49 protein-coding genes and 1 pseudogene (2 of these 50 running past the window's edge) are annotated in these 57,671 nt (G+C 64.8%); 20 read left to right on the forward strand and 30 right to left on the reverse strand.

The features are described 5' to 3' along the window. The 3 genes in view from OIE68_RS10245 to OIE68_RS10255 are tightly spaced (at most 9 nt apart) and all read right to left on the reverse strand, a layout consistent with a single transcriptional unit that may run on beyond the window. Positions 1-2,362, reverse strand: partial view of a helix-turn-helix domain-containing protein gene (locus OIE68_RS10245; RefSeq protein ID WP_327099140.1) — the 5' portion only. The gene continues 20,474 nt to the left of window position 1, outside the view; only the first 2,362 of its 22,836 coding nucleotides appear in the window; the start codon lies at positions 2,360-2,362; its stop codon lies off the left edge, out of view. Between the two features lie 9 nt (positions 2,363-2,371). Next, positions 2,372-3,934, reverse strand: a complete 1,563-nt coding sequence (locus OIE68_RS10250) for a hypothetical protein (RefSeq protein ID WP_327099141.1) — start codon at positions 3,932-3,934, stop codon at positions 2,372-2,374. Then, the gene (locus OIE68_RS10255) at positions 3,924-5,348 is read right to left on the reverse strand and encodes a hypothetical protein (RefSeq protein WP_327099142.1); all 1,425 of its coding nucleotides are present in this window, start codon (positions 5,346-5,348) and stop codon (positions 3,924-3,926) included. The genes OIE68_RS10250 and OIE68_RS10255 overlap by 11 nt, the downstream gene beginning before the upstream one ends. A 474-nt stretch (positions 5,349-5,822) precedes the next feature. Here OIE68_RS10255 and OIE68_RS10260 point away from each other — a divergent pair, with 474 nt between their 5' ends. Then, positions 5,823-6,251 (forward strand): XRE family transcriptional regulator, encoded by a 429-nt coding sequence (locus OIE68_RS10260; protein ID WP_327099143.1) that lies wholly within the window; start codon positions 5,823-5,825, stop codon positions 6,249-6,251. A 143-nt stretch (positions 6,252-6,394) separates the two neighbouring features. Here the strand turns inward: OIE68_RS10260 and OIE68_RS10265 are convergent, their stop codons facing one another. The 3 genes from OIE68_RS10265 to OIE68_RS10275 form a co-directional block, all read right to left on the reverse strand. Next, a complete protein-coding gene (locus OIE68_RS10265) occupies positions 6,395-7,651 on the reverse strand; it encodes a tryptophan 2,3-dioxygenase (protein WP_327099144.1) in 1,257 nt (418 codons plus the stop codon). Continuing rightward, complete coding sequence (locus OIE68_RS10270) at positions 7,638-8,678, reverse strand: aminotransferase class V-fold PLP-dependent enzyme (RefSeq protein ID WP_327099145.1); 1,041 nt, start codon at positions 8,676-8,678, stop codon at positions 7,638-7,640. The genes OIE68_RS10265 and OIE68_RS10270 overlap by 14 nt, the downstream gene beginning before the upstream one ends. A 118-nt stretch (positions 8,679-8,796) precedes the next feature. After that, positions 8,797-9,531, reverse strand: coding sequence for a tryptophan 2,3-dioxygenase family protein (locus OIE68_RS10275; RefSeq protein WP_327099146.1), 735 nt, complete (start codon positions 9,529-9,531; stop codon positions 8,797-8,799). 539 nt (positions 9,532-10,070) lie between these two features. Between OIE68_RS10275 and OIE68_RS10280 the strand changes: the two genes are divergently transcribed. The 3 genes from OIE68_RS10280 to OIE68_RS10290 are packed head-to-tail and all read left to right on the forward strand — an operon-like array spanning position 10,071 to position 11,968. Continuing rightward, positions 10,071-10,289, forward strand: coding sequence for a hypothetical protein (locus OIE68_RS10280; RefSeq protein ID WP_327099147.1), 219 nt, complete (start codon positions 10,071-10,073; stop codon positions 10,287-10,289). A gap of 15 nt (positions 10,290-10,304) precedes the next feature. Then, entirely contained in the window at positions 10,305-10,808 is a 504-nt protein-coding gene (locus OIE68_RS10285; protein ID WP_327099148.1) for a hypothetical protein, read from the forward strand. Beyond that, positions 10,805-11,968, forward strand: coding sequence for an MAB_1171c family putative transporter (locus OIE68_RS10290; RefSeq protein WP_327099149.1), 1,164 nt, complete (start codon positions 10,805-10,807; stop codon positions 11,966-11,968). The genes OIE68_RS10285 and OIE68_RS10290 overlap by 4 nt, the downstream gene beginning before the upstream one ends. A gap of 311 nt (positions 11,969-12,279) precedes the next feature. Here OIE68_RS10290 and OIE68_RS10295 read toward each other — a convergent pair whose 3' ends face one another. After that, positions 12,280-12,591 carry a hypothetical protein gene (locus OIE68_RS10295; RefSeq protein WP_327099150.1) on the reverse strand — a complete coding sequence of 104 codons (312 nt, stop codon included), beginning with the start codon at positions 12,589-12,591 and terminating at the stop codon, positions 12,280-12,282. Positions 12,592-13,060: 469 nt separating this feature from the next. Here OIE68_RS10295 and OIE68_RS10300 point away from each other — a divergent pair, with 469 nt between their 5' ends. Continuing rightward, positions 13,061-13,423 carry an MmcQ/YjbR family DNA-binding protein gene (locus tag OIE68_RS10300; protein ID WP_327099151.1) on the forward strand — a complete coding sequence of 121 codons (363 nt, stop codon included), beginning with the start codon at positions 13,061-13,063 and terminating at the stop codon, positions 13,421-13,423. 157 nt (positions 13,424-13,580) lie between these two features. Next, positions 13,581-13,799 carry a VOC family protein gene (locus OIE68_RS10305; protein ID WP_327099152.1) on the forward strand — a complete coding sequence of 73 codons (219 nt, stop codon included), beginning with the start codon at positions 13,581-13,583 and terminating at the stop codon, positions 13,797-13,799. 206 nt (positions 13,800-14,005) lie between these two features. On the opposite strand, the gene OIE68_RS10310 is transcribed toward OIE68_RS10305, so the two are convergent. From OIE68_RS10310 to OIE68_RS10350, 9 genes are all read right to left on the reverse strand, one after another. Next, positions 14,006-15,145 (reverse strand): MSMEG_0565 family glycosyltransferase, encoded by a 1,140-nt coding sequence (locus tag OIE68_RS10310; RefSeq protein ID WP_327099153.1) that lies wholly within the window; start codon positions 15,143-15,145, stop codon positions 14,006-14,008. Continuing rightward, positions 15,145-15,996, reverse strand: a complete 852-nt coding sequence (locus OIE68_RS10315; protein WP_040700669.1) for a carbon-nitrogen hydrolase family protein — start codon at positions 15,994-15,996, stop codon at positions 15,145-15,147. The genes OIE68_RS10310 and OIE68_RS10315 overlap by 1 nt, the downstream gene beginning before the upstream one ends. Before the next feature lie 11 nt (positions 15,997-16,007). Continuing rightward, the gene (locus OIE68_RS10320) at positions 16,008-17,252 is read right to left on the reverse strand and encodes an MSMEG_0569 family flavin-dependent oxidoreductase (RefSeq protein WP_327099154.1); all 1,245 of its coding nucleotides are present in this window, start codon (positions 17,250-17,252) and stop codon (positions 16,008-16,010) included. Next, the gene (locus OIE68_RS10325; RefSeq protein ID WP_327099155.1) at positions 17,249-17,566 is read right to left on the reverse strand and encodes an MSMEG_0570 family nitrogen starvation response protein; all 318 of its coding nucleotides are present in this window, start codon (positions 17,564-17,566) and stop codon (positions 17,249-17,251) included. The genes OIE68_RS10320 and OIE68_RS10325 overlap by 4 nt, the downstream gene beginning before the upstream one ends. Beyond that, the gene (locus OIE68_RS10330) at positions 17,559-18,482 is read right to left on the reverse strand and encodes a carbon-nitrogen hydrolase family protein (RefSeq protein WP_419150694.1); all 924 of its coding nucleotides are present in this window, start codon (positions 18,480-18,482) and stop codon (positions 17,559-17,561) included. The genes OIE68_RS10325 and OIE68_RS10330 overlap by 8 nt, the downstream gene beginning before the upstream one ends. After that, the gene (locus OIE68_RS10335) at positions 18,479-19,999 is read right to left on the reverse strand and encodes an MSMEG_0567/sll0787 family protein (protein ID WP_327099156.1); all 1,521 of its coding nucleotides are present in this window, start codon (positions 19,997-19,999) and stop codon (positions 18,479-18,481) included. Before OIE68_RS10335 ends, OIE68_RS10330 begins: the two co-directional genes overlap by 4 nt. A gap of 2 nt (positions 20,000-20,001) precedes the next feature. After that, positions 20,002-21,060, reverse strand: a complete 1,059-nt coding sequence (locus tag OIE68_RS10340) for an MSMEG_0568 family radical SAM protein (RefSeq protein ID WP_327099157.1) — start codon at positions 21,058-21,060, stop codon at positions 20,002-20,004. Between the two features lie 9 nt (positions 21,061-21,069). Then, positions 21,070-21,594, reverse strand: coding sequence for an MSMEG_0572/Sll0783 family nitrogen starvation response protein (locus OIE68_RS10345; protein ID WP_040700719.1), 525 nt, complete (start codon positions 21,592-21,594; stop codon positions 21,070-21,072). Positions 21,595-22,155: 561 nt separating this feature from the next. After that, the gene (locus tag OIE68_RS10350) at positions 22,156-22,347 is read right to left on the reverse strand and encodes a hypothetical protein (protein WP_327099158.1); all 192 of its coding nucleotides are present in this window, start codon (positions 22,345-22,347) and stop codon (positions 22,156-22,158) included. 571 nt (positions 22,348-22,918) lie between these two features. Here OIE68_RS10350 and OIE68_RS10355 point away from each other — a divergent pair. The 4 genes from OIE68_RS10355 to OIE68_RS10370 all read left to right on the forward strand — a co-directional run bounded on the left by OIE68_RS10355 (position 22,919) and on the right by OIE68_RS10370 (position 31,223). Continuing rightward, positions 22,919-24,865 carry a RiPP maturation radical SAM C-methyltransferase gene (locus OIE68_RS10355; protein ID WP_327099159.1) on the forward strand — a complete coding sequence of 649 codons (1,947 nt, stop codon included), beginning with the start codon at positions 22,919-22,921 and terminating at the stop codon, positions 24,863-24,865. Continuing rightward, positions 24,865-25,539 (forward strand): GNAT family N-acetyltransferase, encoded by a 675-nt coding sequence (locus tag OIE68_RS10360; RefSeq protein ID WP_327099160.1) that lies wholly within the window; start codon positions 24,865-24,867, stop codon positions 25,537-25,539. The genes OIE68_RS10355 and OIE68_RS10360 overlap by 1 nt, the downstream gene beginning before the upstream one ends. 105 nt (positions 25,540-25,644) lie before the next feature. Continuing rightward, positions 25,645-27,090 (forward strand): esterase/lipase family protein, encoded by a 1,446-nt coding sequence (locus OIE68_RS10365; protein WP_327099161.1) that lies wholly within the window; start codon positions 25,645-25,647, stop codon positions 27,088-27,090. After that, a complete protein-coding gene (locus OIE68_RS10370) occupies positions 27,087-31,223 on the forward strand; it encodes a hypothetical protein (protein ID WP_327099162.1) in 4,137 nt (1,378 codons plus the stop codon). The genes OIE68_RS10365 and OIE68_RS10370 overlap by 4 nt, the downstream gene beginning before the upstream one ends. Here OIE68_RS10370 and OIE68_RS10375 read toward each other — a convergent pair. Both OIE68_RS10375 and OIE68_RS10380 read right to left on the reverse strand, forming a co-directional pair. After that, positions 31,210-34,623 carry a hypothetical protein gene (locus OIE68_RS10375; RefSeq protein ID WP_327099163.1) on the reverse strand — a complete coding sequence of 1,138 codons (3,414 nt, stop codon included), beginning with the start codon at positions 34,621-34,623 and terminating at the stop codon, positions 31,210-31,212. The genes OIE68_RS10370 and OIE68_RS10375 overlap by 14 nt on opposite strands. Before the next feature lie 548 nt (positions 34,624-35,171). Continuing rightward, positions 35,172-35,534 (reverse strand): MerR family transcriptional regulator, encoded by a 363-nt coding sequence (locus tag OIE68_RS10380; protein WP_327099164.1) that lies wholly within the window; start codon positions 35,532-35,534, stop codon positions 35,172-35,174. Between the two features lie 67 nt (positions 35,535-35,601). Between OIE68_RS10380 and OIE68_RS10385 the strand changes: the two genes are divergently transcribed. The 4 genes from OIE68_RS10385 (at position 35,602) to OIE68_RS10400 (ending at position 40,283) form a co-directional block, all read left to right on the forward strand. Next, positions 35,602-36,402: an alpha/beta fold hydrolase gene (locus tag OIE68_RS10385; protein ID WP_327099165.1), complete on the forward strand. Its 801-nt coding sequence runs from the start codon at positions 35,602-35,604 to the stop codon at positions 36,400-36,402. 5 nt (positions 36,403-36,407) lie between these two features. After that, positions 36,408-37,634 (forward strand): MFS transporter, encoded by a 1,227-nt coding sequence (locus tag OIE68_RS10390; RefSeq protein WP_327099166.1) that lies wholly within the window; start codon positions 36,408-36,410, stop codon positions 37,632-37,634. A gap of 701 nt (positions 37,635-38,335) precedes the next feature. Next, on the forward strand, positions 38,336-39,523 hold the full coding sequence (locus OIE68_RS10395; protein ID WP_327099167.1) for a L,D-transpeptidase: 1,188 nt from the start codon (positions 38,336-38,338) through the stop codon (positions 39,521-39,523). 181 nt (positions 39,524-39,704) lie between these two features. After that, positions 39,705-40,283, forward strand: coding sequence for a nitroreductase/quinone reductase family protein (locus tag OIE68_RS10400; RefSeq protein WP_327099168.1), 579 nt, complete (start codon positions 39,705-39,707; stop codon positions 40,281-40,283). Between the two features lie 57 nt (positions 40,284-40,340). On the opposite strand, the gene OIE68_RS10405 is transcribed toward OIE68_RS10400, so the two are convergent. Together OIE68_RS10405 and OIE68_RS10410 are read right to left on the reverse strand one after the other, a co-directional pair. Further along, positions 40,341-40,589 (reverse strand): hypothetical protein, encoded by a 249-nt coding sequence (locus OIE68_RS10405; RefSeq protein ID WP_327099169.1) that lies wholly within the window; start codon positions 40,587-40,589, stop codon positions 40,341-40,343. A 223-nt stretch (positions 40,590-40,812) separates the two neighbouring features. After that, complete coding sequence (locus OIE68_RS10410; RefSeq protein ID WP_327099170.1) at positions 40,813-41,994, reverse strand: alpha/beta hydrolase family protein; 1,182 nt, start codon at positions 41,992-41,994, stop codon at positions 40,813-40,815. 245 nt (positions 41,995-42,239) lie between these two features. On the opposite strand from OIE68_RS10410, the gene OIE68_RS10415 reads away from it, so the two are divergent. The 5 genes from OIE68_RS10415 to OIE68_RS10435 all read left to right on the forward strand — a co-directional run bounded on the left by OIE68_RS10415 (position 42,240) and on the right by OIE68_RS10435 (position 47,093). Then, entirely contained in the window at positions 42,240-43,019 is a 780-nt protein-coding gene (locus OIE68_RS10415; RefSeq protein ID WP_327099171.1) for an enoyl-CoA hydratase-related protein, read from the forward strand. An 18-nt stretch (positions 43,020-43,037) separates the two neighbouring features. After that, positions 43,038-43,511: a CinA family protein gene (locus OIE68_RS10420; RefSeq protein ID WP_327099172.1), complete on the forward strand. Its 474-nt coding sequence runs from the start codon at positions 43,038-43,040 to the stop codon at positions 43,509-43,511. 146 nt (positions 43,512-43,657) lie between these two features. Then, positions 43,658-44,650, forward strand: coding sequence for a TIGR03557 family F420-dependent LLM class oxidoreductase (locus OIE68_RS10425; RefSeq protein WP_327099173.1), 993 nt, complete (start codon positions 43,658-43,660; stop codon positions 44,648-44,650). A gap of 410 nt (positions 44,651-45,060) precedes the next feature. Further along, on the forward strand, positions 45,061-46,506 hold the full coding sequence (locus tag OIE68_RS10430) for a M6 family metalloprotease domain-containing protein (protein WP_327099174.1): 1,446 nt from the start codon (positions 45,061-45,063) through the stop codon (positions 46,504-46,506). A gap of 170 nt (positions 46,507-46,676) precedes the next feature. Next, positions 46,677-47,093 (forward strand): hypothetical protein, encoded by a 417-nt coding sequence (locus OIE68_RS10435; RefSeq protein WP_327099175.1) that lies wholly within the window; start codon positions 46,677-46,679, stop codon positions 47,091-47,093. Positions 47,094-47,160: 67 nt separating this feature from the next. On the opposite strand, the gene OIE68_RS10440 is transcribed toward OIE68_RS10435, so the two are convergent. Continuing rightward, positions 47,161-49,374: a glycoside hydrolase domain-containing protein gene (locus OIE68_RS10440; RefSeq protein WP_327099176.1), complete on the reverse strand. Its 2,214-nt coding sequence runs from the start codon at positions 49,372-49,374 to the stop codon at positions 47,161-47,163. Positions 49,375-49,651: 277 nt separating this feature from the next. Between OIE68_RS10440 and OIE68_RS10445 the strand changes: the two genes are divergently transcribed. Then, a complete protein-coding gene (locus OIE68_RS10445) occupies positions 49,652-50,788 on the forward strand; it encodes a helix-turn-helix transcriptional regulator (RefSeq protein WP_327099177.1) in 1,137 nt (378 codons plus the stop codon). Here OIE68_RS10445 and OIE68_RS10450 read toward each other — a convergent pair. The 9 genes and pseudogenes from OIE68_RS10450 to OIE68_RS10490 all read right to left on the reverse strand — a co-directional run. Continuing rightward, on the reverse strand, positions 50,761-51,807 hold the full coding sequence (locus tag OIE68_RS10450; protein ID WP_419150761.1) for a fatty acid desaturase family protein: 1,047 nt from the start codon (positions 51,805-51,807) through the stop codon (positions 50,761-50,763). The two genes, OIE68_RS10445 and OIE68_RS10450, sit on opposite strands and share 28 nt — an antisense overlap. A 56-nt stretch (positions 51,808-51,863) precedes the next feature. Beyond that, complete coding sequence (locus OIE68_RS10455; protein ID WP_327099179.1) at positions 51,864-52,055, reverse strand: hypothetical protein; 192 nt, start codon at positions 52,053-52,055, stop codon at positions 51,864-51,866. Positions 52,056-52,087: 32 nt separating this feature from the next. Next, positions 52,088-52,291, reverse strand: coding sequence for a hypothetical protein (locus OIE68_RS10460; RefSeq protein WP_327099180.1), 204 nt, complete (start codon positions 52,289-52,291; stop codon positions 52,088-52,090). 34 nt (positions 52,292-52,325) lie between these two features. Further along, complete coding sequence (locus OIE68_RS10465) at positions 52,326-52,655, reverse strand: hypothetical protein (protein ID WP_327102068.1); 330 nt, start codon at positions 52,653-52,655, stop codon at positions 52,326-52,328. A 3-nt stretch (positions 52,656-52,658) separates the two neighbouring features. After that, a pseudogene (locus OIE68_RS10470) lies at positions 52,659-52,892 on the reverse strand (ArsR/SmtB family transcription factor); the annotation flags it as partial. Positions 52,893-53,590: 698 nt separating this feature from the next. Next, positions 53,591-53,863, reverse strand: coding sequence for a formylglycine-generating enzyme family protein (locus OIE68_RS10475; RefSeq protein ID WP_327099181.1), 273 nt, complete (start codon positions 53,861-53,863; stop codon positions 53,591-53,593). A gap of 174 nt (positions 53,864-54,037) precedes the next feature. Next, positions 54,038-56,389 carry an arylsulfatase gene (locus OIE68_RS10480; RefSeq protein WP_327099182.1) on the reverse strand — a complete coding sequence of 784 codons (2,352 nt, stop codon included), beginning with the start codon at positions 56,387-56,389 and terminating at the stop codon, positions 54,038-54,040. 382 nt (positions 56,390-56,771) lie between these two features. Further along, positions 56,772-56,981 (reverse strand): TOBE domain-containing protein, encoded by a 210-nt coding sequence (locus OIE68_RS10485; RefSeq protein WP_327099183.1) that lies wholly within the window; start codon positions 56,979-56,981, stop codon positions 56,772-56,774. 189 nt (positions 56,982-57,170) lie between these two features. Beyond that, positions 57,171-57,671, reverse strand: partial view of a mycofactocin-coupled SDR family oxidoreductase gene (locus OIE68_RS10490; RefSeq protein WP_327099184.1) — the 3' portion only. 330 nt of this gene lie beyond the right edge of the window; only the last 501 of its 831 coding nucleotides appear in the window; its start codon lies off the right edge, out of view — the gene reads right to left on this strand; the stop codon is at positions 57,171-57,173.

Below are 57,671 nucleotides of genomic sequence, written 5' to 3' on the forward strand. Positions count from 1 at the left end.
CGATCAATGCGTGGCGCGGCGGCCGGTGACCGGCGTTGCACAGATGCCCGACCGTTTCGCCGGTGGCCACCACGACCGCCGGCCGACCGTTGGTGACCGGTCCGAAACCCTGCTGCTGGTCGGCCCGGAACACATCGATCCCGACATCGGTCAAGAGCTGTCGATACCTGGTGAATTCCCGGTGGGCCAGCCCATCGGTCGTCGTCACCAAAAGACACTCGCCGTGACGCACCGCCCGCTGCATCGCCGCCGCCATGAACATCAGCGACTTGCCCTCGCCCGGCTTCATCTCCACCGGACGCTTGTCCAGCGCGAAGACCCCCTCGGCCTGCTCGACCCGCAGTACCATCCCGCCCGGCCCGGCATCGCTGATCGTGCCGCGCCGAATGATCTCCGTCGCCGCGATCATCGACTTCTGCGCGTCGGTGTCGAACAATCCTGCCTTCAACACCTCGTCGGGAAGGTTGCACAGCCGAAGCTGCTCCGGAACGTGATCCGCGGAACCGGCGTCGAAATCGGCCAACAACTCGACCGCCTGATCACGAGCGCTCAGCGCATGCGAACCGGCACTCTCGACCGAATCCGCAGGCGGGCCGGCCGACACCTCGTCACCCGTTTCACCCGCCAGGGCGTTCCGCTCCGCCCCAGCAGCTTGGTCCTCATTCCCGGCGGGAGGGTGCTCCTCATTCCCCGGCAACCGGTGTTCCCCGGCGGCAGGCGTTTCGGGCACCTCGCCAGTGCCAGTGGCCGCGCGGGCGTCAACCGGGGTCCCGTGGCGGGCTTCATCTGCCGCGGCACTCACCTTGCCGGGCTCGTAATTCCCTGGTGACCCGTGTTCCCCGGTGGCAGGTGTTTCGGGCCCCGTGCCGACCTGACGGGCCGGGGTGCTCGTCGCAACCTTCGGCGGCGCCGACGTTTCCCCACCGGCCTCGACCGATCGTGGCGCTGCCGCATTCGTGCGGGCAACCGGTTCGCCCCGCTGCGGGCTCGCCACCTGCGCACCAGTCTCCGAACGCCCCGCCGAACCGGCCGCGGAGTCGAATCCGACCGGAGCGCGGTCGGCCGCGCCATTGTGTGGCGTCGAGCCCGATACCGCGGGCGACCGCGATTCGCCGGACTTGACCGGCGCGGCGTTCCCGTGCGCTCCGGCCGCGGGTACTTCCGCCCGCTCGCCCCCGGCACCCACGGCATCCGGAGCCGCCGCCCACGCCGCCTTCGCCGCCGCCCACGCCTGCTGCGATTCCGCGGACACCTCGACCGGTGGGAGAGCTGGTGTCGGCGTGGCGGTGTCCTCGCTGTGCGCGGCGGCGGGCAGGTCGGGCCGGGTGAAAGCCCCACCGCCGTCGGGCACCGCCCCCGCCGGGGCACCCGCCCCCGGGCGAGCGGCGGCGTGCGCGTGAACTGCCCCGGCGAAACCGCCATTGAGCAACGGCGCCAGCACGTGATCGAAATGCTCCGGCCAACCGGTCACCAACGATGCCGCACCCAAGCCCGCCACCGCGCCCGCAGTGCCATGCACCAACCCGAGCGCCAACCGGCTGCCCTCGATCCGGGGAAACACCTTCGGCGCGACCCGGCCCGCGACCATGCCGCCGAGCGCACCACCCGCTCCCGACAAGGCCGCGACTTTGATCGATGTCGGATCGATGCCCGTCGGATTCTCACCGTCCGGTCCGATCACGGTGAGGGTTCGATCACCGGATACGATTTGCAGCGCCTGTACGCCCGCGTCGACACTCACCGGCAGCGCGGCGGCTTTACCCAACGTGATCGGCAACCGGAGCGCCCCCAGCGCGGACAGCCGGGCGGCTGTCCGCGCCGCGCCCGCCCGGAACGCCTGCTCCAGACCCGCACGCATCACCGCGACACTGGCCCGCCCCTCGATCAGCATCGACTCCACCACCGGCGCCGCCGCCACTTCCCCGGCAGGACCAGCGGCGAGGGCACCGGACAGCACACCGAAGATCCGCCACGCCAACTCGATCCCGAAGACGAACATCACACACAGCGTCTTCTCCGCGTCGTTGGCGGCCGCCTGCACCTGATCGGCCAGGGCCAGCGCATCGTCACCGAGTCTGGCCGCCCCATCTCGGTGCAAACCCAGCGTCTCGCGCAGCCGTTCGCCGAGCACGCCCACCGAATTCTCTTGTGTCAGTAAATCTTTCGCGTCCCTTGAGCGATCGCTCAGCGCGGCTGCCTGCGACCGGAACTCCGCAGCCATCCGACGCATCCCGGAAATGTCGGCACGCGGCAGCTCTCCGCCGAACACCACCATCTGGATCGGACGCCGCAGCACAGCAGGCAAACCCTCGAACGCGTTCCGCAGCTCCACGACCGGGTTCAGTGACCATGAACCGTCCACCGGCACCGCCTACCCCGGCCGAGTGGCCGCGGCGACCAGCACCGCATGCAGTGTTTTCGCTTGGACGCCCGCGTCGTCACCGCGCAGCACTACCTCGGCGAACGCGGCGCCGAAGGCCCGCCTCATGTCGAATCCGCCTGGGGCCGTGGCATCCCCGGTCAACTCGGCACGCCAGTGCTGGTAACCGCGCACCACCTCGGCGAGTGTGCGAGATTGTCCCGGCTCCCGGCGCAGGTACTCCGCGAGCAGGACACGCTGCGCCTGCCTGCGCGCGAGACCGCCACCGGCGCCATCGAGCGCCCGGCCGAATTCACCTAGCGTGGCCGCGTAGATCCGCGGCTCGGCGTCGGGTTCCGCTTCCCTCGGCTCCTGCGCGGTCGGCTTGTCGAGAGTGATCGAGCGAGCCGCGCTCCGGGAGTCGTCCGGTTCGGCACTCCACCGCACCGGGCCCGATTCGGGGCCGAGTTCTGCCACCGCGACCACATCCAGGGCGATCACTGGGTAGTCGGTAAGCACCCGATCCACCGCGGCCACGAACTCCCGAACCGCCGACACCTGCAGGCCGGGAGTATCGAAACCGGCCACACGCACACCGTGGTGCTCGGCCAACGTCCGCGCCAGCCACCCGACCATGGGATCGGAAACCGGTCGCCCGTCGGAACCGCGCCGATCACGCCCGCGCTGCGGTTCGTCGGCGGGCTTGTTCGATCGCGGCGGGGAACCGTAGCGAGGGCTCGGGGAACTCGGCTGGGCACTCGCAGGCGGGCCGGGTGTCCGGGGCGGTTGCCCGGTCCACGGGGTGTCTCGCCGCCCCATATCGACCGCTGGCCGCGGTCCGGCGGCCATACCCGGCAACCGGTCCGCATTCCGGGTGGCGGACGGGGGCAACACCGGGGAGGACGGGGGCAACACGGACGAGGGCCGCCGACCGAAGTCGCCGACACGGTCGCCGGATTTGGCACTGTCCTCTCGGCCTGCCCGATCCGACCCCTGGCCTGTCCGATCTGCAGGATCCGGGCGCCGCGGACCATCCTGCGGCGTGGACCGCCCCGAGGAAGCGTCCGGCGACCGCGGACCACCGGGCGCGGATCGTTCGGTGGGCTGCGCCCGGTCCGTGGAATACGGCTGACCTGCCGCTGCCGGAGATGTTGCCGCGGGATCGTATGTCACCGGTGAGTCTGTACCGGCGAGCGCAGGCGTGCCGCCGGGGCCGTCCGGCCGCTGCGGAGCCGTCTCGCCGATGTTCGGGTCCATATCCCCGGCTGCGGTGCCTACCTGGCGGGCAAGGTCGGCGTCCTGCGCCTCGAATTGGCGTGCGGCGTCGATGATTCCGGCGGCTGTGCCGTGCAGGCTGTCCTCCATTGCTCGCACATCGGCCAGCAACTGATCGGCGTGCGGCCTGAACTCCTTGGCGAACGCGAGGCCGATATCGTCGTCGCCCCAGCTGCCGTCGGACTGTGCCAGGCAATCCCGCAAGTTCGCATAGGTCTGCCCTACCCGGTCACCGAGTTCGGCCAGCCGCGCTCCCCGATCTCGCAGACTGTCCGGATCCAACCGAACTTCACTGTTCACGTCCCCACCCCGTCGGTCGGACTCGGCCGCCGCTACGCATCCGGAACCGTCGCTCGAAATCGGTGACGAACACCGACAGCGGCACCGAAGAGGTAGAGCGCTCCACGACGCCATCGTCAGCGACATAGAAAACCGCACGGTCCAAAGCCATTTCACCGTCCGGTATCGGCGAACGCACCAACCAGCCCACGCTGATGCGATCGGCCCGCAACGTCGACAACGAGTATCCGGTGGTGTCGTAACTCCGCTGGCGGATGTGATCCCGGACGAGATCGAGCGCATCCGCTTCGCGGATCCCAGTGACGTGATCGGCAACCAGATCCGCGAGCATCAACTGGAATAGTCCACCGTCGATGTCGACTCCGTCGCCATCGCCGACGACCTGCATCATCGCCCCGCGGGTCACCGCGCCCGCCTGCGCCGCCAACACCAACAGTTCGGTGGCTTGCGGGCTTTCACCCGACCGGTCGCCCAGCAGGCTGCCGACAACTCCCGCAACCGTCGAGACCGTCCACACCGCAGGCAGCGCCGGTGCGCACTCCGGGATCGGATCGGATTCGCCCCGATACCATCGGCCAGCCTCCCACCAGTAACAAAACGACAGCAACCCGGTTACCGCACGCGGATTGAGCACCGGGTCCGCCACCCAATCCGGCGCTCCCGCAAATAATTTCGGCATTGTGCTACTCCCGTTGTATGCGGCGTCCAAGACCGGCGCATCCCATACGCCGCCCGACAGCACCGCCCGGTCACCGGGCAGCAGAACCAACGTCGAGCCGCTGCGGCGCGCACTTTCGAAGATGCCCACCGACGGACCGATCCGCGGCCCCCGTCCCGACCCCACTGCCACGAAGGCCGCGGCAAGCACCGCCCACCGGGCCCACAACACCGCCAGCTCCGGCAGCTCACCATCCACAGCCACCGCCCGCACACCCGCACGCCGGTCCGCACGCATCCCGTCCACGGCAGCTTGCGGCGGCCTCGACTGGCGTTCACCGCGCCCGATATATGCCGCCAACCACACCGGCAACCGACTGCGCGGATAGCGTTCCACGTCAGCCAGATAGGCATCCGGTGCGAACAACTGCTCACCGGGGAACGGCCCCTGCGCACCTTGATCGGCGACGACTTCGACACTGTCCGCGTCGATGTGCACCAGCAAACGCCACCACGGCCCATCTTCCGAACCCGCGGACAGCCGCCGATGCCGACGCACCATCTCCCACACCGCATCCGACACCTGGTACCGAATCGACTGGTTGCCATCGTCGACCATCAGCAGCGCCGATTCGGCGACCACGGTCATCGCGAACCACGCCTGCAACCGTTGCCACCCGGGCGGGGCAAGCCCACGCAGCCCATCCGCGATCAGATCAGCCGATACCGCGAGATCTTCACCCCCGGAACTGGTCACCGCACACTCCGACATGCTCGGAACCACGCATATGCCAGGACCTGAGACGCCGACCCGTCACCTCGACTGTATGGCGCGGCGGTTCGCCTCGAGGTCCTCGAAGCCGTCCACGCCCGGCTCCGCGCCGGGCACATACGTTTGGGCGAAGGTCCTTCCGGGTTCTCGTCGCCCCAGCACTCCGCTTCGTGGGCGAGGTCAGCGTCCGCCATCCGTGCCGCTTCGGCGAGCTGGTGCAGCTCCAGTCTTAACGTGCGCAACTCATCGGGATCGACCCGCAACGGTAGACCCACATGATCTCCCTTCGGAACCTCTGCCCGCGCGTGATGCCAGCCAGCCATGTCAACATGCGTGACGAGGACCCAAGTTCTATTCACATCAGTTGATAATCGTGATTGCAACACGCCCGGCGTTGTCTGTCAACGGTCGTCAAGAGATAATGGTTCGCAACCATTCCAGTTGACGGGAAGGCGATCGGTGGACGAAACAGCCACGACGTTGGCGTCGAGATTGACCCATCTGTTCGACGTGGTGCGTAGGCCGGACGGTCGCGAGTTCAGCAACGAGGAGGTCGCCACCGCGATCGCTCGCGACCAGGGGGTGAAGTTGTCGGGCTCCTACGTCTGGTACTTGCGTACCGGTCAGCGGGACAATCCGACCTTTCGGCACTTGAGCGCGCTGGCTCGATTCTTCGGGGTTCCGCCTGCGTACTTTTTCGATGATGAGACCAGTCGCGAGGTCGATGCCGAGTTGGGCCTGCTGGCTGCCATGCGGGACGCGGGGGTGCGTGATGTGGCGCTGCGTGCGGCGGGCCTGTCTGCCGAGAGTCTGGCGGCGGTTACCGACGTGATCAACCGTTTTCGCCGATTGGAGCGACTACCCGGGGGCTCGCCCGGCGACCAGTAACACGCGAAGAACTGCGACCGAGCAAGGACTGCCATGCGGACCAAGGGCTCGGCACAGTCGTGAAGTGACTGCGTGACTTGCAGTTTCGACCCTGCACTGCATTGCGCTCCTCTATGACCAGATCGTGTCGGTGGATCGAGGTGTCAGACCACAATCGGGTTGTCGGGAGCCGCGTTGCTGACGGGCTCGACGGTGGTGAAAACCGGAGTCGTGCGCGAGGCCGCCAAGTATGGGGTGCCCTCGGTATATCCAGTGCCACTGGCACCGCCGAGCATGCGCACTGCGAGTCGATAATGAGTGGTGCGCCAGCGGAGCAGAGCGGCCGAGAAGCTTGCCATCACTTCTGCCAGCCGCTCCAGTTCGGATCCGGCGATGTCGCCCGAGCGGCTCGCACCGGTGTAGGCATCGTCGAGCGTGCATTGCTGACCGGCGAGAACCCGGCCGCGCACCTCGGGCACCGAGTGGTATGCGGGCGAGTCGACACGCTCGGCGTCCGGACGCCGACACAGCGACTCGACGAGCTTGTAGCTTCGCGACTGGATCGCGCTGGCTCCCTCGGTAAACTGACGAAACGTCCTGAAGGACTCGACCTGCATCGTGGCAAGCATCGAGAACAGCGGTGCCGCCTCGCACAACGCAGTCGTCGAGTTGCTGATGAAGTAGACCGCTCGGCTCACATCGCCGACCGCCAGTGCTGCCACGGCACCGCGCAGATGCATGGCCAGAAGTGTGAAGGTTGTTTCGAAGGTCTGCAGCACCCGAATAAACAGGTACTCGTCGTGCATGGTGTAGACGGGAAGGATACTCAGCTCCACCACACGCCGCTCCGCGAAGGACATATCGGCGTGCACGAGTGCGCTGACTTGCTGCGCCCGGTTGACTGGCTCGTCATCGGTCGACTCGCGGTCAAGTGCCAATCGCGCCAGCGCCGGCTGGATCGCACGCAATCCATGCCGAATCCGCTTGTCGACCACATTACGTGGCGGACGCATCGTCGGCAGCACTGTGGTTCGGCCCTGTATCGCGGCTAGTTCGAAGGCTAGAACATCCGCGAGAAGTTGCACCGTGCTCCGATCACACCGAGACCGCGCGAAAAGCGCCTGCTCTATCGGGTCATCGATGACGGGTAGCTCGAGCAGCCGCAGCGCGAGGTAAGTCGGATAATCATGTCGGTTGTCGAGTTTATCCAGCGCACAGTCCAGAAATGCGGCAAGGACTCGTAATGGGGGCCAAGGACCACCGAGCCGGGGCAGTACCGCGCGGGCCTGGTCGAGCAGTTCCAACGTGTCGGTGGGCACGAAGTGCTTGCCGACACTGTGATACCCGCGTAGGACTGCATCGTATGGAAATCGTTCGGCGGTCGGCACACGTAGCCACGACATGAGTTCATCGGTGGACATCAGAACCTTTCTGTCGATGCAAAAATTCAGAACGTATTCGGATGTCGCGCAGTGCTGCGCATAGGGCGGTGATGTCCTCGACATTGCTGTAGTAATGAAATGACACCCTTACAACGTCGTGACGGGGGCTGACCGCGATGTCATGTCCAGCCAATTGGCGACCGAGTTCGGCGGGGTCGGCGTCGATAATTCCGATATGTGCGCCACGACGCTCCAGCGGGACGGCGCGCACACGCTCACCTTGTGCGCTCAATTGCGCGCGAGCCAGTTCGCCCAGTTGCCACACGTGATTGCGAACAAGTGCGAGATCCAGCTCACCGACAAGCTGCAGCCCCGCCACGGCGGCATAGCATGCCGGCACGGCCGGTGTACCGGTTTCGAATCGAGTCGCCGATGCCGGGTAATCCAATTGAAAAGAGTTGAAAGCATACGGGTCGACTCGCCCGAACCAGCCTGTCAAAGTCGGCATGTGGTCGGAATCTTCGGGCGCACGGGCGTAAAGGAAAGCGAGGCCGGGCAAGCCGAGTAAGTACTTCGAAGTACCCGCAACGAGGAAATCGCAGCCGAGGCTTCCGACGTCCACGGGATCCACACCAACCGCCTGATAGGCGTCGACGAAGACTTCGGCACCGGCCGCGTGCGCAGCTTGGACCACTTCGACGACCGGCAGCCGGACGGCGTGCTGATAACTGATCAAAGGCACCGAAACCAAGCGGGTCGTTCGGTCGATGAACGCTGTGAAACTATCCAAGGTATGACCGGCGTCTACAACCTCGGCGCCGCACTGCCTCTGGGCACGCCAGACATGGGCAATAGACGGAAATTCGGCTGTTGTGGTGACGATACGAGGGCGAGTTCGCCAGCTCCGCGTGGCGGCGACCTGGAAAGCGCCGATCGATGCGTTGGGAACTACCGCCACTTGGTCGACCCGCGCACCGATAAGTGCCGCAAACCTGTGCCGTGCCACACTGATCTGGTTCTCGAATGCCTCCCAACCCGCGCCCGCACGGGTCATCTCTTCCAGCATCCGAGCCAAGGCACGGTCTAGCTCCACCGAACGAGCCCCAAGGCTGCAAGTAGCCAGATGTACTGCGCGTTGCAACATCGGAAAGTGAGATCGGAATGCCTCAGGAGACATCGGCGGACTACTCATCTCCGAATTCCTGGGTAGAATCGGCATTCGGCTGCGCCATCGGCCCGGTCTCCGTAAGGAAACTTCTGATTTCCCACAATTCGGGAAAAAACCTGTGCGAGATCAGTTTGGTCAGCATTGCGACTGGCGTGCCCTGTGTCCCGGTGGCATGATGTCCGATCAACCGTGCGGTGATCTTGAAGTGCCGCACCCGCCACAAAGATACCCTTTCGTCCCATTCGATCAGCGCCTCGGCCAGGCGGTGTATTTCGGAGTGCCGCGCGGCCCGATAAACTTCGGCAAGGTCGATGCCCCGATTCTGTACGAACGTTGTGAACGATTTCCCGATAGTCCTGCTATCCCGCCGCACCGAAAGCCAGCCCGGAGAATCGGATCCCGAACCGTGGCCGAGAACGGTACGGATCGTTTGGAAGTCCCAAGGGGACAGATGGCGCATCATCTCCAACTGGTCGGTGATAAGCCCCATTGCCAGAGATGCTCGGGTCAACAATGCGATTGCGCTGTTCAGATCGGCATTATCGATATCCGCGGCCGCCTTGCGTAACTCGGCGCAGGCCAGCTTGAGCCACAACTCGGTCGACTGATGGACGATTTGGAATAGTAACTCGTCACGGTGCACGCGCTCGTCCGAGCGGCGCTGCAGATCTAGCAGTCGATCGGTACGCATGTAACGGGCATAGTCATTATCGCCCTCGCCACTCAATATCTGCTGGGAGTAATCCTTCATCGCAACACCTCGATGCGAAACACTGTCCCGATGCGTCGCCGACAAGGCTGATTTCCACCTGTTATTCTCCAGCCGATCGAGCCTGGCTTGTTGTCACCGGAAATCTGGGTAGCCATATCGACCCATAACGGTTGACCCACATGATCTCCTTCGGAACTCCCGTCCGCGCGTGATTCCCAACCGCACGTACCTCGACCGTCACCGGCGATATCGCACTGCGGTCGGTCCCCACCGGCCGCGGTGCCGGGGCTGTGCAGTATTCGGTGGACGGCCAGGGCCGTGGCCTCCTCGCGCCGGCGTCGAGCAATGTTGCGGTGAACCGAGGCCGCCGACGATCGGCCTCGGGTGTGGCTCCTGCCCACTGCCGGTTCGCTAGCGACGACATAACGCGTCTGCCAGCATGTCAACCTGTGTGAGTTGGACCCAAATTTGCTTCATATCAGTTGATGACGCTGATTATTGCCACGGCTGGCATGTCCTGTCAACGGTCGTCCAGGGATAATCTTTCGCAACCATTCCAGTTGACGGGAAGGCGATCGGTGGACGAGGCAGCCTCAACGTTGGCGTCGAGATCGACCCATCTGTTCGACGTCGTGCGCAGGCCGGACGGTCGCGAGTTCAGCAACGAGGAGGTCGCTACCGCAATCGCCCGCCACCAGGGAGTGAAGCTGTCGGGCTCGTATGTCGGGTACTCCGACGTGATCAACTGTTTCGAGCGCTGGGAGCGGCTGCCCGGCGGTCCGTCCGGCGACCGGTAGCGCGTGGAGGCTGCCATGTGGACTACAGATTTGCGCAAGCGCTGCGAAAGGCGCATCGATGTGCTCGGGCTACCGGTTCGTTTCGGTATCGACGAGGTGCGCCAGGGTCTGGCGAGACATGTGGGCAGACGGATCGAACTGATCCCGATGGCCTTGCCGCCCGCCAGTCCACTCGGATTGCTGATCACCGACGAGCACGGACATTCGGTCATCTACGAGGAGTCCGCCAGTCCAATTCACCGCCAGCAGATCATCTTCCACGAATTCGCGCATCTGCTCTTCGGTCACACTGGTCAGCCGATCGGCGATGATCGACGGCACTGCACGTTCGTGCACATCGCCCAGGAGATCCAAGGACAGGTTCTCGCCAGATCCTGCGGATCGACCGCGCAGGAGACCGAGGCGGAGATGACGGCGACACTGCTCCTGCGGCGCGCGCACCGCTCGAGCCAGCCGGTCACCGTCGCTGCCGATCCGGCGATCGCCGACATAGTCCGCCGCTTGGATAATTCACTGTGACCCCCGACCCGATTCTCCTGATCTTGCTCACGGCATTCGCTTGCGGCGCCGTCCTGGCCATCAAGGCTCGCGACATCATGCGGGACTCGGACAACGGGATGCACCGTGCGAGTGCGCTTTTCGTCGGCGCGATCCTGGCGACCATGATGATCTGGCTCGAATCCGATGCCATCGACCAGCACACCCATGTCCGGACACTTGGCATCTTGCTCAGTGACATCGCGGCGATGCTCGCGGTGTGTGCGAGCCAGATATGGTTCGTGTACCTCACGACCCGGATCGAGATCGCGCGCCGCAGGTCACCGCTGTGCTACGCGGGATTCGCTGTTGTCGTCGTCGCGATCGTCGCACTGTTCGCCGCGTTCCCGCCGACGTCCGCGAACGATGCCCGGTATCGGTATCTGTTCATCTGCTACGTCGGTGTCAGCGCCGTGGCGGCGGTCGTGTTCGGGTTCCGCTACGGCGCGCTCACCGCGAAGCCGTGGCTACGCATCGGATTCCGGGTAATCGCATTGGGCGGCATCGCCGTGATCGCGCGCCTGGCCTTCCTCGGCTACGTGCTCGTCGCCGCCGATCTCGGCCACCCACCCCGGCCGATATACGCCACCGTAGACGGCCTACTCACCGTGACCGGACTGCTCATCGTCATCACCGGTATGGCTCTGCCCTCGGGAGGTGAGTTTCTGGAGGCGCTGCTGCACGCTTACCGATGCCACCGAGCTGACCGACAACTCAGCGCGCTGAGCCGGCACCTGACAGCGGCCACCGGCACGACGAGCGCTGTGCCCCTGCCCGCCGGTCGCGAATGGAATCCTATGCGGGACGCTGAATTTCGGCTCTGTCGGCGGATCGTCGACATTCGGGACGCGCAACTGGCGTTGCGCGGGTATGCCGATCCACGGGCGCGGCAACGCGCCGCCGAGCGGTCCGACGCGCTCGGATTGCCGGTCAATGAGCGTGGCCCGATGATCGAGGCGGCCGTCATCGCCGCCGCGATCCAGGCGAAGCGGGCAGGCATACCGCCTCGGCACAACACGACGATGACCCTGTCCACTGAACATGGTGGCGCTGACACGCTGCTCGACGAAGCCAGATGGCTCGGACGTATCAGCCGGGCCCTGCGATCTTCGGAGATCGTACGTCAGAACGCTGAGGTCTAACCCCATAAGGGTTGGCTGACACTGTGGCGAACTGCGGTCGATGGGACCACATCTGCAAAGAAGGACCGGTTTCGGAGTCGTCACCTAAAGAAATTGCTGACGGCCCAGATCTGTGACGACAGGTCTTATTTGTCACCAGCCGTAGCCGCCGACCATGGCGTTCGGTGAGTGTTGCAGGCGACGGTTGTCACCGATCACAGGTTGTTTCTGTCACCGAGACGGACCGAAGCACGGTGCCGCCGTTACCTCGAACATCCGGAAATGCCGATTGCACGGCGTTCTGGGCGCTGATGTGGTGTGACGGATTGGGCTTATACGCAGGCCCCGTCGGCGGCATCGCGGATTCCGGCCTTCATCGCGACGCGGTCGTCCTCGGAGGTGTTGCTCCACCTCGGCGACTTCGAGGCATCCTCGATGACTCCCTCAGCGGCCTCTTCGGCAGTCCATCCGGGTTCCGCGTCGGCGAGCCTTTTGGCCTCGGTGAAGAAGTCGAGCCAACCCAGACAGGTCTCCCGTCGCAAGCCTGCGCCGCCGGGAATGAAAGTAGCCGGGCCCGGCACCGTAGCGTCCGGGCCCGGCACCGTAGCGTCCGGGACCGACGACTCGCTCGCTGGTGCTGACACCGGCGCGCTCGGTGCGGCCGGAGTGGTGCTCGACGAACCGCATGCTGTCAGGACGACAGGCGCGAGCACGGCAGTAGCGATGACGGCGGCACGAGCGGCCACAGTGTCCCCCGATCGAGTTGGTCTGGATCCCGGGGATGCTAGCCGATCACGAATACTGCCGCCCCGGCGATCAATTCCGTGGTGGGCAATCCTGCGGCAGTCAAGACCTGTCAGGCGGTGCGTCGAAGTCGGAGGTTGACCGGCTGTATGGGCGGCTCGGATTCCGGTCGGGTGCATCAGGTGTCTACCGGTTCGATTCAACCGACTGGCCCGCGGCGCCAACGCACGGTAACTAGCCGCTGGGCGCGCGTTCTTCCCGGTGACAGATACAACTTGCATGTGACAACTACGACCTGTCGTCACAAGATCTGTTGTTGCTCAACGTGCAACAGACATCAGTGTCGGTGCCGGATGCCAGTATCGGGCTATGGTCACCGTCGAGAATGTGCGCGAACTAGCGCTCACCTTGCCTCGCTCCTACGAGACGCTCGTGCGAGACCGCATCAAGTTCCGCGTCGGGCGGATCGTCTATATCGCATTCTCCCGAGACGAAACCGTGATGGGCTTCGCCTTTCCCGAAGCCGAGCGTGCGACGCTCATCGCCGCCGAACCGAAGAAATTCCGGCTGCCACGGCCATCGGATCAACGCTACAACCGGGTCGACTGCTGGATGGTCGGGATCGACGAGCATGAGATGCGCGAATTGATCGTCGACGCCTGGCGGATGGTCGTACCAAGATTCCTGCACGACCATCCCAGCACCTCCGTGACCACGCGCCACCAGGAGTGATTGAGGCAGCGGCCCAGCGGCATCGTTGTGATCGAGCGGACGGCATGGCGTCTCTGTCCAGCCAGCCTCGTGGTGTCCGCACCGTCGTTCCCCACGCTGTAGACCTCGTTGATCCCAACTCTGTTCAGCTGCTGGAGGTTTCGTGCCTGGTCCGCGGATGACATCGATCGACAGAATGTCGAGGCACCGCCGAGCGCATGTCGGCCTGGACCATCTGTCGTTCAGCGTGGAGACGATGGCGGACCTCGACGAGCTCGAGGAACGACTTGCCAAGGCGGGCGCCGAGTTCACTCCGAAGCGAGAGCTACCTTTCGGCTGGTTGCTGGGCTTTCGTGACCCAGACCATATCGCGCTGGAGGCCATGCTCAGCCGGTAGCCGCCGAGGGCGGCGGCCGGTGCCGGCAGGCCATGTCGTCGGCGAACACCGGCCGGCTGCGCTGCCGGGCTGACCGATGAGGCTGGACTGGATGGAAACCAACCTCGGATCGCAGAGCTTTGTCACGGAGGGGGCGGGTGGTCCTCCGTTGACTCCCGCCGACCGAACGGAAACGTCGGGGCGCAATGTGGTGAGCCGACCTGATGTTACGGCGCCGACAGCAGCACGCTACTCTCGGCATCCATGGCTCGCGCATCGTCCCGCGCCGAAGCGTAGAAGTCGAGATGCGCCGATGCCGCTGTGTCCCAGGTGAATTCGGCTGCAAGCGCTCTGCCGCGGTTGCGGCGGGCGGTATCGGGGACAATCGCCGAGGTCATCGCTTGGGCCATTGTTTCCGGGATCGAGGCATACTCGATCGCGTCTGCGAAGATTTCGCGAAGTACCGGGAGATCACGGGCGACCACGGGTGTTCCAGCGGCCAGGGCCTCCATGGCCGCCAAGCCGAATCCTTCCTTGGTGGACAGGAACGGCAGCACCGAGGCGGCGGCGACCAGCGCGGGTAGTTCGGTGTGCTCGACGGTGCCGAGTATGACGGGCTCGATGCCGAGTTCGGTCGCTCGCGCATCGAATTCGGCTCGATATCGGCGATAGTCGAACAAGGTCTCGCCGCCCGCGATCACCAGCTGTTGCTCGGGTGCGTCTCGTACGAATCCCGCGAATGCCTCCAGGAGGTCGAGGCTTCCTTTGCGTGGTTCGATGCCGCCGACCGCGAGCACATACGGGCCGAGCCGCTCCCGCCAGGCGGCGCGCCGCGTGGACTGGATCGCTCCTGTTCCGGCGGCCGCTGCGAATCGTTCGTATTCGACACCGTTCGGGATGACCGTCGGCTCGAAACCCCATCCGGCCCTGACCTCTTCGGCGACCGCGGCCGATACGCAGATCCGGGCGTACGGCTGCACGATGGCCCGCTCGTGGCAGGCCGCGAGCTCGGGGGTGGTGAACTGGTCGAGATGATGGATGGTGCGGATGCAGTGCCCGACCGCGTTGGCGCTGATGCAGTCTTGCGCGTGCACGATGTGGTAGTCGCCGGGCCGGAATGCCTTCCGCAGCACCTTGATCGAGCGGATGATCCGCTGTCCCACCGTTTCCGAGGCGTTCGCCTCGAACGGAACCACCTCGAGGTGCACGCTCGGATCGACCGGACGGAAGAACGCGCTGTCGCCGCCGCGTCCCAGCGTCCACACGGTCACCTCCGCGCCGGCCCTGGCCAGCGCCTCGGCGAGATTCAGGGTGTGCACGACCCCGCCGCGTGGCTTGGTGGAGTAGGTGAGCAGCGCGATGCGCATCAGCGAGTTCCCTTCTCGCGCAATAGATTGTGGTAGGTGTCGACGCGTCTTTCGTCGAGGTGCCGCAGGGTCCGGCGAGCCCGCTCCACCTCCCGCTCGATATCGATGTCGGCCACTGCCAGCCCACCCTTGGACCAGGTCTTCGCCAAGATGTCGCCGCCGGGGCCGACCACCTTCGCCTGGCCGAGGAAGCGCAGCGAGCCGGTGACACCGGTTTGGTTGGACGAGGCGAGCACGACCTGGTTTTCGGCGGCGCGGGCCATGTCGTAGAGGTCGAACAGCCGCGCCTGGCGGTCGTTGGGCATCCGCGAGGCGCGGTCGGTGACGCTGGCCGGCCAGGCCGACAGCGCGCCGATGATCTGGGCGCCGTCGAGAGCGAGGGTGCGAGCCGATTCGGGGAAGGTTTTGTCGTAGTCGATCAGCATGCCCAGCCGACCGACGGGAGTGTCGAACGCGGTGAAGGTGTCCCCCGCCGCATAGGCGAGGTGCTCGCCCGCGGGCTGATGCACCTTGCGGTGGTGTCCGAGGACGCCATCGCCGGTGAGACAGCTGGCCGCGTTGTAGCGTAGCTCGCCGTCCCTCTCGGCGTATCCGACGCACACCGTCATCGGGCCCGCCATCGAGCACAGCATGCGTAACTCCGGCCCGTCGGGATCGATCGGCTCGGGCAACGGCCCCACGGTCGGGTTGCGCAGATCACCGATATAGCCACCGAGGGTGGCGTCGGGCAGCACCAGCAGGTCGACTCCGTCCTGGACGAGCCGTTCGAAGATGCCGTCGAGTTTCTCCAGCGCGCGGCCGATATCGCGGCCGAAGTGCCCGGCCAGCGCGGCAATTCGTGTGGTTCCCATCGAGGCGATACCTACGCCGCCGCCGATTCCTGGACGCGCAACGCGATTTCGTCGGCGAGGAACTCTGCGTCCCGAGCGACGGCCGCGAATCGGCCCGACCCCCAGGTGTGCAGCCACGGCAGGCCGAGGAAGAACAGGCCGGGCGCGGTGGTGACGCCGCGGTTATGGCACGGATGGCCCTCGCCGTCGAACACCCCGGCGCGCAGCCACCGGTAGTCGGTGCGGAATCCGACCGACCACACCACCGAGGTGATGCCGGTGTCGGCGAGATCCAGTGTGGTGACCTCGCTTTCGGGTCGCCACACCGGGACGTAGCGCGGTTCTTCTGGCGCGTCGATGTTTTCGCGCGCGATGTAGGCGTCGATCGAGTCCTTGATGCTCTCGGCGACCGCGTCGGCGGAGTCCAGTGACCTCTCGAGCGTGGGCGCGAACCGCAAGGCAGCACCGTCGAAGTCGAGCATCCTGCCGTAGAGCGACATACCTTCCAGGGCGAACTGGCGCAGGTCGATATCGCGGCCACCGTCGCGACCGGTCACATAGTGGTTGGTGTTCTCGCGCTTGCCGAGCCCGCCCGGCTGCTCCTCGATCGGCAGATCGTAGTGCCCCATGTCCTGCAGCCAGGCCACGCAGTCACGGCCACGGTAGAACCGCGCCACGCGCGGGGCGTCTCCAGCGACCAAGTGCACCTTGCGGCCCTCCAGGTGCAAATCCTCAGCGATCTGCGCGCCGGACTGGCCGGTGCCGACCACCAGCACCTCCCCCTCGGGAAGGTCTGTGCTGCTGCGGTATTCGCACGAATGCAGCTGCGTGATCGATGGTGGCAGCTTCTCCGCGTACCGCGGCACGATCGGTTCCTGGTAGCCGCCGGTCGCGACGACGACCTGGCTCGCGCGCAGCGGGCCGTCGGTCGTGTCGATGTCGTATCCGCTGTCCGCGGCCGGCCGGACGGAGGTGACCGCCACCCCTTCCCGGACCGGCGCGTTGAACACGTCGGCGTAGCCACGGACGAACGCGTACACCTCGTCACGTTTCATGAACCCGTCCGGGTCGGGGCCGTCGTAGTGGTATCCGGGTAGCACGCACTGCCAGTTCGGTGTCACCAGCGTGAAGTTGTCCCAGCGGCTGTCGAGCCATTCGTGGGCGATGGTGTCGCGTTCGAGCACGATGTGGTCGATGCCACGGCGGGTCAGATGCCAGCTGATGGACAAACCGGCCTGTCCCGCGCCGATGACCACGACCTCGCGTTCGGTGATCATCGTTGCCCTCCAACAGTATTCGAGTCGACCAGCGGCGGTGTCATCGAGATGACGCGAGCGACTTCCGATGGTTGGAATTGTGCGGCTGTTCGCTCGATGGTGGCCAGCTGATCGGCCGCGGAAGTGCAGTAGTAGCCGAACTTCGCGCGCACCCGCTCGCCGGCCTCGTTCAGGGCCGCACGCGTGCGAGCGACGAATTCGGCGACGGGATAGGATTTTCCGGCCTCGAGGTGGTCGTGCATCACCAGTGACGGCGAATAGCATGATTGGCTGGTCCCATTCGGCCACTCGATCACGAAGGTCATCTCAGGCATGAGCCGACTCCAGGTCCGTCGAGGCCGCCGTCGGCTGTCCGACGACGTCGTATTCGCGAATAACGCTGTGGTACAGGTCGGGGCGACGGTCACGCAGGTTGTACATGCCGCCGCCACGGGCCAACCCGAGCACCTCGGCGACGTCGACCGTCGCGGTGGCCAGCCCCGGCTCGACGCCGGTGGTGGCGAGCACATCCCCGCCGGGCCCGACGATCTTGGCGCTGCACACGAACCGCAGCGATCCGAAGGTGCCCGCCTGGTTCGAGGCCACCCACACCAGCTGGTTCTCCACCGCTCGGGCCTGGTCGAAGATGTCGAAGCGCCGCTTCCACCGATCGTCTTCCAGGTTCGGCACGGTCTGCGTCCGAGCGGTCGGCCAGGCCGACAACGAGGTGATGATCTCGGCGCCATCCAGCGCCAGCGCCCGCGCGGCCTCCGGGAACGCCTTGTCGTAGCAGATCTGCATACCCATCCGGCCGACCGGCGTATCGAATGCTTTGTACTCGAAACCGGCGGCATAGCAAAGGTTTTCACCGAGCGGTTGATGAACCTTGCGGTAGGAGCCGAGGATGCCGTCACCGGACAGGGTGACCGCCGCGTTGTAGCGGGTTTCTCCGTCGGCCTCGCAGAAGCCCAGGGTGATCACCAGATCGCCTGCCATGTCGACGACTCGGCGCAACTCGGGACCATCCAGCGCGAGTGCGGGCGGGAGTGCGCGCAGTCTGCGCTGCTTGGCCTCCTCGGACTCGTCCCCACCCCCCAGACTGGGCAGGTAGCCGCCGAGGCAGGCTTCGGGTAGCACCAGCAAGTGGCTGCCGCGGAGGCGGGCCTGCTCGATGAGGCGGGCGATCGTGCGATAGCCCTCTTCCATATCGCGGCCGAACTCGGCGGCGGCGACGGAGATCGTGAGGTTCATGATTCTCCCAATCCGGTCACGGTGTTGTGCACCGAGCGTGTAGTGATGCCGTCCGGCCAGCGCAGCCGGACACCGGGAGTCGAGACGAGTCGCCCGCAGACCGCCGAGGTAGCCGGTCCCGGCGGCGCGATCGGCGCACCGGGCCGGTCCGCGGTGATCATCGCGAAACCCGGGAAACAGGTGAGCCATTCGGCGAATGCGACGGTGTCGGGTCGCGGGATACGCGCAACATCCAGCTCGGCTCCGAGGCCGCTGGCCTCGGCGAGCATGCCGCAAGTGCCTGCCAGCCCGGCCATGCTGACATCTTTGGCGGCAGCCGGGGCGGACCGCGCCACGAATCCGGCCAGTGCCCGCAGTTCCGCACCGCTGCGTCGCGACGTGGAATCCCATTGCTGGCCGTGGTATCCGGGCCGCCAGCCGCCCGAGAGATCGGCGGTCAGCCGCAGCTCATCACAGAGCCTGCCGCCACCGCCGCGCACCGGGGCGGCGGCGCGGCCGAGCGCCGTGACCGACAACGATGGCGGCACCGACACCTGTGTATGCCCGCCGAGTACCGGCACATCCCAGGCCTCGGCGGCACGGGCGAGCCCGCGGATCACCCGGGTCAGCAGTGAGTGGGTCGGTGCCCCGACCGCGTCGAGCAGGCCGATCGGGGTGGCGCCCATGGCCGACAGGTCGTTGATATTGACCAGGACCGAACACCAGCCCGCCCATTCCGGATCACGTTCCACCATCGACGGGAGGATGGCGTCACATGCCGCGATGAGGTCGCTGCCCGGTACCGGGACACCGTCATCCCCGCGAAACCCCTTGCCGCCGAGACCGAGCGGCGATCCGCGCAGCGGCGCCAGCGTCTGCGCGAGCAACGCCTTGGTTGCGCCCACCAACCGCTGCACCCGGTCGATCGGCCACCGCATCCAAGTGTGCGCGACGCCGCCGATCACCCTGTCGCCGAGCGGGATCCAGCCCAGGCGGGCGAACATGGGTTCATACCGGGTCTGCACGGTGGCCTCGAACCGCAGCACATTGTGGCTCTCGGCGTAGGCACACGCGGCCACTACCAGGGCCGGGCCGACCCCGGCGGCGCGGCGCAGCCGATCCACCACCAGCCTGCTGCCGGTCCACCACCCCAGATCTTCGTCGGTCGCGGGAGCCAGGCGCACGCCGCCGAGGACGACGCCGTCGGGATCCAGCGCAACCAGTACCTGGGTGCGCGGATCTTCGTCGCTGTCGTCGTTGTCGCTGCCCGTGAACAGTCCTTGATCCACGACGAATTCGGCACGCCGCAGCGTCCGGTAGGCGGCCAGTTGCCGCCGATCGGCCGGTTGGATAAGGAAATCCGTTGCGCTGGAAGTGTTTACCGACGCACCGGCGAGCAGGCACAGGTCGGTCCTTTCGTCACCCAACCACCCACCGAGGAGCTCCCCGCCTGCCCGCCCGCCGAGTTTCACGCCGGCCTGCCTGTCGCCCGACCACCGTCCCGCGAGGAGCGTCGCGCTGTCCGTATGGCTATTCATCTTCAGCCGCCCGCATTTTGCAGCACACTGCACGCCCCGCAGGCGGCGCATCCGGCGCGCTGGTCCGCACCGACCATCCCGGCCCGTTGCAATTCCTTGGCTACCCGATTGGTGACGTCGGCCAGCAGCTGCGGCGTCGGTGCGGTCGCACCGTCCGCGTCGACGGCCAGCGTGCCCGCCAGCGGCCGGAACGGCACCACGAACGGATAGACACCTATATCGATGAGTTCGGCTGCGCCGGAGACCAATTCGTCTGGGTTCTCGCCGAGCCCGACCAGCAGGTAGGTCGAGACCTGATTGCGGCCGAACACCCGCACCGCCTCTGCCCAAGCCGCCCGATATTCGCTCAGCGGCACCGTCGCCTTACCCGGCATCCACCGCTTGCGCACCTCGTCATCGAGCGATTCGACGTGGATGCCAATGGAATCCGCGCCCGCCTCGCGCAACTCGGTGAGCACGTGCAGATCGCCGGGCGGCTCGCACTGCACTTGAATCGGTAGTTCCGGCACGGCCGCCTTGACCGCCCGCACGCAGCGAGACAGATGCCGGGCGCCGCGGTCTTTGGCCGCCGAGGTTCCGGTAGTCATCACCATCTGCTCGACCCCGTCCAGGCGGACCGCCGCCGCCGCGACCTCGGCGAGTTGGTCGGGCCGTTTCACCGCGATGGTGCTGCCCGCGGCCAGCGAGGCCTCGATGGCGCAGAACCGGCAGCGCTGGTCCTCGCCGTAGCGAATGCAGGTCTGCACCACCGTGGTCGCCAGTACGTTCGAGCCATGTAGTTTGGCGATCTTCTCGTAGGACACTCCGTCGGCGGTGGCCAGGTCGTAGAACCTGGGCCTGCGCACGGGCTCGATCTCGATGCCCATATCGGTGCCGGAGCGCAGCAGCCGGTTGCCCGCCACGACGAAGGGGCTGTCGGAGCGGATCGGAACGGCGGCGCCGATGCCGTCGATGAGTACATGGCCGTCGTCGCTGGGACCCGCACCGGAGCGGCGCCCCACCGGCACCTCGGCGCGCACGCCGAGCAATGCCAGATCGACTCGTGTGGACAGACCTGTCATCGGGTCACCTCAGAGCTGATAGGTGGAGTTGATGATGGCGCCCTTGCGCGCGTAGTGGATCAACGCGTCCTGGACATCGAGCGGGTGTGCCGGGATGACACCCTCGATGAGGTCCTCCTCGCGTGCACCGTGCAAGGCGAGCCCGAATCGGCACGCGAACACCTTGCCGCCCTCCTTGATGAAGGTCGCCAGCGCCTCATTGATGTTCTGCTCACCCGGGAAACCGCTGTCGCCGGTGGTCGGAAAGCCCCGTGTGGCAACGGCATTGATAGCGCCGGGACCGTAGAAGTAGATCGCCGAATCGAAGCCCTTGCGCAACGCCCTGGTGGCCTGCAGGATCGCCACGAAACTCACCGACGACTCGTGCGCGATGCCATGCACCAGGGTGAAGTAGGTTTCGCCCGCCTCGGCCTGATAGTCGGGGAAGATCTTCGTCGCACCATAGATATTCGTGCCCTTCGGCAGCGCAGGGTGCGGGATCTCGGCGAGAGACTTCTGAATGTTCTCCTCGATGGCCTTGTCGATCTCGGCGATGGTGGGTGCGGACACGGTTCCTCCTGCGATGTGTTGACGGCGCCCCAGGCTTCGGTCTCGGGCCGACTCCCGGTTCGGGCCAAGCGCTGCTAAATCCCTTACTGCTGCGATTCGCAGCGTTCGGATACGAGAATTTCACGCGTGAACCATTGCCGAATGGTTTCTTCCAGAATAATTAGGCGTTATCCGAACCTCACCACACTCGAGACCGACCATCATCGAAATACGTTCGCCTGCAACATATTTCGATCACTAGCACGTGAGAATGTCTGGACCCTCGGCAAGCGACTTTACACCGCGAAACATATGCCTGCGTTTCACCAGAAATGAATTAACCACCAGAACACCGCTTCGCTCTGCGCCGTCACGACACAGGAACTTCCCGGTAACAATGAACTCCGAGATATTACCGATGCCGGTCTCCGCCGCGCCCGGTCAACTGATCCGCAGCAAACACACCTCGTCGCACTGGACGACCGGAACAAGCAGGACGCTTCCTCTCGACGACCACACAAAGCGTCGAGCACGGCCGACAGCGCCCCGCAGGGGTGGTCCTACGTGCTAGAGCTTGTTGATCTGGGCGGCCGTCAGCACAACGATCTGGGGGATCTGTTCCAGTTCGGCTTGGGCTATGGCCTTTTCGGCTTGTGCTGTGTTCATGGCCACGGCCAGGGTGAGAAAGGCGATGCCTGCGATGGCGGTGCGGTGCCGCGTCAGTTCGGTCTCTGCCGTGCTGATCTTGGCGCGCAGCATCTCGCGGCGTTGGTTGCCGTCATCGTGGTTTTGTGCATCGACCGACCGACATCGCCACCCTGTGATCACGGTTGCGCTGGTTGAACAGCCCGCTCAGCCAGTCATCGAACATTGTAAGGAAAGTGCGGCAGTGACGAACCGGGATAAATAGACCAAAACTGGTCTGCCTCTTTGGTTGGCTGGCAATCTTTTGCCTGAGGTGCCGACCCGAAGGCGAGATCCTTCCGCGGTTGGCGGAAGCCGGTTTGTCCTCGTCATGAGCATTTAGAATCGAGGAGATCGCGGCCGGTGGGTCGTGTGTCTATTTCTCAGCTTGGATGGAGCTTTCAATGACGGAATCGCTTGCCGACCTTTCTCCGCGCGCAGTCGCCAATTGTGATGTGGCCGGCGACCCACGGCTGGCCGAATTGTCGATAACCGCGTACCTGCAAAAGCCGCGGTCTGTCGCGGCGTGTGATATCGCTGCGGCACCGGCCAGCTTGGAGTCTGCGATGGTTTCCAGGTTGCGTAATGTGCCTGGAAAACCGGTTGTTCTGTAGGAGACAAGCGGCGCTCTCGGAACAACCTCGAAATGACAGTTAGACTTCTGAGCCTGCCGTGGCTCGAGCCGCGGCAGGCCCCGCTGGGCCTCGCAATTGTTCAGCGTCACATCAGTGATATACCGGTCGACAGCAAAACATACCACCCAAACATCGATTTCTACCTCTGGATCAGTGAGCGGTATGGTCCCGCCGCGGCGGAGTTTGCATATAGCCATGACGAGGTCGGGGAAATTATATGCGGGCTGTTGTGGCGAGCGTTGTCGAGTACCGATTTCAGTCGCGCTCAGACCCGTGGCGATATATTGCGGGCGATCGACGGCCTGGATCTTTGCCCAGCGGACGATAGCATGCCGGCTATCGAGGATGCGCTGGAAGCGTCCGATTTTCCGAAAGAATTCTTCTGGGCTCTCGCGAATGAATTTCGCACATTCACTACCGACTACTTCGGTAAGTATTTCATCGAACAGTGTACGATTGTCGGATTCACGCTGACGATCGCCCAGACTGCGGCATCGTTGGCGTGGGCGAAAATCATTAAGATACTCGCACCTGATGTGATCGTCGTGATGGGTGGAAGTCAATGTGAAGATCCCATGGGCCTAGCGCTTTTCGATGCTGTCCCCGATATAGACATCATGGTTCGAGGTGAGGCCGATGCGAGCCTGACTCCCCTGTTCAAGGCATTACATGAATCTGATGTCCGCCAGCCGATCGATCTCAGTGATATTCCCAATCTCGCATGGAGAGATCGAATGGGCACTGCTCATTCTACCCGCCAGTCGGCGACCTCGATGAGTGACGTGAAGTTCCCCGACTATGGCGATTTTCGTGCCGCTTACAAACTTTTCAGATCGATCACGGGAGTCCCGGCCAACTTCTATGTCGAAGGTTCGCGCGGGTGCTGGTGGGGCGAACGGCGCCAGTGTACGTTCTGCGGCATACACTCGAATGCCATTACCTTCCGTCAGAAATCTGCTGGTGAAGTCCTCAAGGAAGTGGAACGCATACTTCGAGAGCAGCGGACCAGTCGTGTTGTTTTTGCGGACAGTATAATGTCGAATGAACACATGAGCGATCTTCTGCCTGCACTCGAGCAGCTTGCGGACCGATTCAATGTAGAATTCTTGACCGATGTGAAGAATAATCTACGCAAAGAAAATATTTATGCGCTCGCTCGCGCAGGCTTCGCAATGCTCCAGATCGGTATCGAAAGCTTTTCGTCGAACCTGCTCAAACGCATGGAAAAAGGCAACTCTGCGCTACAGCATGTTCGTGCTATCAAGTGGTGCGCCGAGGCCGGTATCTTTCCCTATTATCATATACTCACGCATGTAATCGGTGAATCGGTCGATGATTACGAGATATCACTGAAGTATGCCACAGCAATCAGTCATCTTCCTCCTCCAAGTGGAGTGTTCCCAATCGAGCTGAACCGATACGCGCCCTACTTCGAGCAATGGAAGTCTCTCGGATTCGACAGGCCGAAACCCGCCCTGTTCTACGCGGCAATGTTCGGCAATTCAGCCCCTGACCTGGAAGAGTTCGCCTACAGATTCAGGGGTCAGCACCCCTCTACGCTGACAGACGACTTGGAAGCAGCGCGCACCGCATTATCGGATTATGTAAAGCATGATTGGCCTTCGCGATACGATGAAAACTCATTCCTATATCGCGTAGGGCTCGACCATGTTGAAATCTTACGACGTGGACAGGACCCTTTGAACTTACTACTCGAAGGTCCGCAAGCTGATCTCTTCCTCGCTATAGATGGAATCCGCGCAAAATCGGGTCTCCTCCGAGATTTTTCCGGGAAACTGAACGATGACGAGCTTTCTCGACTCCTCGGTGAGTGGGAAGACTCCGGTGTAGCGCTATCGGAAGGTGGCCGATACCTCGCCCTGCCGGTACGTGAGCTCCGGCTGCGTCCGTCGCACGTGATGACTTCAATGCCCACGCTCTCGGTCACGAGGGCATAGTGGCGTCGCCTTTGCCGATATCTACCACGGCTTACTACAGTGACCGTGCGCTGGCGGAACTGCTGAGCAAAAGCGCCGGAAAAATATTGGACGTACCATACGATATCGGCAAACGTATTGTCAGCATGTGCCCCACCGCAGAAGTGGGACGCAAACGCATGGTGTTCGCGGGCGCAACCAATCCTTTACCGCTGACAGGCGTAGCCCTGCCTGGGCTCCATATCATGGAACTCGACATCAATCGATTGGTCGACCTCACACAGCTACTGGCTGTAGCCCTCCCGCCCGAGCATCCGGATCATCAGGGAAATGCTCTCCAGGCAACATCGCACCTGACAGAGCTGCTATCGGGAGAAATCGTTGGCCCGCTGCACGATGCGAGCTCAATTGTGATTGATCGCAACGGCGATGTAGTCGCCGCATTCGTGGCAAATCTACGCAATTCGATTCCAGAGCTGTCGGGGATCTGGCTGGCCTATCTTCTGCGGCACCCACGGCTGCGCGGCAGTGGCGTAGGCACCTGGTGCATGAACGCAGGGTTGAAATCGCTTCGCACTCGGGGCTTCCCTGCGATCAGATTTGCGGTCAGTGCCGACAACCCGGGGCCGGCATCATTGTTCCTCGGTCTCGGCTTCGAACCATCGAGTCGTCGATGGACGGTGCGAATCCCGTGACCCGGGTGGTAGCCGCCCCGACGGGGCGCCACGGCCTCGGTGGCCTCGGCCGGCGGTATGTCGTGTTGGCGTGTCGATTCATGCGGCCCTTACGATCTCAGGCAGTTGCACAGCATCGACGAGGGGGCCGACGTCATGGCTATTCCGGAGCTAGCATGGCCGAACGCCCTGGGGACGCGTCGGCACCTCAGCGACGACGCGGTGGTGATCGTCCCGGGCATCATGGGCACCGAGTTGATCGACGCCGAGTCGCGGCGACCGCTGTGGGGTTTGTGCAGACTCGGCTGGTACGTGCGGGCGTGGAGTCGGGGTGAGGGACTCGAAGAGCTCGCCCTCACCGAGGACGAACTCGCGGGAAAGACCGGCCGGGTGCTGCCGAATGGACTGCTCAGATTTCCGGCGTATATGCCACTCGTCTCGGGGATGGAACCCTACGGTCCGCTGACGAAGGCGATTCGGAGGGCCTCTATTCACCCCGAAGCGGTACTCGAATTCGGATACGACTGGCGACTGCCGGTGCGGCACAACGCGGTTCTGCTTGCGGCGGCGGCAGGAGACCACCTCGAACGATGGCGGAAAAGAGCGGACCGGCCCGACGCTCAACTGGTGTTCGTCGCGCATTCCATGGGCGGGCTGCTGTGCCGCGCCATGCCACAGGATGGCGAACTCACGCGGACCATCAGCGCGACGGTCACGATGGGCACGCCTTTCGACGGGGCCGTGAAGGCCGCGGTGATTCTCGGCTCAGGCGAAGGCGCACCGGTACCCGCGCGCAGGCTCAGGGATGTCGCGCGCACGATGCCAGGTATATACGACCTGCTGCCGATGTACCGCTGCGTCCACGACGGCCTCGACGTACGACATCTGACGCCGACCGATATCGCGAACCTCGGCGGGATCCACGAACTCGCCGAGGCCGCGTTCGACACACATCGCACGCGTCGGGCACTTACCGAACATCTTCCGCTCGTCGGGCTGCGACAGCCGACACCGAGCAGCATCACCATCGACAACGGCGTGATCACCATGCAGGGCTACACGTTCCGACCGGCGCCCAACGGTGATGTGGAACGAATGGCCAACGGCATCCCCAGTCGATTCGTCGGCCTCGGCGACGGCACCGTTCCTCGCAATTCCGCCGTACCCGAACGGGCGGGCATGTTCGAACGGGTTTCGCAACAGCACGGAAGTCTCGCCAGTTGTGCCGAGGCGATCGATTTCATCCTGGATGTTCTGCGCCATCGCATCGAGGATCGGGGGCCGAGACTCGGCAACTCCGACGGTATCGGAATCGACGTACCCGACCATGTCCAACCCGGTATCGGGTGGCGGGCCGAGATCGCTGGTGCGTCGCGACTCCAGGCGATGTGCGTCGTATCGGACGCCGACAGCGGCGAGGAATTGGACCATCCCGACCTGATGCCTACCGACGACAAACTCGTCGCCGATATCACCCTTCCCGCGCCGGGACTGTATCGGATCACCGTGACCGGCGGCGGGGGCTCCCCGGTCAGTCAATTGGTGATGGCCGCCGAGCCCGCGCAACCGTGATCGAGGATGAGGATGCGCTGGAGTTCTTTCCCGTAGCTATCGGGGAGTACCCGGGGCAGACGCATCTGGCGCTGCCGACCGCAGAAGATGAGATCGACCGTGTCGCAGCGGCGCTACAGGAGTTCGGCGTGGCCGCGGTGCCGTGGAATGCGGCGATGCCGGAGCGGGGGTCCGATGCTGTGGACGACCGTCTCACCGCATGGACGAAGTCCGGTGCGCAGCGCAGCCTGCTGCTCTGGGTCGGCCACGGCTGGCGCGTCGGAACCAAAGCGGCACTCGCGCATGCGAAGAGTCCGGACCGGGACTGGACGCGATCGATCACGCCGGACAAACTCGCGAGTGTCATTGCCGCACGCGTGGATCCCTACGATCAGGATCAGTGGTTGATCATCGTCGTAGACGCCTGCGCGTCGGCGATTTTCGTCCAACGACTGAGCAATGAAGTGGATCTCCAGGTCCAGCTGGCGAACCGCCGATTTCTGCTGGTCGGAGTATCCGGCGACGGTCCGACGAATCTGGGAAAGTTCAGCGCGGCACTCGAAACCGCGCTGGAGGACACCTTCGGTGCGGAATCACGCATATCCCTATGGGATCTGGCAGGCGAATTGCGTCGGCTCCTCCCGGGCTCGGAGGTGGTTCCGAAGACCATCATCGACGCGGCTCTCTTTCGGCGCGTTCCGGCGATAACGGGGACCATGGTCGATCTCGCGGCCGAGATCCGCAGCGCGCTCAGGAATCTCGACGATCACGAACGTCGGCATTTCGTCGCGAAAGCACAAGGCGGCGATGGAGATGACTATTCGTGGTTCTTCCAGGGGCGCGTCGCCGAGAGCAGATTGATAGTGACCTGGCTTGCCGAATCGTCCTCAGGACTCCTGGTCGTCACCGGCCGACCGGGATCCGGCAAATCGGCGCTGCTGGGGCAACTGGCCGTGCGCAGTGCACCAACGCTTCGAGAAGTCCTGATCCGGCACGGGCTGCTCGATCCCGTTCCGGACGACCAGCGCCCGCCTGACAGTACGTTCGACCTGACCGTCCACCTCACCGGCATGAACGCGGCTGATCTCGTCGACCATATCGCCATGCGGCTCGCGCTCGGGCGACCGCCCGAGGCGGACGACTCCGATCGATCGGCGTGGTTGCTGGCACGTCTCGGCGAACGTTCCCATACGACACTGCTGTTGGACGCGCTCGATGAGGCGGTCGAGCCGATTGCCGTCGCCGAAGCCGTGATTCGGCCATTGGCACTGCTGCCAGGTGTTCGGGTCATCGTCGGCACACGGCAATCGACTCGGAGTGAGCCGGACCGTCCGGTACCAGAGGATCAGAACTTGCTCGATGCGCTACACGCCGACCCTCGCAACACCTTGTGCATCCTCCATGAACCCGCGGCTGTCGCTCGATATGTCGCGTCCCGTCTGCTTGGAAATGGCACACCGAACCACGATCCGGTGGCTGTTGCCGGCGCCGCGGCAACCATTGCGACCCATGCGCCCGGATTCCTGTTCGCGCACCTCGTCGTCGCGGAGTTGCAGGCGGACCCGGCTTTGCTCACTGACCTCGACGCACTTGATGCCGTCGTGCGCGGGGATCATCGAGCGGTTTTCCGTCGGGCCGTGACGAGGTTGGCCGCAGCGGAACCGAGCGCGCGGCCGCTTCTGCACGCCCTCGCACTTGCCCACGGTCGAGGGCTGCCGATTCGGGACGGAGTCTGGAAGGAGGTCGCCGGGGCCTTGGCACCGGATGTCACGATCGGCAACGAGCAGATCCGAACGCTGTTGCGATCGGCCGCCGCCTACCTCGTCATCGACCGGGAGCGGGAGCAGACCGTCTATCGGCTCGCCCATCGAACATTCGCGGAATCCTTCACCGAACTGCCCGAAACCCGCAGCCACCGTGCGACAGTCGCCGATGCGCTGCTGATGCTAGCCGCCCGGGAAACCACGCAGGTGAATCCGTATGTCGCCACCTATCTCGCCGCGCATATCGCCGACGGCGGCGGTGCTTCGTGGGACGCACTCGGCGAACTCGACTACGTCATAGGCAGACTCGATATCGAATCCCTCGCTTCGGCCGCGGCGCGCGCGGCGTTCGGCCGCTTCCACCTACCTCCTCAGGTCATGGCGGTACTGGGTAGCAGGCATGTGCTGACTGCGGCCGATACCGGGAACAAGAGAGGCATATTCCAGCTCGCTGCCGCCCGGTTCGGCGGCAGCCGAACCGACGCGGGACTGCCCGGCGATTGGTCGGTCCGATGGGCGCTGCTAGCCCCGCAATCACCACATCTCACGCTGCGCGGTCACCGTGGCGCGGTCCACGCCCTGGCCACGGTCCGCACGGCAGGCGGGCGAATCCTGCTGAGTTCCGGCGGCTCCGACGGCATCGTGCGACTGTGGGATCCCTCGACCGGTCGGGCTTTCGGCAGGCCGATGTCGGGACATCGAGGCGGCATCTACGCGATCGCCGAAGTTCCGGCACTCGATTCCCTCCTCGCGAGCGCAGGTGAGGACACGTCCGTTCGGCTGTGGAATCCGATGACCGGTCTGCCGCATGGCGCACCGCTGCGCGTACACCGCGCGCCGGTCCGCGCCATGGATGTGCTCCCCGGCCGCAGCGGCCGCGTATTGCTGGCCACCGGAGATGATCGCGGCGATATTGTCCTGTGGGATGTCGGCGAGCGAGAAGCGGTCTGGGGCTTTCCCGGATTCGGCACGGGCGTTCGCGGCCTGGTGTGCACGATTACCGGCGATCACGGCACCGTGCTGTTCGCCGGATACGACGACGGAACGGTACGTGTATGGCGCGAAGGTGTCCCGACGCCGGTGGCCGGCCCCGGCCCCAGCCCCGGACACAGTAGGGGCTTGCGCGGTTTGACTTCCTGGCCGGGAAACCCGGCAGGCTCGGTGCTGTCGACTGGTCACGATGGCCAGCTGATCCGATGGAGCCTCACCGATGCGCAATTAGTAGGCACCTCGGTGCGGCGCGCGAATACCGGCGTCTGCGCGATCGCTTCGGCACCGCTGCCCAGCGGGGGCTCGATCCTGGCAGCTGGGGACAACAAGGGAATAGTTCACCTGTTCCGAGCCTCGCTGGACGCGAATGCTCGAACACTGTCCGGTCATCGCGACCGCATCCGCGCGGCCGTCTTCGTTCCCGAAGATAACCGGCTGCTATTGGCGACCGCGGGGAACGATGCCGTGGTGCGTCTGTGGAGCACAGCGGAATCGCTGACGTCATCGGATTCGCCGCCGCGGCTCACGGCCGCGACAGTGGCCGACGACGGGGCCGTCCTGGTCACCGGCGGCGCGGACGGCGTCATCCACCGGTACGCCGTCGGCAGTGGTACGGCGGTCGCCGCGCCATATCCGGTCCACAATCAGCAAGTGACGGGGCTCAGGGTACTGACCGAGGCGGACGGCGAAACCCTTCTGGTCAGTGCCGATACCGGCGGGAGCGTTTTCGTCACCCGCGATCACGACGTCGTCGCGACGATCGATGCGGGGCGGCCCGTCTCCGCGATCACTCATTTCACTGCCGAGAGCGGAGGCACACGGGTGGTGACCGTAACTCGGAGCGGATTGGCGTTCTGGGATCCGTTGTCCGGCGCGTCCCTCGGACATACACCCGCATCGTCGCATCGTCCGCGCGTGGTCACCGATTTCGTCGGTATCGACGGCCGGATCTGGCTCGCCTCCGGCGGTTACGATGCGACAGTTTATCTGTGGGATGCCGAGACCCACACTCATCTCGGCACCATCACCGGGCTATCGGCCAAGGTGAACGGCATAGCGGTCGTCCGGTCCTCTGCGGACAGGCCACTGCTTGCGGTGGCCACCAACAACGACGTCGTCCGGCTGTGGGACACGGTGAGCACCGACGAGACGCCGGTCGGACTGGTCGGGCATCGTGGCCCGGTCCGTGCGATCGCCGCAGCTTCCACCCCGGCTGGACCGCGCCTACTGACTGCGGGCGACGATCAGACGCTGCGTATCTGGGACGCCGAAACCGGCATGCTACTGCGCACTCTCGGCATCTCGGCGGTGGCAACCGCTCTGACAGCCCTCGACGACAACTCGATCATGGTCACCTTCGACGACGGGATCGCCGTGCTCGACATCGTCACCTTCCCATGATGATCCGCAGCTCCGGCACCACATCGAAAGCCCAGTCCAGGACCGCCCCGGCATGACCGACTCGCCGCGCATCCAGCCGGCGAACCCCCTGAGCTGCCGTCGACGCGTCCGACCGCGAGAATCTGCGGATCAGGTAAATTGCCCGGCGAGCCGCGAAGCACGCGTATGCCCGCTCCCACCGATCGGAATCCACCTCAGGCAAGATAGGCGCCAAATCCGGTCTTCTACGGGACAATTCGCCGAGATAGTCGCGTGCAAGCGTCCCACGGGCGGCCAGTCCTTGCGGCGACGTATCGAAGAAGGGCACATCTTCGAGCAATTGGGCGACCTCTAGGCCGAGCGGAAGGAACTGCGACGACGCGAGATCCACCGCGACGATTTCCCCCGAATCGGTCACGAGCCAATTCTCGGTGTGCGCGTCGCGCTTTCCGACCACTGGCAGATCCGCCGGAATCAGGGCCTGCCACAGCCGTGCGCGCTCCCAGGGCTCCGAGTAGCCGAGCTTCTTGAAATCGTTCAGGAGCTTGGTCTTTTCGGAGGGCAGATGGTTTTCCCGAGACGGCGGGGCGCCTCGCCAGGCATGGATAATCGCCAGGAGTTTCACCGTGCGGCCAACCGCGCGCACGGCGGAGCCGGATATCCGGCCCGACGCGGTGTCGGCCAGGCTCCACAATGGCACGCCCGCGGCACGCATGCTCGCGGCGTAGTGCGACTCGGTGCCGTCCGGTGGGTCTACCACGGCGAACGGGCGCACCGCGCGGATCCACTCCGGTACTCCCGCCGAGACATACGAGTGGAACGACTCGAGCCGCGCAACCTCCGCCTCCGCGGCCGCACGGCTGGTCAACGGCTTCAGGACGAGGGTGGACGACAGCAGGCCGTGCGGGTCGTCGAGAACGAAGGTTTCCCGGTTCTTCTGCCCGCCCAACGCTCTGGCTCGGAACTCTTCGGTGGAGATCGCCAGTTCGCAGCCGTGGTGGCGGAGGAAGTCGATCTCCCCTGCGCGGACGGCACGCCAGATCCGAGGGGGCGCGCTGATTCCCGTCGCGTCGTCTGTCGGTGGTTCGGAGGGCAATAGCGCACGGACGGACGCGGGTGCCTCGGCATGTTGCACCAATTGCAGCAGCGGCCATGGCCATCGGGGGTCGACCGCCGCGGCGAAGGCGGCACGCTGCGCCGACGCGACGTATATCGCGGGCTCGCCACGCCGCCGCCACAGCAGATACGCGGCCGCCGCGGCCGCCGAGTAACCTTCGCGTGCTGGTGTATTGCCTTCCGCCACACTCGCCGCGCGGGATTCGTCCTTCAGGGCGAGCGCCCGTTCGATCAAGGCCGAGTCACCAGTGCGGCGTCCGTACCGCAGATACGCTTCCCCCAGTTGGCTCAACTGTTCCGGGGTGCGGTTGCCGAGCTCGGAGCTGCGCTCGAACCAACGCATGGCCGCCCGCAGATCCTCGACGTCGCGACGCAGCGAGTGCCGCCGCAGATAGGCGTCGCCCATCAGACTCGTGGTCGTGATCTCCTCGGGGACGAACCATTCCGAGGTGTCGTAGGCACTGTCCTGGGTTTCGATCGATGCGGGTGTCACCCCGCCGTCACCAAGCTGGGCGAGCCATATCGGCTGCGCTGACTCGACGAGCCTTTCGAAGGCCGCGATCGCCTCGTCGTACAGCTCCAATGCCAGGCGACGGTCGTCGTCGCTGCCGCCCAGCAGAACGCCGCGCCCGTACCTGTTGGCCGCGCGTGCCGATCCGAACAGCAGAGCTAGGTGTGTGGTGTCGGGAGACGCGTCGATCGCGATCCCCATCAGCATGTGGATCCGTCGCAGTACCGCCAGATCACAGGTTCCGACCGGTCCGCCACCGTCGCAACCGATCAGCAGACCGGCGGCATGACTCGCCGCGAAAACCCGGTGACCCGCCGCCGATTGCAGGGCGACCGACTCGAGATGGTCGACCACCGCTCTGATCAGCTCGAGATCGTCCGGGTCGGCTCGCGCGCACAGCGTGCGAGCCGCATATGCCACCGACGCCACCCGTACCGACGCTCGCTGATCGCCCCTGGCAAGCGCCTCGGGCAGGTGGCCGCGTAAGGCGCGAATATCGTCGTTGTGTACCGCCTGCCGCAAGCGCACATCGACCGCGAGGGCCTCGAGCCGGTCGACCAAGATCGCGTCCGCGCTCAGATGCCGTTCGGCGTAGGAGAGCGCCTCGGTAACCGCATCCACGGCGGTCGCCAATGTTTCGGGTGTATTGCGCTCGACCAACGACCGCGCCCACATCTGGAGTGACCAGGGGAGATACGGGCCGGAGATCGGTGCGCCGGGTTCGGCGCATGCCCGCAGATCGGCGATAGCAAGTGCGAGAGGGGCATCGATGGGCAGACCGAGCAGACGCCGTGAATGCGCCACCCGCTGCCACGCCTGACCTCGTTTGATGATGTGGGCCCGCAGATCCCGATCGCTCGCGCCTGGCATCCCGCCGATGACGTTGTCCCACCAGAGTGCAGATGCGGTGAAGGCGCTTGCGGCCGCGCGCAGTCCGGTCGCGCCGAGCGCGGTATCGGCGTCGGGTTCCTCGTCGAGTACGTCGCCGCTGGTCATCGGAAGTCGCGCACCGGCCGCACGAAGCCCACGAATCCCCCGGGCGAACAGCAGTCCTGCCCATCCGGCGGCCACGGCGGTGGTGATACCGGCCGTATCGCGCGCGGCGACGAGGCAGTCGTGGGAGGCGTCGAGTTCCGCGTCGTTCTCGGTGATCATCGCCAGTCGCTGGTGCACTTCGGCTTTCAGCACGTAATGCTGTGGCGTGTGGTCGCCGTACTGTTCAGCGATGTCGAAGTCGGCCGCGGCGGCTGTGAGCAATGGTCCCGGATCATCGGCGGTGCGCGCCAGGAATTGCTGTGCCACCGCGCGCATTCCACGCCATGCGCGCCGATTGGCGTCCGTCGAGTACCTGTCCAGATGTTCGACTACCAACCAGCATTCGAGCGCCGCGTTCATGGTCGCCCGCATGGACGGTTTCGTATCGGCTCCGCTCACCTCCTGTGCGTAGCGGTACAGCCTCCCCGCGAGCCGCAGGTTGACCCCATGCCAGGTACGGATCCAGTTGAACCCTGCGCCTCCCAGCGACGAGGTGAGTACGCGTGTATCGGCAGCCGCGTCGACGAATGCGGCGCGGACCAGCACTTGCCCCAGCAACTCGGCACGAGACAGCGCCCCCGAGTTCTGGCCGGCAGAAGCCAAGTCCAGCAACGATTTCCAGGCCGGACCAACCACCCGCGCGGAGCCGCCCGGATCGGCTAGTGCGCTCAGTCGTTCGAATCCGCCGACAGCGGTGGCCGCCTGCGCGAGATCGTCATCAGAGACGCCGAATCCGATGGCCCTCAGGAAATCTGTCATCGAGACGCCCAGCAGAGGTCTCGGCGGCGGCAGCGGCGATCGCGACGCTCGGCCTGCTAACCCCGGCGTGAATTTCGGTCTCTGCTTATCCGGCACACCCGCTGTTGGTGTATTCACTAGCCGGTTGATCGGCACGGCGGCGCAAGCCGTTACCTGCGGCACCGAACTCTCCGAGGGCGGCGCCCACCGCGCCGAACCGCCGCCGTTCCCTTCACTTCCCACGCGGCCTGTGTCCACCAGCTGACCAACGGCCTGCGGAATCTGTTCCCTGTTCAGGCCGACCCACCGACATGAACCCGACTTGACTCCGGGTGGCGGGATCGAGGTCGACATCAACGCCGAGCTGGCGCAGCTCGGGCCGACCGGCTATCGGCCCCTACGAATGCGCGACACACTGTTCTGATATCTGAATCACCGGTCCTGCTTGACATCCAGCTGTGGCCGTTTCGAACCGCGCGCTATGCGGCATGAGCAGATACGCCCAGCGTATCGGGGTTCCGGTAGTAATCGCGGGCAGCCGGGCAACCCGTGTGCCGGGGCGGATCTTCTCAGGCGGAATCCGAGGATGATTCACCCTCGAGAAACGAGGACACCGCTGCATGGTGGCTGCTGAGGGTCTCCAGGTTGGATTCGATCCGCTGCAAGGTTGTTTGCATGGCTGCGACGATGTTGGGGCACAGTTCGAGCTGTGGGCGCGAGCCGCTGGCGCAGGGCAGCAGTTGCGCGACGGTTTGCGAGTTGAATCCGGCGTCGAGCAGTGCCCGGATCTGGCGGACTTGCACCAGACACGGCTCGCTGTAGTCCCGGTAGCCGTTGCCGGTCCGTTCGGACGCGAGCAGGCCTTGCTCCTCGTAATAGCGCAATGCGCGCGTCGTCGTGCCCGAGCGGCGGGCGAGTTCACCGATCCGCATGCCGCGCCCTGCGTGGTCCGGAGTTCGTCTTGACCTTCACGCCAACGTCAACGCTTAACTTCGCAGCATGATTTCCGATGCACAGCGTCAGCAGTTGTTGGACCAGGTAGACGTCGTCGACAGCGGTACCGGTCCGGTGGTCGCCCTCGCCCATGGTGCCGGTGGTGGTGTCCGCGAGAACTTCGCACCACTAATCGACACCATTGCGGATCGGCGTTTCGTCGGACCGTACTATCCCGGCGCCGGCAAAACACCGCAGGCGACCGCGCCGCTGTCGATCGACGAACTCGCCGACACCGTGGTCGCGACCGCCTTGGAGGCTGGTGCCGAACGATTTCCGATCGTCGGGCTTTCGCTGGGTTCTGCTGTCGCCGTGACCGCGGCCACCCGGCACCCCGAGCACGTCAGCGCGCTGGTACTCACCGTCGGGCTGGTGTATCCGGACGCGCAGGTACGTGCACTGGTCCGGGTGTGGCGGCATCTGGCCGAACGCGGCGATTTCGACACCTTGGCCGAGCTGCTCTTCTACGCCAACTCACCTGGAACGCTCACAAGCGTGTCCGAGGACGAGCACGCGGCGGCGGTCCGGCAGATCCGCGCCGGCTACCCCGTCGGCGGCGCCGATCATGTAGAGCTGGTGAGCCGCACCGATATTCGGCCGCTGCTTCCCGCCGTCGACGTGCCCACCCTCGTCGTCGTGAGTGGCGAGGACCGGGTCGTGCTGCCGGATACCGTTCGCCAGTTGGCTTCCGGCATCGCCGGTGCCGAGCTGATCGAATACCCGTCGGCCGGGCATATTTTCACGCCTGCGGAAGCTGGGCCGTGGGTTGCGGAGGTGTCCGCCTTCCTGGACCGCCTGCCACGATGACGCAAATGGCCGCAGCGCAAACGACCACGGCCGGTGCACTGTACGGACGATTGGCGGTGCTGGGCCTGGCACTGTTCGTGTACCTGACCGCCGAGCTGTTCCCGATCGGCGCATTGAACGATCTCGCCATGGGATTGCACGTGGCCCCCGCCACGGCTGGGCTCCTGCTCACCGCGTACGCGATCGCGGCCGGGGCGGCGACGCTGCCCGCGGTGTGGGCTTGTCGGCGGCTGGACCGGCGCCGCGCCCTCACCGTATCCCTTGTGCTGCTGGCCCTCTCACAGGTGACATTCGGTCTGGCTCCGAACTTCACGGTCGCGGCGCTGGCACGCGGCGTGGCGGCGATCGCACACGGCCTGGTGTGGTCGCAGATCCCCGTGGTAGCAGCACGGTACGCACCGGACGGAATGCGCGGCCGGGCGACGGCGGTGGTCTTCGCGGGCTCTTCGCTGGGCCTGATCGCTGGTGCGCCGATCGTTACCGGACTGGCACACGAACTGGGTTGGCGCGCAGCCGCACTCGCGCTCGCTGGTGCGGCCGGCGCCACCGCGTTCCTGCTGCGAGCCGCGTTACCCGAAACACCTCCACCACCGCGCCAGGGTCGCACCCGCGGAACATTCAGTCTCGGACCGGTTCTCGTAGTCTGCCTCGTAACGACCGCACTGGTCGTCGGCCACTACGTGAGCTACACCTACCTCACACTGCTGATCGCGCCGGCCGGGTTGAGCGGATCGCTGCTGGTGGTCGTTCTGGCCGGGTACGGCATTGCGGGCTTGTTCGGTGTCACTCTCGTCGGACGCGCGCTCGACTCCCATCCGCGTCGCACTGCTCTCACCGTGGCCATGACACTGACATGCGCGGTCACCACGCTCGGCATCGCGCACTTCAGCTGGATCGTCTTCATCCTCGTCATGCTGTGGGGTGCCGCCGCGGCGGCCTTGCCGGTAATCCTGCAACACGCCGTCCTACGCACAGCTCCGGACGCCCCGGACATCCCGTCCGGCGCCTACGTCGTGTCCTACCAACTCGGCATAACCGGTGGCTCCGCACTCGGAGCCGCCCTGCTGAGCCACACCCCGGCCGCATCCCTGCCCTTGTGGTCTGGCATTGCGCTGGCCGCCGGAACCATCCTGATCATCACTGCACCAGCTGTTTTCGGACCTCGACAGCCCTCCCGCACGGATCGCGCGCCCAGCCGGGGCGGCACACAAGCCAGCCGAAACCGCTGCTGAACAACACGATCTGTGGCAATTCAGTCCGGGTGCTCGGCATGGACGCGCGGCCCGGTCGCGGGTCGTTGGTTCGGCCTGACGCCTTAAACCTCGCACACGGACACGCTCCCGGAACAGATGCACCCGGCCCGAACTAGAGAAGGCGCTCGCGCTGGCGCATCACTTCAAAGCAGGCTGCGCCCGAGACACCGGTCGTGCTGACCGTCCACGAACTCAAACGCCTGGCCCGCAACGCCGCCGAGCTGATGACCCTGTCCGCGGACCTCCAGGCGGCGGTATCCAGCTCGAACTGCTCACCGGCCCGCTCGCCGGCATCTACGACCCCACGCAGAAGCCGAGCAAACCACCGACGACGATCAGCTCATCCGGCCCGCCCCTGCCCGCATCCGCCGCCCCGGCGACCCGATGACACCCGAGGAAACGACCTCCGTCAACGCCTCCAGGCCCAAGTCCTCGACCACCGCGACGGCCAGTAGTTCAGCAAGCTTCTCCCTGACCAGGGGTTACGCCATATCCGTTGTTTTTTCGGCGATTACTACCGGAACCCCGTCTTGCCCGAAACCTGGATGAATCGCGGAACGGTGTCGGTTGTGCGACGGATCGGTGGCGATACCGCCCGTTGATATCTCAGCAAGCGTGTAGCTACCACATGCTGGCGGACAGAGGTCGGCCCTGTTGCACCCAACGAAGGGAGACACACGGTGGCATTGGGACGTCGTCGGCTACTGATCAGCTTCGCCGGTGCGGGTGGTCTCGCCCTGGCCGGATGCGGGCTGCGAGAACCCGCGCCCCCCATATCCGCCACAATCCGATTCGATCCTCCACCCGGCACCCACGACGTCGATGCGCGCAGCCCCGGCACGGTCACGGTCGCCGACGGGACACTGCGGTCGGTCGAATGGGTCGACGAAACGGGCAGATCACTGCCGGGCACACCGGCACCCGATCATCGAACCTGGACCAGCGCCGAACCACTCGGCTACGGACACACCTACACCGCGAAAGCCGTGGCGCAAGGCGAAGCCGGCGACGTCACCGCGACGACGACCTGCACCACGGTGCGACCGCAACAGCTCATCGACGTCTCCCTGCGCTCCGCCAATCTCGTCGAGCTGGCCGAAAACGACACCTACGGAGTGGGTTTCGTGCTCGTCGCCCATTTCGATGAACCCGTCGACCGATCGGCCGCGGAACGCCACCTGAAGGTCACCACCCAGCCCGCCGTCACCGGTGCCTGGTACTGGCTCGACGATCAGAACGCACACTGGCGGCCCGAGCACTATCACGCACCGGGAACCAGGATCACGATCGAGGCCGCACTCTTCGGACTCGCGCTCGGCGAGGGCCGCTACGGCCTGCGCGACCAACGGGTGTCGGTGATCATCGGGCCCGCGCACGTCGCGATCGCCGACGACGACACCAAACAGATCGAGGTTTTCGACAACGGGAACCTGGTGCGCACCATGCCCACATCGATGGGCAAGGGTGGCACCGCGGCCGTCGGCGGCAGATACCTGTCGTTCTGGACCCGGCCCGGCATCTACACCGTGCTGGACCGAAACGACCCGGTGATCATGGATTCCGCCAGCTACGGCCTGCCGGCCAACTCCGGCGGCTACCGCACCAGCATCAACCACGCGGTCCGCATCAGCCACGATGGAATCTTCGTGCACGAACTCGCCGCAACCATGTGGGCCCAAGGTAACACCAACGTCTCACACGGCTGCCTGAACATCTCCCCCAACGATGCCGCATGGTTCTACGACTATGTCATCCCCGGCGACGTCGTCGAAGTCCGCAACACCGGCGGCGACCCCCTCGACATCTGGCAGAACGGCGATTGGAGTATTTCCTGGTCCGACTGGCTTCGCGGCGGCACCCCCACATGACACGACAAGGCAGGCCAGCCGTCACGCAGCCCAGCGTGCCCCGCAATATCCAGCGGCGACTCACCGCCGCGACGGTCAAGGAATTGATCTTGACATACAACGACGATGCCTCCACCGTGCACCAGGCCACACGGTACGGGATCCTCGAGACCGCAGTGATCGAGACCGGAGCGCTCACCCGGTGTTCATTCTGCTCATGGACGAACTGGAGCGCTCACACCAACGTGGCGAAATCGCCTCCGACACAGACGTATTCCACAGCGCGCTGTACTTCATCGCCGACTTGTACCCACTGCTTACCGGCCTGTCCGAAAGGCCATCCATGCGCGATCTGATCCTGGAGAATTACGTGGCCGCCACCCTCAGCGGCGGTATCCTCGGTACGACCTTCACGGGCATGCCGACCATCTCGCTGACCACCATGGGCCATAAATCCGGCCGACCGCACACCGTCATCCTCACCGCACCGATCATCGACGGCGACGCGATCGTCATCGTCGCCTCCCGCGGCGGTGATCCAACCGACCCGGCGTGGCTGCACAACCTGCGCGCGAACCCCACAGTCCAGGTTTCACTCAAGCAAGGCCCGAACCGGCCGATGACCGCTCGCGTCCTGTCATCGGCCGAGCGGGACAAGCTCTGGCCCGACGTCATCGCAGCCCACACCGGTTACGCCGACTATCAGGAAATGACCACCCGAATAATTCCTCTGGTCACCCTGACACCAATCGCTGATGAGATCGACGCTCGACCGATCTGATAGCTGTTGCCCGCCCGCGGGCCGGCGACCGACTCCCCCGCGAACCTGTCGTGACCGTCAGAGGGTCGTTGCGGCGGGATGGACCGGACTCCATCGGCGGAACCCACCCGAAGCCGCTTCGAGTCGCCACCACGCCAACCGCTCGGCGAGTTCGGGCAACCAACTGGCCGGCGCATCGCAGAGATCATGTCGCGCGCGGGCAGCGGCGGCGTGGAGAGCGTCGGCGGCAACAGCGGGAAAGTCGTGTCGGAGATGCTCGATCGCGTCGGCGACAACGACGTCTGGCGTGGCTCTATCCGATCTCACCGATGTCATCTCGTACCCTACTTGCCGGCTCGTGCGTGGATGGCTTTGTCGGTCGACAGTAATTTGCTCGATGGTGGCGGGACAGGGCCACTGGTCCCACTCTCGTGGGCCGATAGGCACTGCTGAGGCGGCGTCGACGAAGGTAGTCTGCACAGGCCCCGAGTACTCGCCATCGAGCACCGATGTCCCTACCCCGGTGGGACCACCAGGGACGAGGGTGGATTCAGGGGTTACCGATGGCCGGGTCGGATCTAATGCGGGCCACGAACTGCTCGATGGCGGTCCACATCTGGGAATTGAGTTGCGTGTGCTTACCGGTGCCGAGGACGGTGTGGAAGTCGACGCCGTGAGCGGCGAGTTGGGCGGCGAGGAGGCCGTGCAGCGGGGACGGGACGGTGGCGTCGGTGATGTTGATGCACAACAGGATCGGGGCGTCGTAGCCAGTGGTGGGTACGGTCATGTAGGCGTCGGCGGCAGCGGGCATGGGCGCGACGGACAGGGGCTTCGCCAGCAACTCGCCGATGCTGAGGCCGCGGACGCGGTCGATGATCTGGGGTGTGCACATCGCGCCGACACTGTCGAGCACGGACCGGCCCTCGGGGGTGAGGTATTCGTCGACGTTCACCTCGGGTCGGGCGGCGCGCAGCCCGGCCAAGATGCTGACGAACAGATCCGTGAAACCATCCGCGATGAGGGACGGAGTGGGAGTGCCCGGCCCGAACAGCGGTGCAAGCTTCTCCACGTCGGACTCGGGGTCGATCGCGATAGTGCCACGGAAGTCCAGGTCCGGCGCATCGGTAGCCTGCAGGTGGCCGGTGCCGAGCGCGGCCTGCCCGCCCTGCGACGCGCCCATGACCGCCCACGTCCGCGACAGTTCCGGATGGGCGGCGCGGGCGGCGCGCACGAGGTCGATCGTGGCCGTCGCCTCGGTATCGATCCCGAGGTATGGATGCGGTCCGGTGTCGAAGACGCCGAGGCCGAGGTAGTCGGGCGCGACCACGGCGAATCCCTGCGACGCCAGGTACTGGAGCAGCGAATCTTCGTCTCCCGCAATCGTCTGGGCGGGGTGCGCGAGCGGATCGGACTGGCCACCGCAGCCTGGTCCGAGCCCGCTGGTGCCGTGGTCGTAGGCGATGATCGGCCAGCCGGACGGCGGCGGGGTACCCGCCGGGACGTACAGTGCTCCGCTGGCCGGCTGTGTCGTCCCGCCCGAGCCGCGCATCCAGTACTCGATCACTGAGCCGTCGGCATCGGACATCCCGCGCGAACCATCGGGTAGCGGGTACTCCGCGATCAGGGTTCCCGCAGTTTCTGCATGCGCCGGGGCGATAGGCATCAGGAGTGCGATGCCGACCGGCAACGTGACCACCGCCGCCACTCGCTTTCCCGCATGGACAACTCGCATCGAACACCTCACATCCGGTCCGACACCGTCACAATCGTGAACGAGGCTATAGATCAGAACGCGACAACTCGCTTCAACACGCTGCTCAGCAGAAATCGCGCGCATCAGGCCGACCACACCTATCCGAGCAGACAGCTCGCGCCGCATCGGTGGATTTGATCTGGATGTGATCCCGTCGCGGGGCGCGGTCACCTTTCCGGATCACTCCGGAGGTGTCTTTGCCCGTAGGGATCTACGGTGGAGATATGACCGCCTTGGAGTATCGGCATTTGCTGGTCGCGCGGGACGGCGACACGGTGCGCATCACCATGAACCGGCCGGAGCGGCGCAATGCGCTGTCGGGTGAGCATCTGGCCGAACTACTCGCTTCGTTCCGGGCCGTCGGCGAGACCGACGCGACCGGGATAGTGCTAGGGGCGCATGGTCCGGTGTTCTCCGCGGGACATGATTTCGCCGACGTGGCCGCCCGCGACCTGCTCGGCGTGCGGGAACTGCTCACACTGTGCACCGAGCTCATGTCGACCATCGAGTCGGTGCCGCAGGTGGTGATCGCCCGGGTACACGGTCTGGCCACGGCCGCCGGCTGCCAGCTGGTGGCCTCATGCGATCTGGCCGTCGCCGCCGAGTCGGCCGGGTTCGCGCTCCCCGGCGGTAAGGGCGGCTGGTTCTGCCATACCCCCGCGGTGCCGGTCGCGCGCGCCGTCGGCCGTAAACGCCTGATGGAACTCGCCCTCACCGGCGATCCGATCGACGCCCGCACCGCCGAACAATGGGGCCTGATCAACCGAGCGGTGCCAGACGCCGAGCTGGACGCCGCCGTCGACGAGCTGCTCGCCCGCGCCACCCGGGGCAGCCGGGCCAGCAAGGCACTCGGCAAACGCACTCTCTACAGCCAACTCGACCGCCCTGAAGCGGATGCCTACGCCCTTGCCCTGGAAGTCATGGCCGCCGCCGCCCAACTTCCCGGCGCCCGCGAAGGGATGGCGGCCTTCCTGGCGAAGCGCCCGCCCGTCTGGCCCGATTAGCGCCGCCAGAGGGGTTCGATGTCCAGAATCGATGATTGTGCGAGCCGAGTGGCTGCGGCAGCCCTGCGGTCGACACGGACGGTGGCGGTTGCGGAGTCGTTGACTTGCGGCCAGTTGTCGGCGGCGTTGGGTGCTGCCCCGGATTCGGCACAGTGGTTGCGGGGTGCGGTGGTTGCCTACAGTTCGGATGTCAAACGGCAGGTTCTGGGCGTTCCCGAGGTTCCTGTGGTGTCGGAGACGGCGGCCCGCGCCATGGCGGTCGGCGTGCGGATGTTGCTCGGCGCGGACGTGGCTGTGGCGGTGACCGGAGTGGGCGGCCCCGATCCCCAGGACGGTGAACCGGCGGGATCGGTATGGCTGGCGGTCCACGCCGAGGATGGGACCTGGGCCCGGCATGAACTCTTCGATGGCGAACCCGAAGACGTGCTGAGGTGGACGGTTGAAGTCGCGCTCGACATGGTGTGCGAGGCGATAGGCGAAACCCCGAGCTGACCGGCGCTATCCCGGCCGGTGACTATCGAGAACGCTGTCTCCGAGATCTAGGCTTGCCCGTTCGTCGTATGGGTGGGGAGCGCTACCGATAACTACGCGGTAGACGGGTAGCCCCCCGACATCCACCGCCGAGCAAAGGAGCGACAGTGACCCGATTCGGATACACACTGATGACCGAGCAGAGTGGCCCGCGCGAACTCGTCCGCTATGCGGTCGCCGCCGAGGAGGCAGGATTCGACTTCCTGGTCAGCAGCGACCACTACGCACCGTGGCTCGAGGAGCAGGGACACGCACCGAACGCGTGGACCACGCTCGGGGCCGTCGCACAGGCGACACGGCGCATCCCGTTGATGACCTACGTGACATGCCCGACCATGCGCTACCACCCGGCGATTGTGGCGCAGCAGGCGGCGACGTTGCAGATCCTGGCCGAAGGGCGGTTCACTCTTGGGCTCGGAAGCGGTGAGAGTCTCAACGAGCACGTCATCGGTGCGGGCTGGCCCGGGCTCGAGGAACGGCTGGAGCGACTCGCGGAGGCCATCGGCATCATTCGTGACCTACACGCGGGCGGGACGGTCAGCCGACTCGGCCAGTGGTATCGAGTCGACGCCGCTAAGGTCTGGGACCTGCCGGATCAGCCGGTACCGATCGCGGTCGCGGTATCCGGACCACGATCGGTGCAGCGATTCGGTCCTTTGGCCGACGAGATGGTCAGCACCAGTCCCGACGCCGAACTCGTTCGGTCGTGGCATCGCATCCGCGCGAACGACTCCGCCGCGGCGCGGTCCCGCGTGACCGGGCAACTGCCGATCAGCTGGGATACCGATCGCGACAAAGCAATTCAGCGCGCCCACGAACAGTTCCGGTGGTCGGCAGGCGGCTGGGATGTCAACTCGAATCTGCCGACGCCGGCGAGTTTCGCGGCCGCGACGCAGTTCGTGCGCCCGCAAGATGTCGCCGAGACGATCCCGTGCGGCCCCGATCTCGACGCCATCGTGGCGGCGGTGCGGCCCTACCAGGACGCTGGGTTCACCGACATCGCCGTCGTCGAAATCGGCGACGAACAGCAGGACCGGTTCCTCGCCGAGGCCGCCGAACCGCTACTGGCGAAACTCCGTGCGGCCGATACCGATTCCTGAACGTCCCGGTCAGCGCCCGCCGCAGCGGCGGCACGATCGCGTTCGGCCGGCGCGTCGACGATATTGCCGAGGAGATCGGGCGGCTTTGCCGAAACCCCCTCGGACGCAGCACCTTTCAAGATCCACACGGATGTGGCGACCGCCGAAACCGGTATGGAATCGGTCGGCGTGACCGCGACGGTGGCCATCACCGGAACGAACGCTGCCACCCGCCGCCCGTGACCGTAGAGCAATCTATCCGCGCACGCGTACCGGCGAGGACGGAGACAAGTAGTTGACCACTCGTGACGCATTCGCACGGATGGCGCACGCTCGAACCCGCTCCGGTATTCATCCGAGGAGCCCATCCGCGTCGTCGGGGAACATTGCCGCGGACCACAGCATTTGTCTACAGACGCAAGGCCACAATCATGAGAATCACTCTGTCCCCGCTCCCACGCCACACATGCGATGCCACACCGTGTCTGGTGCCGCTGTCCCCACAAGCGTTCAGCCAGCTGTACCTGCACTATCTCGAACTCCTGAACGCGAGTCGGCTACCCGCGACGATGACCTTCGAGCAGTACTACGAATACTGGCGGTCCGGTCGACGCGGCGAAAATCTCGTCGGTCTCGACGACGGCGCGACCCGGCTCGAACCGGGCAAAGGCAAGGAGCTGATCACCCGGCCCGACGTGCAGCTCAAAGGAGTAATTCAGACGATCGTGCTGCTCGTCGATTTTCCCGACAAACCGCACGATCCTGTGCACGGCACGGGCTACTACGACGCAATGCTGTTCAGCGAAGACACCTTCCCGTCCGGGAGCATGCGCGACTTCTACCGCAAGGTCAGCGGCTTCGACGCGGCGGCGGATACCGGTATCGACATCCAGGGCGCCGTACACGGCTGGTTCCGGATGCCGCATCCCCTGTCGTTCTACACCGACGGCAACTCCGGAACCGGTAACAGCTTCCCGCGCAACTCGGCAGGCATGGCCCGTGACGCCGTCAAGGCAGCCCTTGCCGAAGGGGTCGACTTCGGTCCCTATGACGTACTCGGCGAGAAGATCGTCACCGCGCTGTTCATCGTCCACGCCGGGCGCGGCGCCGAAGAGACCAGATCGGTCGACGATATCTGGAGCCTGAAATGGGCGATCCCGGGCAACGGTGAAAAGGTGAAGACCCATCTCTCCGTCACGACATTTCTCACCGTGCCCGAGGACTGCAATATGGGCGTCTGCGCCCACGAATGGGGCCACCTCGCCGCCCGCTGGGCCGACTACTACGACACCACCCAGTCCGCGAACTTCCAGTCGGCAGGCCTCGGCGACTACTGCCTGATGGCCGGCGGTAGCTGGGGCAACCATGGCATAACCCCGGTCTTTCCCAACGGCATGCTCCGCGCGTTCCACGGTTGGTTCCGGCCTCGCGTCGTCACCAAGACGACGAAGAACATCACGCTCGAACCTGCCGCGCAAGGCGGCGGCATGGTTTTCATCCGGAACGCCGAACGGATGCGCCGCGAAAGTCAGTACATTGCCGTGGAATACCGGCGGAAGACCGGCCAGGACGCATTCCTGCCCGACCAAGGTGTCGCGATCTACGTGGTCGATGAAGACATCGCCGACGTCAACGACGAGGACGCGCTCGCCATCGAGTTGATGCAAGCCGACGGCAAACGGGACCTCGCCGCCATATTCCGCGGTGGGAACCGCGGAGACGCCAACGACCTGTATCCCTTCGGTGACAACACGAACCTCGGCAAGACCACCACCCCCGCCCTCAACATGCCCGGCGGAAAGTGGTCCGGCATCACGATCGCCGTCAAGGGCACACCTGGCGACGACCGGATGGCCATCGACGTCACCATGACCTGAACGTGCAAACGGTCCTCCCAGACTCTGGGCGAGTCTATGCCGTGCGATCATGTCATCGCGTCGCACGCATCGATGCAGGCCGGAATCAACTGTGAGGAGGGCTAGTGACGAACAACGGGGTTCGCCGGGCTACCGGCGTGAGTGCCAAGCTGGGTTTCGTCGGTGCAATCGTGAGTGCGCTGGTGCTGGGGCAGCACACCGTCGCCAGCGCCGCGGAGACGACCACGTTCCAGCTCCCGCTCGTGAAAATTTCCCAATCATGGGGTATTCCAATGCAATTCAACATCTACTTGACGGCGACAGTCGGCGACCAACCCGGAGTCACCACCTTCGGTGTGGCCAATCCCGGTCCCTTCGGCGGTAGCGCCCTTCTCGACTCCCACGCCCGGATCCAGTGGTCGAACCTCACGACCGGAGCAGTCGGCGTGGTCGACGTGGCAGATCGGGAAACGGCGCAGCAGCCCTGCGCCTGCGCCCCTGCGCCGGTGCCGGTGTTCACCGGAGCAGGGCAGATCGTCGCACTGGCCACCGCCGGCGGCCTCGCCATCAACATTTCCTCGGGGCTCGGTACGTTCACGGCTCTTTGAGCCCAGCCGGGACCGGTAACCGCTTTCGGCGATTACCGGTCCGGTCGATGGATGGAATCCGAACGTCTCAGGGACCATCGGGCAACGGCTCTTCATTTCCGTTGACCGACCGAAGGGCGAGGGTCTGTTTCGGTGTCCAGTAGATCCGGCCGTTTTCGAACTCCTGGTAGGTCCCGGTGTCGAAGAGGATTTCGTCGGATGTCGGCCAGCCGAGGGGCCCGTTCTCGAATCCGCTCCGATTCCATCGGTCACGGATTTCGCCGTGCACCCAGTACACCGGTCGGCCGTTGCGGTGGTAGAGCGCCCCGTTCTGGAAGCCCTCCACCTCACCCCATTCCACGTCCTTCGGATCGCGCAGTACTGCATTGTCGGTGATCGGGTACCCCAAAGGCCCTGCTTCCCAACCAGTTTCGGCAAACTTGTCGAACAACGACGACGGGATCGGATGTGCCCCGGTGGAGGGATGCCAGTAGATGTATCCATTCTTGAATTGAGCGAATCGACCGACGCCGTCGGCTGTCTTCATTTCGCCGTTGGTACCGAGCCGCGGACCCAGCCACGGTGAAGCCGCCGCCTTCGCATCGATTTCTCCGGCCGGCGCGGCACCGGAGAACTCTCGGACGTGGCTTTCGAAGACGTCCCACGGGAAGTTCGGGCCGACGTCGGTATGGGTGCCGATCCCCAGGCACTCCGTCACATATTTATGGTCGGAGATGCCGTCGCGCCGCGTATACGGCGGAGCGATGACATCGGTGGCGAAGCCGTACTTCTTCGCGTCCTGAACAGCCAGCCAGGCGGCTATCCGGAGGTCTTCGTCGATGGCCATCCATTGGTCCCTCGACCATGACGCCCGGCTGCCCGCGAAGCAGAGATTGATCGTCTGCGCGTTGGCATCCAGGACCGACCACGACGCGTAATCCGTGTCGACGACATCGCAGACGATCGCATTCTCGAGCGTGTAGTGATAAGAGACGCCATTGGCCGTGTTGTTGAGATACGCCGCCAGAGATTCGGCTGTGCTGTTGCCTTCCTCGGTGTGCAGCAAGAAGTTGGTGATGCGAGCTCCCCAACGCTCCGACCGGGAGTTTCCCATTCTGTCGAGTTCGGTGAAAAAGGGGGCGTTCACGGTGTGTTCTCCTTGTGCCTGAATGCGTTGGATGGACCACTGCCCGAAGTCGGTAGCCAAGATGTCGTTGACGTCGACCGAGCTACCGTCGATGACGGGGCCAGGATTGGATGCGGTATCAATGACGCGCTGATAGAGGACGGCCTCGGGTGTGTCGAGCCGATTGCCGGACCACGCGCGCGTCTGCCAGGCCCAGAACCGGCCTTCGGAAGTCCGGCCGACTACACCGTCTTGGATGGCCCAGGCGCATACCTTGGACGAGCCGTAAACTCCGGTCCACTCCCGCCCGATCGCGTCGTTGACGCCACGAAAAAAGTTGACCGCCTGGTCGTTCCATTGGTCCAGCGAAATGTCCTCGTCCACCGCGAAGAAGATCGGGCACCGGTCGTGTCCGCCGGCGGCGGTGTGGATTTCCCTGGCCTGCAGGCCCATCCGATGTCCGCCGTCGTAGCCTGTGGTCCAGTCCGAGGGTGCCTGGGCATTACCGGGCTTGCCGTACTGCCATATCGAAACGATGTCCAGTCCGGTAGCCCGCACACTATCGGCATATTCCCTGGTCACCGGCTTGGCGCCGAAACTGGCTCCGGGTCTGCTCGGCGACACGTAGACCAGGACAGCACTGTGTCCGGCTGCCTTGATGGCGTCGGGATCGATGAAACGCGCGGCGAAATCAACTGCGGTGGACATGCGGGGAGCTCCATTGGTCGAGAGAGGCGGGTCTGCGGCTTCGGCCAGCAGCGGCAGCGGGTCGAGCCGGTCCGATCCGGGTGGCACCCAGACATGCCGATGCCACTCGAGGTGCAGGTGCGGGGCGACGCCGCCGTTGGATGCGGAATCGGGGTTGATGCGGGCGATCCGCTGCCCCGCTACGACCCGGTCACCGACCGCGACTTCGCGAATCACGTGTCCGTACACGGTTGCGCCGCCGCCGTCTTCGGCGGGATGGTCCAGGACGACCCAGCCGGCCGGGTCGGGTCCGCCGAACCCGGAGGCCGGACCCGCGAATACCACCGTGCCGGCTTGGACCGCGTAGACGGGTAATCCGCCGCTGCCGCCCGGCCAGCCGAGATCGACACCCCAGTGGAACCCGTTGTCGCGGCGACCGAATCGGGAGGTGACGATGCGGCCACGCGCCAAGGGCCAGTACCTGGTCATGTCGGCTCCACACGGTTCCGGTTGTGGAATGCCTCGATCACGATGCCCCCTCCGAGAAGTCGTAGCCGACCGGCTGCGAAGCAGTTGCCCAACCGAGTAGAGCAGGGCTCGCGGCGCGATTCGTCATCCAAACCGATGAAAAAGCGGTCCCCGTCGACGACATTCGGGAGAATAGAATCGAGTGCCGGACTACTCGTGTGAAGCATCTCCCCAAGACCTATGATCCACCCCAGGATGATTGCCGTTTCTCTTGTGTCGCAGGTCATTTCATATGCCGATGACAATCGAGAGGTTCTCCGCGATCGTCGCGCGAATCAACCGCGCGGCGCTGCATCCGGCTGACTGGCCGCAGGCGGTGCACGATATCGTCACCGAATTGGGCGCGCACCGCGGCGGCTTGGTCGTCTCGGCATCGGGTAGCCGGCGGATGACCGCCTGTTCACTCGGCGCGGACGATCTACGCCACAGCTACAACACCCGATTCTGGCGTATCGATCCGATCGCGAATGCGCTCGAACATGAACCCGCCGGTGTCATTACGACATGCGAAGAGCTGCTGGGGCCGGACTACCTGCACCGGCATCCGTTCTTCTGCGACTGGATGGTGCCACACCGGCTGGGCAACGGGATACTCATGCTCCTCACCGGTGGCGCCAGCACATCCTGGATCGGGGTGTATCCCGATGGGAGCCGCAATCTCGACCGATCACAGGCGACGTCGACGATGCGCTTGCTGCTCCCGCATCTTCGGCACGCGCTGAACGTGCAGTCCTGTTTGACGGACGCCCGTAACGAATACGGCCTGGCAATCGCCGTGCTCGACGCGCATCGCAACGGGCTGGTGATCGTGTCCAGTTGCGGCGCTATCAGTTACGCGAACCCAGCGGCATTGTCGATCCTGGAATCGCGAGACGGCCTCGGTATAGGACGCCGCGGGCACCTCGAATCATCCGACAGCCGAACAGCAGTCGGGATGCGCGCGATCATCGATTCGGCAGTCCGCAAGTATGGGCCCTACGTCGGCGGGCGCACCCTCATTCCCCGGGACAGCGGTCGCAGCTCGTACGCACTACTGGTGTTACCGCTGGATCCGAAGATCGGCTGCCCGGAGGAGTACACATCGGCGGCGCTCGTCGTCATCGTCGACCCGGATCACGAAATTCCGGAAGGACCGAAGGTACTGCGGCAACTGTACGGGTTGACCGCAGCCGAAGCGCGCGTCGCGGCGGCGGCATTACGCGGCGAAGGCCTGCGGTCGATCGCGGAAGAACTGGCGGTATCGGCGAACACCGTGCGCACGCATCTGCAACGCGTCTTCGAGAAGACCGGTACACATCGACAGGCCGAACTGGTTCGGGTGCTGACTGCTGTGCTGTCCGGAACCGGTCAGTTCGTCGAATTCCGCGAGGAGTAGGCCGCGCTGGCGGACCGACCGACAGTGTGCAGGTGACGCAGCGCTTGGGTGTATGAGCCCAGAAGGCTGGTCTGGCAATAGGGAACACCGATTTCAGCGCAGAATGCGGCGACCAGCGGTTGGGCTCGGCGCAGGTTGGGCCGGGGCATGGATGGGAACAGGTGGTGTTCGATCTGGTAGTTCAGGCCGCCGAGGGCGGCATCGGTCAGCCGCCCGCCGTGGACATTCCGGGAAGTGAGCACTTGGCGGCGCAGGAAGTCGGTTGAACCGGGAGTCGGCAGTACGGCCATCCCCTTGTGGTTGGGTGCGAAGGTGCACCCCATGTAGAACCCGAACAGGCCTTGCTGCACCACGAGGAAGGCAATGGCCTTGGCCGGGGACAGCACAAGGAACACCGCGGACAGATACAAGGCCGCGTGGGCGCCCAGCAGCGCGGCCTCCCGGCGCCAGTACGGCGTCGACCGCCGCGCAAGGGCTCGAACACTGGCGGTGTGCAGGCTGCCCGCCTCGAGGAACAGCATCGGAAAAAACAGCCATGCCTGGTATCGGAAAATCAGCCGCCGGATGCCATGGCTGGCGGCTGCCCGCACACTGGAATGCGCCAGCACGCCCATTATGTCCGGGTCGGCGCCCTCGGTGTTGGGGTTCGCGTGGTGCCGATTGTGATTGCCGACCCACCAGCCGATGCTCAACCCGATGCCGAGATTTCCGCAGATCATGCCGAGCTGCTGGTTGGCGCGCCGGGTGCGAAAGATCTGCTGATGCCCGGCGTCGTGGCCGAGGAAGGCGAATTGAGCGAAGATCACGGCCAGAAACACCGCAGTGCCCAGCTGCCACCACGAGTCGCCGATGAGCGCGAACGCCGTCCACCCCGCAGCCAACGCCGCCGCCGTGACCGCGATCCGCCAGCCGTAGTACCGCAGCCGCCGGTTCAGCAGTCCCGCTTGTCGCACTCGGCGAGACAGCCTGGCGTAGTCGCTGCCCCGGTCGGGCTCGACACGCGGGTCGGATTCGGTCAATGTCACGCGTTGGGCCCCAATCGATAAATCACCGGCTGCAAAGGATATCTACAAACCTAGCGGTGTGAACCGAACAACAGCCCCAACACAGCCCGAACGCTCGGGGTCGATGTGGCATTCGAACTCCGGAACGGATCGTTGCTGCGCATCAGGAATTCGGCGAGGTAGCTGTCGTGGGGTACGCCTGGGCGCAGCCAGGTGGTCGGGTTGTCGCCGAGGTACCGGTTGGTGATCCGTTGTGCCTGCATGCCCGGCGCTCGGCGAACTCTCCGAACATATGCTACCCACCCGGCGGCACCGCGAGCACATTCGCGTCGCCAATTCCGGTGCAGTGGTGCTCGTCCCAGCTCAGTGCGAATTCCATCCACCGGTCGAACATCACGAAACGCTTCGGATCGCCGGTGGTGCCGCCACTTTCGTAGATCCCGGCGATGACTCGATTCGCATTGGTCAGCCCGCGCGGAATCATATCCTCGACGGGCACCGCGCGGAATTCGTTGACGACATTGGGAAAAGGCTCAGATCGCTGAAGGTTCGCACATCGGAGAGCGGATCGAAATCGAGTGTCTTCGCATGCCGCAGCCAGAACGGGCTGCCCGTATCGTCACTGAAATGCAATGCATGAGGGCACGGATATAGTCATCCGCGTTGCTTGCCACGAGTTCGCGGCGGGAGAGGTCCAAAATTTTCAGTCCGAGTCCGATCAGCGCGGTCGAGGAGACACGGGCGTCCTCGGTGAGGGCGATGCCCGCCTCGATCACGTTGTCGGAGATGGTCGCGGCGACGAACCAGCGGATCCGCCGCGACACCACAGACGGAACAGGCGGCATGCCCAACGACTGCGACATCAGGCAGCACTCCTCGTCGGCGGCTGGGCAGCAGGCCGGATCTACCGCGAGACCAGGCCGAGGAGATCGTCGAGGGCGTGTCGGATGCGGCGATCAGCCAGTTCGTAGCGGCTGCGTTGACTCTCGGGGACCGGCCACGACCAGGCCGCAGCCGTGCAGACAGGCCAGATGGTTGGACAGGTCCTGCTGCGAAACCCCGATCCGGTCGGCCAACTCCGACGGATAGGTCGGACCGGAGACAGCCGACGGGCGTACGAAGTTTCGCCTGACCGGCCATTAACAGGATAGTTATCTTCTAAATGTTCTCGTTCCGGCCGTTCGTCGGATAGCCAGCGGTAAGCTGTTGTCGACGCCTTTCCGTGGTACCAGGAGGTGTCCTGTCCGGTTCGGTCGATAGTGCAGCTATCGGCCAGCCGGAGTACGCACTCCGGTCGGGGGTAAATCACGTGCGCTTCACCGAGCAACGAATCGGATAACAGTAGCCGATTCGGCAGGTGACACATTCACAACAAAATCCAGCGATTCGGCAACGTGGCCGAGCACGCGGACGTCACAAAGCTTGGTCCTGGCCGACATCACCGAATCCAGCGGCCCCACGTCTAACCAGACCACGGGCGCGCATCAGCCCAACAGGGCGGCCACGGAGGTGTCGTTAACAAATTTCTTGATTCAGCATTTAATTGAAGGATGCAAAATGTCTAAAAAAATATTCAAGACCGCCGCCGTGACTGCTATGGCCTTGCCCTTGCTCGTCCTCGCAGCTCCCGCGGCTTCTGCCGACACGACTCCATCTCCATCTCCGTCGTCCTCCGCCCCGTCCGGCACACCCGTGTTGTTCGGATCGGCCGTGTGGTGTATCAATCTCGGCAGTGTCATCTGGTGCATCTGAGTTCATCGGCTCCCTCGAATTGAGCTAGCCGGTCGAGGACACAATTTCACGCTTCCGGTGCGTCGCGCGCGACGCACCGGAAGCCGAGATGGCAGGTAACGGTGTCCTCGGTCTGCCCCTGTCGGGCTGCGGGCCGGTACCGAAGGCAGTAGTCGGCCGCGCACAGATACGATCCGCCCTTGATCACGCGGCGTGGAAAGCGTTGCGGCGCTGTTGGTTCGGGGGTGTCCACGTGCGGGTTGCGTGGGGCACAGCAGGTCGGTGTGGGACGCTGAGCGCGGAAGTAGTCCACGGTCCACTCCCACACGTTGCCGGTCATGTCGTGCAGACCCTAGCCGTTCGGTGAATAGGTGCCGACCGTCGTGGTGCCGGGTGTCCCGGTCTGCCCTCGGCCGGGGTGGAATTGCCACGGAAATGCGCCGACCCAAATGTTGGCCATCCGACGGCCGGTGGGTTCGAACGTCGCGGATCACGGTAACCACGGAATCCCGCCTCAATCGCGCGAAAATGCCGCCGCCGCCGCCATTTCCAGGTCCTGGTAGGGCTTGCCGCTCACGTCCTCGATGACCTGGTGCATGGTTCCACCGGTGAACGGGAACGGTGAGCGGTAGCTCGCGGATACGGATTGACCGCTGTCGCGGCCGACGCGGATTCCTTCCCCGACGCCGGAGAACACGATGGGCTGGGTCCGCATGTCCTCCAGTGAGCCGACCGGGTTCTCATCGATATACAGGACGGCATCACCGGTGGGTGTGAAGTTGTCGGGGCGGGTGCCGCGGCGTTCGTACCGTAGCCCGAGGATATGGTCGCCCAGCGGTACCGTCCGATCGGAAACGATGGTCTGCTCTTCCTCGCCGAGGAAGTTGTAGGTGTAACAAAGGTGGCCGTCCTTGACGTACAGGGTGTGTCCACCGAGTCGGCCGCCGTGGGCGAACAGCACTCCCTCGGCATCGGCACTGTCGATCGTCGTCTCTGCGAGCAGCGCGAACGACCGTCCCTGAATCTCCAGCGCCGCACCGGGTCCCACGTCCGCGACGCCCGGGTAGTAAACGGCACTGTCCCGCTTCGCGCCGTAGGTCGGGCGGTAGCGGGTCATCATGGAGACGACGTCGAGATCGTTGAGCGGCAAGCCGCTGTATTTCTCGGCCTCCGAGAACCACAGCGCCTTCAGCTCCTCCAGCTTCTCGGGATGAACCTCGGCCAGGTCGTGCATCTGGCTGCGGTCCTGCTCGATATGGAACAGTTCCCAGCGGTCCTGGTCGAAATGCCCCCAGCCGGACGGGCATGCCGCGTGAACGGTGTCGGCGAACCACCCGCGATGCCAGATCCCGCGCGTGCCGAGCATCGAATAGAACTGCGTGTGCTTGCCGACGTCCGCGTTCGCGTCATCGAACAGCGCACGGAAACTGATCCCTTCCAAGGGACGCTGCTCCACGTGCTTGACAGTGTCCGGGGGTGTGATGCCGAGCAGGTCGTAGACGGTCGGGGTGATATCGCAGACGTTGAGGTACTGGTGGCGCACCTCGCCGCGGGCGGCCACCCCGGCGGGCCACGACATGAGGCACGGGTCGGCGATGCCGCCTTCGTGCGAGGCATATCGCTTGTACAGCTTGTACGGGGTGTTGAACGCCATCGCCCACCCGATGCTGTAGTGGCTGTAGGTGGTCGGCGAACCCAGCTCGTCGAGCTTGGTCAGACTGTCCTCGACCGTGTCGATGTAGCCGTTGAAGAACTTCATTTCGTTGGCGGTGCCGTTCGGACCACCCTCGCCGCTGGCACCGTTGTCGGAGAAGGCGACGATGATGGTGTTGTCCAGTTGGCCGCTTTCTTCGAGATAGTCCAGCAGTCGGCCGATCTGGGCGTCGGTGTAGGACAGGAATCCGGCGAACACCTCCGCCTGCCGTCGGAACAGCCGCTTCTCGTCCTCCGACAGCGAATCCCACGCTCGCACCGTGTCCAGCATCGGCCACGGCTTGCCGTCGGCACTGGTGACATTCGCATACGGGTTCATCGGCGACAGTTCGGTATTCTCCGGCACCAGACCCATGCGCTTCTGGTTCTCCAGCACGATCTCGCGATACTTCTCATAGCCCATGTCGAAGCGGCCGCGGTACTTGTCGGCCCACTCCCGCGGCACATGGTGCGGCGCATGCCCGCATCCCGGGCACAGGTAGGTGAACCACGGCTTATCGGGGGCGACCACTTTCGAGTCGCGGATGAACTCGATCGCCTTGTCGGCCAGATCCTTCGACAGGTGATATCCGTCTTCCGGTGCGTACGGCTGTGAGATCGGGTGATTGTCGTACACCAGATTCGGATACCACTGGTCAGCCTCGCCACCGAGGAAACCGTAGAACCGCTCGAACCCACGCCCCAGCGGCCAATGCCGCTTGGACGCGGCCAGATTCTCCTCTTCCAGTGGTGTCATATGCCATTTGCCGACCGCGTACGTGTTCCACCCGCGCTCGGCGAGGACCTCCGAGCACAGCGCGGTTTCGGCCGGTATGCGGCCACACATACTCGGGAACCCATCGGTGAACTCCTCGATGGTCGCCATGCCGACCGAGGTCGCATTTCGGCCGGTCATCAAGGAGGCACGGGTGGGCGAACACAGGGCGGTGGTGTGGAACTGCGTGAACTGCACACCGCGATCGGCGATTCGCTTCATGTTCGGCATCTCGACCAGACCGCCGTAGCAGTCCCAGGTACCGATCCCGATGTCGTCCCACACCAGATACAGCACATTCGGCGCGCCCCGCGGCGCCGTCGGTTCCGCGTAAGGCCCCCAATCGGGGACCGAATCACGGATATCCAGCGCGACCTCTCCTTCGAACTTCCTGGCCATCATCCACCTCCGGTACGAGAGCTGTTCGTTTGCCATTCGTCCTGGTCCGGGCTCCGGACCTCATGCCGAGTACACGCGCGAACGCCGACCGGTGCGGCTGTCGTGTTGGGATGCACATTCCCAGCTCCGGCGATACCGCGGAGACGGGCTCGGATATTCGATTCGACGTGTGGTGGTCGTGCTCTCCCGGACATGTTGTCGGGAAGTTTGCTGATCAACGCCTTCCGTACAGAGAGTACGGCGACCCACCGCGATGTGTCACGAGTTCGGCGGCAGGGGCGACCGAGTTCGGAACAGGTTGAGTTCGTACGTGGTCACCGGCGGCGTCCAGCCGATGATTGCGAGCGCCGACCTCGGATTCGGATTGCTGAAGATCTGAGGTTCAGTCGACGCCGAGGGCGACTTCGGTTGATTTGATGAGGACGGTGACGCGGGAGCCGTCGCTGAGCTCGAGGTCGTCGGCGGCGTCGCGGGTGATGGAGGACGTGATTTCGTCGCCGCCGGCCAGCCGGACGCGGACGACGGCCATCGCTTCGCCGCGGGTGACCGAGACGACTGTTCCAACGAGTTGGTTTCGTGTGGATAGTCGCATGTCGGTGATCCTACGCAGTGCAGGCACCGATTCATCGGATGTTCGTCCACGCCGCACGGGGTAGCGTTTGCCCGCGCAAATGCCACCGGTTGTGCCGACGCGAATTCTGCGCCGAGGTGGCATCTGACGGGTGCACATTGTCGCGGCACCGTTCGTACTGGCGATTCTCAACACCGTCGGGTTCTAGCCTCAGGTGGTGCCCGCGCTCATGCCGCCGGAGATGGTGATCGCTTCGCCGTTGAAATGGCGCCCGGATTCGCCGACCAAGAGCAGGATGGCTTGGGAAACCTCTTGCGGCACAATCAGATCACCATTCGGCGGACCGGCGGCGAACATCGCCTCCACATCCTCGAGTGTGGGATTCTCGATATCGGGCACCATCGCCGAATACATTGCCGGATTCATGATCATATCGGTGCGCACACCGGCCGGTAGTACCGCGTTGACGGTGATGCCGTGCGGAATTACCTCGTGGGCAAGCGATTTGACCAAACCGATGACACCCCATTTCGCTGCCGCGTAGTGGCCGGAGTTCGCCGCTCCCATGCGGCCGACGATGGACGAGGTGGCAACGATTCTGCCCCACCCGCGTTCGATCATGTGCGGCAAGACCGCGCGGAAACTGTGGAAGACGCCGGTGAGATTGACATCGATCATGTCCTGCCACATCTGCTCGTCCATCTCGGCGAC

It is taken from the genome of Nocardia vinacea (assembly GCF_035920345.1).
Taxonomy (GTDB): domain Bacteria; phylum Actinomycetota; class Actinomycetes; order Mycobacteriales; family Mycobacteriaceae; genus Nocardia; species Nocardia vinacea_A.

Bases quoted from the DNA above. Each gene is read 5' to 3' on its own strand.
- OIE68_RS10475 (WP_327099181.1), bottom strand. From the start codon at position 53,863: ATGACCGGCAACGTGTGGGAGTGGACCGTGGACTACTTCCGCGCTCAG.
- OIE68_RS10485 (WP_327099183.1), bottom strand. From the start codon at position 56,981: ATGCGACTATCCACACGAAACCAACTCGTTGGAACAGTCGTCTCGGTC.
- OIE68_RS10350 (WP_327099158.1), bottom strand. From the start codon at position 22,347: ATGCTGCGCGCCAAGATCAGCACGGCAGAGACCGAACTGACGCGGCAC.
- OIE68_RS10275 (WP_327099146.1), bottom strand. From the start codon at position 9,531: ATGAAGGATTACTCCCAGCAGATATTGAGTGGCGAGGGCGATAATGAC.
- OIE68_RS10305 (WP_327099152.1), top strand. From the start codon at position 13,581: ATGACATCGATCGACAGAATGTCGAGGCACCGCCGAGCGCATGTCGGC.
- OIE68_RS10355 (WP_327099159.1), top strand. From the start codon at position 22,919: ATGACAGTTAGACTTCTGAGCCTGCCGTGGCTCGAGCCGCGGCAGGCC.
- OIE68_RS10415 (WP_327099171.1), top strand. From the start codon at position 42,240: ATGACCGCCTTGGAGTATCGGCATTTGCTGGTCGCGCGGGACGGCGAC.
- OIE68_RS10270 (WP_327099145.1), bottom strand. From the start codon at position 8,678: ATGCTGGAAGAGATGACCCGTGCGGGCGCGGGTTGGGAGGCATTCGAG.
- OIE68_RS10315 (WP_040700669.1), bottom strand. From the start codon at position 15,996: ATGGGAACCACACGAATTGCCGCGCTGGCCGGGCACTTCGGCCGCGAT.
- OIE68_RS10455 (WP_327099179.1), bottom strand. From the start codon at position 52,055: ATGCAGGCACAACGGATCACCAACCGGTACCTCGGCGACAACCCGACC.
- OIE68_RS10310 (WP_327099153.1), bottom strand. From the start codon at position 15,145: ATGCGCATCGCGCTGCTCACCTACTCCACCAAGCCACGCGGCGGGGTC.
- OIE68_RS10480 (WP_327099182.1), bottom strand. From the start codon at position 56,389: ATGGCCAGGAAGTTCGAAGGAGAGGTCGCGCTGGATATCCGTGATTCG.
- OIE68_RS10320 (WP_327099154.1), bottom strand. From the start codon at position 17,252: ATGATCACCGAACGCGAGGTCGTGGTCATCGGCGCGGGACAGGCCGGT.
- OIE68_RS10375 (WP_327099163.1), bottom strand. From the start codon at position 34,623: ATGACAGATTTCCTGAGGGCCATCGGATTCGGCGTCTCTGATGACGAT.
- OIE68_RS10265 (WP_327099144.1), bottom strand. From the start codon at position 7,651: ATGTCCACCGATGAACTCATGTCGTGGCTACGTGTGCCGACCGCCGAA.
- OIE68_RS10430 (WP_327099174.1), top strand. From the start codon at position 45,061: ATGAGAATCACTCTGTCCCCGCTCCCACGCCACACATGCGATGCCACA.
- OIE68_RS10410 (WP_327099170.1), bottom strand. From the start codon at position 41,994: ATGCGAGTTGTCCATGCGGGAAAGCGAGTGGCGGCGGTGGTCACGTTG.
- OIE68_RS10420 (WP_327099172.1), top strand. From the start codon at position 43,038: ATGTCCAGAATCGATGATTGTGCGAGCCGAGTGGCTGCGGCAGCCCTG.
- OIE68_RS10285 (WP_327099148.1), top strand. From the start codon at position 10,305: ATGTGGACTACAGATTTGCGCAAGCGCTGCGAAAGGCGCATCGATGTG.
- OIE68_RS10330 (WP_419150694.1), bottom strand. From the start codon at position 18,482: ATGAACCTCACGATCTCCGTCGCCGCCGCCGAGTTCGGCCGCGATATG.
- OIE68_RS10440 (WP_327099176.1), bottom strand. From the start codon at position 49,374: ATGACCAGGTACTGGCCCTTGGCGCGTGGCCGCATCGTCACCTCCCGA.
- OIE68_RS10380 (WP_327099164.1), bottom strand. From the start codon at position 35,534: ATGCGGATCGGTGAACTCGCCCGCCGCTCGGGCACGACGACGCGCGCA.
- OIE68_RS10385 (WP_327099165.1), top strand. From the start codon at position 35,602: ATGATTTCCGATGCACAGCGTCAGCAGTTGTTGGACCAGGTAGACGTC.
- OIE68_RS10325 (WP_327099155.1), bottom strand. From the start codon at position 17,566: ATGCCTGAGATGACCTTCGTGATCGAGTGGCCGAATGGGACCAGCCAA.
- OIE68_RS10390 (WP_327099166.1), top strand. From the start codon at position 36,408: ATGGCCGCAGCGCAAACGACCACGGCCGGTGCACTGTACGGACGATTG.
- OIE68_RS10445 (WP_327099177.1), top strand. From the start codon at position 49,652: ATGACAATCGAGAGGTTCTCCGCGATCGTCGCGCGAATCAACCGCGCG.
- OIE68_RS10340 (WP_327099157.1), bottom strand. From the start codon at position 21,060: ATGACAGGTCTGTCCACACGAGTCGATCTGGCATTGCTCGGCGTGCGC.
- OIE68_RS10335 (WP_327099156.1), bottom strand. From the start codon at position 19,999: ATGAATAGCCATACGGACAGCGCGACGCTCCTCGCGGGACGGTGGTCG.
- OIE68_RS10465 (WP_327102068.1), bottom strand. From the start codon at position 52,655: ATGTCGCAGTCGTTGGGCATGCCGCCTGTTCCGTCTGTGGTGTCGCGG.
- OIE68_RS10300 (WP_327099151.1), top strand. From the start codon at position 13,061: ATGGTCACCGTCGAGAATGTGCGCGAACTAGCGCTCACCTTGCCTCGC.